The organism is Ruegeria sp. YKSF070 (assembly GCF_059612725.1).
Window position 1 is genome coordinate 1 of the sequence record NZ_JBXWRD010000018.1, and the last position, 57671, is coordinate 57671.

Sequence of the window (57671 nt, forward strand, 5' to 3'; positions counted from 1 at the left end):
GAACGTGATCGTCGAAGAGGGGCTGTATGACCAGGCCTATATCGACCAGTTCACCGAGAACTGGGAGGAGATGAAGGCGCATCTGGCCGACTACACGCCCGAGAAGATGGAACCCATCTGCGGCATCGCGGCCGGTGAGCTGCGCGACGCGGCGCGGACATTTGCGGCGGGCAAGGCGGGCATGATCTTCTGGGGCATGGGCGTCAGCCAGCATATCCACGGCACCGACAACTCGCGCTGCCTGATCTCCCTGGCGCTGATGACCGGCAATGTGGGCAAGCCCGGCGCGGGCCTGCACCCCCTGCGCGGTCAGAACAACGTGCAGGGCGCCTCCGATGCGGGGCTGATCCCGATGTTCCTGCCCGATTACCAGTCGGTCACCGATGACGGCGTGCGCTCGGCCTTTACCTCTGTCTGGAACTCGGGCGACTTCTCGAACCAGAAGGGGCTGACCGTGGTCGAGATCATGCATGCGATCCATGATGGCGACATCAGGGGCATGTATATCCTGGGCGAGAACCCGGCCATGTCCGACCCCGATGTGGATCACGCGCGCGCCGCGCTGGCGATGCTCGACCACCTGGTGGTGCAGGATATCTTCCTGACGGAAACGGCGAATTATGCCGATGTGATCCTGCCCGCCAGTGCCTGGGCGGAAAAGACCGGCACCGTGACCAATACCAACCGCCAGGTCCAGATGGGCCGCCCCGCCGTGGCGCCCCCGGGCGAGGCGCGCGAAGACTGGTGGATCGAGGTGGAACTGGCCAAACGCCTGGGCCTCGACTGGAATTACAGCCACCCCAGCGAAGTGTTTGCCGAGATGAAGCGCAACATGAAATCGCTCGACAACATCACCTGGGACCGGCTCGAGGGCGAGGCGGTGACCTATCCCTCGCTCAGCCCCGAAGACCCGGGCCAGGCCATCGTCTTTGGCGACGGCTTCCCGCGCGCCAACAAGCGGGCCCGCTTCACCCCGGCGAAGATCGTCGAACCCGACGAGCGCCCGGATGCGGACTATCCCTTTGTGCTGATCACCGGGCGGCAGCTGGAACATTGGCATACCGGCTCGATGACCCGGCGCGCCACCGTGCTCGACGCGGTCGAACCCGAGGCCAACTGCTCGATGCACCCAGCCACCCTGCGCGCCATGGGCATCGAGCCCGGCGACACGATCCGCCTCACCACACGGCGCGGCAGCGTCCAGGTCATGGTCCGCGCCGACCGCGCCATCGCCCAGGACAACGTCTTCCTCCCCTTCGCCTATGTCGAAGCCGCCGCAAACATCCTCACAAACGCGGCCCTCGACCCTTACGGCAAAATACCAGAGTTCAAATACGCAGCCGTAAGGGTCGAAAAGGTCGAGGCATTGGCGGCAGAGTAGGTCCATTGCGAGGCTCCGCCTCGCGCTCCGGAGTATTTTGAACCAGAAAGAAGCGGCACCGCGCATATGCTTCTTTCTGGTCAAAAATACCTCCGGGGGTGAGGCCCGCAGGGCCGAGGGGGCAGCGCCCCCTTTGCGTCTTGTCGGGCGTTGCGGGGCCGCCTAACCTGCGCCGGGCATGCCCAGAGGAGTGCTCATGTCCCGTCGCTTTGTCGATCTCTCCGTGCCACTGGAAACCGGTATCGTTTCCGACCCGCCGATCATGTTGCCCGAGATTGAGTATCTCACCCATGATCAGACCGCCGAACAGGTGATGTCCTTCTTTCCGGGGCTGAAACGCGAGGATCTGCCGGGCGGTGAGGGCTGGGCGGTGGAGCGGCTCCGCGTTGCGACCCATAACGGCACCCATCTGGACGCGCCGTATCACCACCATTCGACGATGAACAACGGCGAGCGGGCGATCACCATCGACGAGGTGCCGCTGGAGTGGTGTTTCAACCCCGGGGTCAAGCTGGATTTTCGCCATTTCCCGGATGGTTACGTTGTCAGCGCCGAAGATGTCGATGCCGAGCTGGAACGCATCGGGCATGTGCTTCAACCGCTAGATATCGTGGTGGTCAATACCTCGGCCGGGGCGCGCTATGGTCAGCCGGATTATCTGATCAAGGGCTGCGGCATGGGGCGCGCGGCGACGCTCTATCTGACCGAACGCGGCGTGCGGGTGACCGGAACCGATGCCTGGTCCTGGGACGCCCCCTTTCCCCTGACCGCGCGGGCCTATGCCGAAAGTGGCGATGCTTCGATCATCTGGGAGGGGCACCGCGCCTCGATGGAGATCGGCTATTGCCACATGGAAAAGCTGGCGAACCTGGACCAGCTGCCGCCCTCGGGCTTCACCATTTCCTGTTTTCCGTTCAAGATCAAAGGCGCAAGCGCGGGGTTCACCCGCGCGGTGGCGATATTCGAGGATTGAGCGCGATGGTGGAAATGACCCCGCAGAGCGGCCATGACGGCCCCTATCCGGCGCCGGTCGAAGTGCGTGGCTTCGTTGTGCGGCCGGAGTGGATCGACTATAACGGGCATATGAACGTCGGCTATTACGGCGTGGCCTTCGATCAGGCGCTGGACGTGATGCTCGAAGAGCAACTGGGGCTTGGCAAGACCTATGTCGAAACCGCCGGGGCCGGCCCATATATTCTGCAATCGCATGTTCAATTCCGACGCGAGCTGCTTGAGGGCGAAGCGTTCCACCTGCGGTTCCGCCTGCTCGACCATGATGCCAAACGGCTGATCTATTTCGGCGAGATGTATGCGGACCGGGACAGTGCGCTTTGCGCCACGCAAGAAGCGTTGATCATGAATGTCAGTCAAGAGACAGGGCGCGGTGCGACGTTTCCCGATTGGGCGCGCACGAGGCTGGCGCGGATGCAGGCAGATCATCAGGTGCTTCCCGTGCATCCGGCGGTGGGCGCGGCGCTTGGTCTGCGGCGCTAACCGCGAGCCGTCGGGCCGACATCGATCGCCGGTCTCGGCCAAATGTTTCGCGGATGCGGCGGGCTGCTGAAACATGCCAAGGACAGGCAAATTCGTGGCAAATTCAAGGCAGATTTATCGGGGCTGAAACCGGTCCGGGAACAATCCTTGCACGGTCGCGGGATTGGAGCGCGAGGAGACTGCAATGGCGGGCCGATCGCCGCGAATGCTGCGGGCGAATCGGGCATCATGTTATCGAAAGGGGGCATTGGCCCGGCTGAAAGACGTGTGGATGTATCGAGGGGACGGGTAAAAGGGAACGAGGGCATGGCAGACACTGGCACTTTCGACCGGCTGAACCGCATAGTCGAAACGGCCCAGGCGCGGTTCGGTCGCCCGGTCCGCAAGGTGACCGCGCCCGGCGGCGAGGGGCGCTCCAGCTTTCGACTTCATTTCGACGAGATGGATGTCATCGCAACGTTGCGCCCCGATGTCCGGCGTACTCATCTGGAGGCATTCGTTCTGGAGCGTCTGCATGCGCAATGCGATGACCTGCCCGAATGCCTTGGCCTGGTGGGCGAAGTCATGTTCCAGTCGGATGTGGGGCGTCGTCGCTTGAACCGGGAAATCGTGCGGCACGAGGGCAAGGACCAGCTGGACCTTGCCGCAGAGGCGGTCGCGGCGATCTTTCGTATCCAGTGCGCGGCGCGGCGTACCGACTTGCACAAGACGTTACCGCGTCTTGGTGCACATGACGGATGGGCCGCCAGTCTGGTCGATGCGGTGGATGCGTTGCAGCCCTATTCGATGGGGATCGACGCTCGGTTCGACCGCGCGGCCGCCGCTGGGCGTCTGGCTTGTTCAGGCCGGCAATTCGTGAAGTGGGATTGCCGCTCGGGCAATGCGGCGCTGGACCGTACCGGGCAGCTGAGGTGGTTCGATTTCGAGTATTGCGGCCTGCGCCACGGGGCCGAGGATTTTGCCTGGCTCATCGGTGACGAGGCCTGGCCCATCGCGCCCGATCAGATGGTCGATGTGATGATAGATGCCTTCGATCCTGGCTGCGGTCACCGGATCGACGCCTATCTGGACTATCTCTCGGTCTACCTGACCTTTCATTGCGCGCAGCGGTTCAAGCTGATCGTGAAAGAGGCGAGGAAACGCGGCTGGTTGTCCAAGGAGCGGGTCCGTAGATATGACGATGCCGGGGTGCATCCCGAGTTCGCCATGCAGATATGCAGGGTCGGCGCCTATTTCGCCGCGCAATCGCCGGTGACCGCGCCGCTTGCACGTAATTTCGACGCAGCCGTCGACAGTTTCCGGGCGATCCTCAGGGAAGGACGCTCGCTCAAAAGCGCATGACGATGGATGGTGCACCGGATTTCGCGGCCAGTGTTTCGGCAAGCGGCAGGCTCCGGGTCGAGCCGGTCGAAAGGGATGAGGCATTCCTCGCCCTGCGCGACAGATGGCGTGCGCTGGAGGCACGCGACCCCGAAGGCACCGTATTTCTGTCCTGGGACTGGTTGGCGCAGGTCTTTGCCGACAATCCGGGACGCTGGCGGGTTATGGCCGTCTGGCATGGCCCGCGCCTGGTCTGTGTACTGCCGCTGAGTTACCGCCTGCGCTGGAGCCGCGGTCGGCAAGAGTTCCAGACCGAGATCGAGGCGGGTGGCCGACTGGTTCGGAGCGAGTATACCGGTTTTCTCTGCGAACCGGGATACGAGGATATCGCGGTCGACGCGCTGGCCGAGGCCTTGCGGCGGCAGCCCTGGGCGCGGATGTCCTTGCGATATGATGGTTCGCGGTCGCGTTCGGCCAAGTTCATGTCCGCTTTTGCAGGCACGGCCTATTCGGTGAGCGCTAGGCAGCATCTTATCAACAACGGGCAGACCGACACCCTCATCTGTCCCCGCGTGACGCTTCCCGGGGATTACGAGACCTGGTTGACCAACGGTCCCGGCAAGAACACCCGCCAGAAAATCCGCCGCTATTCTCGGCGCTACTTGGTCAGCGGCGACTACACCTTGAGCCACGATCCGGGTTCAGCGCTGAAATCGGATATTGGTGCGATGCTGCGGCTGTGGATGCGCAAATGGGCACCGGTCAAGGGCGCCCGGATAGCGCGGCTGTTGGCGGAGAACTACCTTCGCGTCCTTACGACGGCTAGCCGGCTGGGCCTGCTTTACCTGCCGGTCCTGCGATGCGAGGGGCGGGTGATCGGCGCACTGGGTCACATCCTGGACCCTCGTATGAAACGGGTGCATTTCATCCTTGCCGGCAGGGACGAAACGGTAACGGGCAATTTCATCGGTCCGCTGCTGCATTCACAGGCAATCGGCTGGGCCATCGACCGGGGCTACGAGGTCTATGATTTCGGCCATGGAAACGAAGCCTACAAGTTCAGCTTTGGCGCGCAGCCCGAAACGGTCTCGTCTTTCTCGATCATGCCCGTCAGCTTGCCGGGCCCGGTGGGGGTGCTTGATCCGATTTGCCGGCGACAGGCGCTGGCGCGGCTCCTCTCCTTTGTGGACGCGGGCGAGCTCGACAGTGTCGCCGCCGGATGCCAACAGTTGTTGCAGCTGGAAAGGGCTGGCACCGACCAGCGGTCGGCCCTTGCTGATCTACCCTAGAGCGTGGCGGTAAGTTCCTCGGGCGCGGGCGTGACGTACCGGCAAATACCTGGAAACAAAGCTGGTGCATGAAAGTGCCGCCATGTTTTCGACACATTCCCGAACGGATTTGCTAAGATCGATTTCTGTAAGGGCTGGTCCCGATTCCCGATGTGGATGGTTGCCAAACTAGAGACAATCCGTATCCGTGCGATCCATTGGTTCGCGCCAAAACTGGAAATAGTCGAAATTCTAGGCGGTTGCTGGCGGAAACAATCTGTTGACGCGGAATTTCTTAAAATTATCCAGACAGATGCTAGGTTCGAACATGGCAGAAGTATGGCGGAACTTTGCCAAGTCGATATCCGGTTTGACCGTGCGTAGGGCACGGCAAGCCGGGGTCGGGACACCGCCGAATGAACCGGGGCCAGCTGCCTGGTCCCGCCTGTAAGTAAAGAGTTGTCTGCGAGGTCGCGGCGCAGGGGTTCAGCGCCGGACACTCGCTCCAGGTATCCCACGTAGGGGGGGACATGAAGGACTATATCCACACCGCTTCGCTGGCGGTTCCGGTGCCGGTGGTATCTGGCCCGCCCATTCGGGCCAGGAGTGCGCTGGAAGCAGCGCTGCTGCCTGCCGACACGAACGCACCTCTGGAGAAGCGGGTGGAAGCCTTTTCTCCGGTCAAGGGTGTCTATGCGACGGTCGGCAAGCGGTGCCTGGATGTAGCCTTCATTCTCCTTACTCTTCCGGTTGCACTTGTCATCATCGGGCTGTGCGCGCTGGCGCTGCGGCTGGAAGGGGGCAGCGCTTTCTATCGCCAGCCCCGGTTGGGCCGCAACGGCAAGCAGTTCCATATTCTCAAGCTGCGCACCATGGTGATGGATGCAGATGCCCGGCTGGAACGGATGTTGGCAGAAAACCCGGCGATGCGCGCCGAATGGGACGCCACGCAAAAGCTGAAGAATGACCCGAGGATTACTCGGGTCGGAAACTTCCTTCGGTGCACCTCTCTCGACGAGTTGCCGCAGCTGTGGAACGTGTTCAAGGGCGATATGAGCCTGGTCGGCCCGCGCCCGATGATGCCCGATCAACTGCCGCTTTACGGCGCAGCTGACAGCTATTTCGCGCTGCGGCCCGGAATCACCGGTCTTTGGCAGGTGTCCGAGCGCAACAACTCCCGCTTCGACTATCGGGCCAAGTCCGATGCCGAATATGCGGCGAAGCTGTCCCTCGCGGGCGATCTTTCCCTGCTGCTGCGGACCACGTCGGTTGTGGTGCGCCGTACCGGGTACTGAGTTTAGGTGTAAATTCATAGTTTGGGAGCCTAATTATGGCGTATCATGACAGGGACTTGGCTCCGGAAACTGAAACGGTTGCATTGATGAACGACCAGACCACCGGCATCGGCAAGCGTAGCGCGGCAGAGCGTCCGTTCCGCCGCAAGGCCGCTTTGCGGGCCGATGCGGCAGCACCACGGGTCGAAAAGGTGCTGTCACCAAAGGCGCCGCCCATCGCCGAACCTGCGCCGGCTGGGATGCTGCCCGCCACTTTGCCTGAACCGTGGGATCGTCTGCACGCGACGCCTCTGGGATTGGGGCGTCGACAGGCCGGGCAAATGCCGCTGGTGAATCTTCATCGCTCGGATCCCGCGGCCAAGGCGTTTGACGTCTTGCGCACCCGCCTGTTGCAGACGCTCAAGGCGCGCGGTTGGCACAGGATTGGTGTGGTGGCCCCCACGCGTGGCTGCGGTGCCAGCTTTACGGCCGTGAATCTCGCGCTCAGTATCGCGCGGGTACCGGAAAGCCGGACCGTGCTGCTGGACATGAACATGCGCGAGCCGGGGTTGGCGGGGGCGCTGGGGTTGACTGCGAGGGGGGACATGCGCGCCCTGCTGCGCGGCGATGTCTCCTATCTCGACCACCTGACCCGGTGCAGCGGCACGCTGGCCGTGGGGCTGGGCGCCGGCATTTCGGGCGATGCCTCGGAGTTGCTGCAAGCGCCGGCCTGTGGCGAAGTGCTGGATCTGATCCAGACCGATCTGAACCCGGATGTGGTGATCTGCGATCTGCCAGCGATCCTGGCCCATGACGATCTGGCGGCCTTCCTGCCACGGCTCGACGGGGTGTTGCTGGTCGCCGACGGTACCCAGACGACCGCCGAGCAGATCCGCCGCTGCCAGCAGGTGATCGGCGAGACAACACCGCTTTTGGGTGTCCTCCTGAACCGAGCGCGCGGCTCGGGCGCTGAAAACTACGCGGTCTGACCTTCGTTTTTGCCCGGAACTGCCTTATTTTCGTCGGTATGCCATGGTCTGTTGCCCCTGCATACAGGCATGGTTTGGTATCAGCGAGTTGAGTGACAGGCATGGGGCCGATCTATTCTTTGGAAGACATCCTGGACATGATCCGCAGGCGTGCGCGGTTCATGCTGGCTGTCATCGTGATCGGGACCACGCTGTCGCTGGTTCTCGCCATGATGCAAAAACACGAATACGAGGCCTATGAAGTTATCCAGATCGCGCGCCCGGTGGTCTCCGACGAACTGGCGCGCAGCACGGTCGAGGGATCCTCGGCGCGGCGTCTGCAATTGATCCAGCAGGTCCTGACGACCCGTGGCACCATGCTGGAGATCATCGACAAATACGGTATCTATGCCGATATCCCCGCGCTCAAGCCGCAGGCCAAGGTGGATATGCTGCGCACCGCTGTCCGGATCGAAGGCGTCGCCGCCGCGCGCGAGGGGTTCTCTGACGACGGCACCATCTCGGTTCTGACCATCACCGCCCGGATGCCAACCGCCGTACTGGCGCAACAGGTGGCGCATGAATTCGGCCAACGCACCGTCGAACTAAGCAAGCGCACGCGGATCGAGAATGCCCGTGCCACGCTGGCCTTTTTCGATGAGCAGGCCGCAGCGTTGGAGGCCGATATAGAGGCGCTTGAAGGCGAGGTCGAGGATTTCCGCAGCCACAACCAGTTGGCGCTGCCCGGCGTTCTGGATGCCCGGCGCGATGAAATCGCCACCATCAACGGTGGCTTGCTCGACATCGCGCGCGAGCGGATCGAGATCGAGCGCGCGATGCAACTGGCCGATCAGAGCGAACGCCCCGCCACCGCAGAGCGGCTGAAGAAGGACTATCGCGAGCAGCTGGCCACGCTGGACGCGCAGCGGGCGTTGCTGGACAGCCGCAAGCGCGACCTGGAATCCCAGATCGAGACCAGCCCCGAGGTCGAGCGCATGCTGGGCACCTATGATCGCCGGCTGGAGCAGTTGCAGGACCAATTGAATCAGGTCTCGACCCGCCGTAGCGAGGCCGAGATGGGCTTTCTCATCGAGGCCGAACGTCAGGCTGAACGCCTGACCGTGATCGAAGAGGCCGCGATCCCCGATTATCCCGTCACCGAAAGCCGCAAGAAAAAAGCCATTCTTGGCGCGGCCGCCAGTTTCGTCGTCGCCTTTGCGCTGGCCGTGCTGATGGAGATGCGCCACCCGGTCCTGCGCAGCGCTGCACAGCTGGAGCGTGAACTGGGCTTTCGTCCGGTGGTGACGGTGCCATATCTCGATACTGAAAGACGGGCACCCTCGCTCTGGTCTAGGGTAACGTCCCTGTTCCGTCGCCGTCAGACCCCGGCGGAATAGGCGTCGCGCTTAGAGCGCCGCCAGCGGCGCAATCTCGGCCCAATGAAACCGGATCACGGTGGCCGCGGCGGCCCCGCCCAGCACAATCGCGATGATGTCGTGCCGCAGGTCGCGGGCGCCGTATTTGCCAGTCAGCCACAACACAGCGGGATAGGTGGCGAGCGTCGCCGCCGCCAGCGACAGGATAGCCCCCAGCAGACCAAAGGCCCAGATCCCCAGCAGGATCGCGCCCACCTGCATCAGCGCCCGAACAAGCATCAGCGTGAAATAGGACAGGCTGTCTCCCCGCGCCAGCGCGACGATGTCATAGGTCACGACGATCAGTTGCGGGATGAAGGCAAGTGAAATCAGCGTCACCATTGGCCCGGCCAGTTGGTAGCGCGGGTCATAGAGCAGGTCGACCAGCTGTGGACCGGCCAGCGCCACTGCTACCAGAGGCATCCCGACACCCAGCGTCACACCTGTCCGCAACCGTGCCAGCCGGCGCCAGTTGGCGATATCGGTATCGGGAGGATGATCGCGATAGACCGGCAGCATGATGCGCCCGACCACGGCCATCCCCAGCATGATCGGGAAACTGCCCAGGAAATAGCCGATATTGTAGATACCCAGCATCTCCATCGTCAGGTAGCGGCCCAAGATCGCCCGGTCGCCCTGGCTGATCACAAAGGTTAGTGCGGTGGACAGGAAGATCCATTTGCCGAACCGCATCAGCTCGGACCGGGCCGCCGGTTCCCAGCGGAACCGGTTGGTGTCACCCGGCAACAGGAAATGGGTCAGGACCAGTTTGGCCAGCGCCGTGATCACACCCCCCAGTGCCAGCGCCATGACCGAGCGTGTGGCAATCGCCAGCGCCGCCATCGCGCCAATGCCGATCAGCTGGCTGATCAGGTCCAGCACGGTGAGACGCCCGACTATCAGGTGCCTGTGCGCGGTTTCGATCCGGGTCGGGAAAAAGCCCGAGATCAGCAGCGCCACCGCCGCCACCGGCAGATAGGTGGTCAGATCGGGTTCGTCGTATATTCGCGATACCGGCACCGCCAGCAGGCAGGCCACCGCGAACAGCCCGATACCCCGCCCCACCTGGATGGTCCAGGCGGTGTTCAGGAAATCGGGGTCGTCGCCGCGCGGGTTCTGTGCGATGGCCGGGCCGATGCCGACATCGGAAAACAGGTTCAGGCCGACCACAACCACCGTGACCAGCGTCATCAGGCCAAAGGCCTCAGGGTATAGAAGCCGGGTCATCAGCAGGTTCGCCGCCAGCCTGAGTGCCTGGCTGCCGCCATAGCCAACCATCAGCCACGAGGCGCTGCGCAGGACGCGGGCCATCAGGCCGGAACCGTGAAAGGCGGAAAGAAGGCGGGACATGCAGGAACTCTGTTGGCGGCACATCGGGCCGGATTGTCGCCACGCTAGGGACGAGGGACGGGCGGGTCAATTGGAGCGCGCCCTGCCGCGTTGTGCTTGTGGCCCGGGATCCACAGGCGATGGCTTGCCGGGTGTCGGGATGTGGTCCACCGCTAGGCAGCGATGGGTTCATCGGGTTAGGACTGACGGAACGTTTCTCAACCGGATAACCGTTCTCGTGATCATCGCCTATGTTCTGAACACATATCCTCAGCCTTCGCACAGTTTCATCCGGCGCGAGATTCAGGCTCTGGAGCGACAGGGGCATCAGGTCGTGCGGCTGGCGATGCGCCGGGCAGACACACCACTGGTTGATGCGAGAGATCGGGCAGAGGCGGCGAAGACCACCTATGTGCTCGACAGGGGGGCGTTGGGGCTGGGTGGTGCCTTGTTGCGCCGTTTTCTGAACGCACCGGGGCGAAGCCTTGCGGCCTTGCGGCAGGCACTGCGCTGCGGGCGTGTCTCATCCAGCGGGATGGCGCGCCACCTGATCTATCTGGCCGAGGCGGTCGAGGTCGTGGCCCGCTGTCAGGCGGCGGGCGCGGGCCATATCCATGCCCATTTCGGTACCAATTCCGCCACGGTGGCAATGCTGGCGCATGCGCTGGGCGGGCCGGGATATTCGTTTACCGTGCATGGGCCCGAGGAATTCGATGCGCCGGGCGCGCTCAGCCTTGGGGAGAAGCTTGACGCTGCGCGGTTTGCTGTAGGGGTCAGTCAGTTCGGACGCAGTCAGCTCTGCCGTTGGGCGGGATTCGACACCTGGGACCGGCTGCATGTGGTTCATTGCGGAATCGAGCCCGACGCCTTTGACGATCCGCAACCGGTCCCCGAGGGGCCACTGCGCCTGGTCTCGATCGGTCGGTTTGTCGAACAAAAGGGACAGATGGTGTTGGTACGGGCCATGGCGCGTCTGGTGCGGCGCCATCCACAGGTACATCTGGACCTGGTTGGCGATGGCGAGATGCGCCCGGCGCTGGAAAAGGCGATCACCGAGGCCGGGCTTGAGGGCAATATCACGCTGACCGGCTGGCTGGATCAGGATGGCGTGCGCGCGGCGCTTGAGCGGGCACATGCGCTGGTAATGCCCAGTTTCGCCGAAGGATTGCCCATGGTGGTGATGGAGGCGATGGCGGCGGCGCGACCGGTGGTGGCGACTTATGTGGCGGGTACGCCGGAACTGGTGCTGCCGGGTGAAACCGGCTGGATGGTGCCCGCCGGCGACGATGCCGCGTTGGCCGAGGCGCTGGCCGTGCTGGCCGAAACACCGGTGGTGCAGTTGAGGGAGATGGGCGCGGCAGGTCGCACACGCGTATTGGCGCGACACGCCATCGACGATCAGGCCCGCAAACTGGCTGATCTGGTCGCGACCTTCGAGGAGTAAGCCCAGAAAATTCGTCGAATTTTCTGGCGCCCCGCCGCTTTACCGGCCCCGGTCCCAGCGGGACCGGGGCCGGTAAAGCGGCGTCCGCACCGTGAGCGCCACGGTTGCATAGACGGCGAAACCCAGCGGGTCGCGCAGCAGGTGCCGGATCAGGCCGTGCAAGCCCAGAGCGGGTGTACCATCGTTCTGCGGCAGATGCGGATAGAGCCGCGCAACCTCGGCCACGCCTGCATCCTGCCGCCGCCGTACACGCACAAGATTGGCAAAACCCTCGACCATGGGCCAGTCATAGCCAGCCTTCACACGCAGGCGTTCTTGCGGTGTGAAACTCAGCCGTACAAAGGTGTCGTCAGAGATGATATCGGGCCAATTCCCCCAGCGCGCGCGCCCGGCAGCATTGACGGCAAACAGGCCGAAGCCGGGAACGCCGGTTGCGACAAAGGGCAGGCCTTGCCAGAACCGCGCGTAAAGACGGGTGATCTGGTTCTTTGCCGGGGCTACGCGGGGGGCGCCACTTGCATAGTGGGGCGCCTCGGTGTCGAGCGCGGCGACCAGTTGTGCCAGCAATGCAGCATCCAGACGCACGTCCGCATCCAGATAGGCGCGCAATTCGCCTCGCGCTGCCGCATCCCCGGCGGTGAGCGCACCCAGTTTGCCGCCCTCGGCCAGTTCCAGTACCTGCCAGTCCCAGCCGCGCGCCGCCGCCTGGTCCGCAAAGCCGCGCGCGCGTGCGGCGGTGTCATCGGTGCAGCCATTGGCCACCACCAGCACTTCGCACCGCCAGCCTGCGGGCAGCGGGTCCGAGGCCAGGAGCGCGCGGGCGCAATCGCCGATCCACGCTGCCTCGTCATGGGCGGGGAGGATAATGCTCAGCCAGCGGCTCACTTCAGAAACTCCACCAGCGCGTCCCAGCGCGGGTTGTTGTCGTCGAGATGGCGCAGGTGACCCCAGCTGCCCCATTTGTTGGGCCGATAGACATCGGCATAGGCGGTAAACAGTCCGCCGCCCAGCGCGTGCCATCCCCGGACCAGGTCGGTATAAAGCTCTCCCATCTCGGGCGTGTAGTTGAAATGCGTAAGGAAAGCAGCCAGTTCCGCATCGTCCACCAGCGGTCCGCTGCCCACCACATGGCTGCCGCCCTCATACATGATCAGATTCAGCCCATATCGACGCGCGACATCGGCCTGATAGGGCAGGCGTTCGCTCAGGTTCCCCAGCAGCGTGTCCTCGACCTTGCCGCTGGCGGCACCGTCGCGCAGCTCGGCCCAGGCCAGCGCACTGGCCAGGTCATAGCGGTGCTTTGCGACATAGTCGTCGCGTGCCGCGCCGCTCAGCCCTTGTGCATCGGCCTGTGCCTCGGCCGCGGCGCGGCTGTCGGCCAGCCATTGCCGGACCAGCGGCAGCCGGTCCTCCCATCCCAGCGTGCCGCCGAAATAGCCGGTCACCGCATAGGCGTCGAAATGGCGGGCGGGGGTGGCGCGGCCCGGCTCCTCGGCGGTCCAGATGGGCGCGTCCAGGATCATCTCCTCAAGCCCCAGCCAGCCAGTCTGGGTCGAGATCACCCGGATCAGCCGCGCCTCGGCCTGATCCGCGAACACATCTGTCCAGATATCGGCCATCTCGACCGCGCGGGCGGCATAGTAGCTGACCCAGTGATCCTTCTTGTTCCAGCGGGCGCGAGCCTGATCCTCGGCCCATTGCGCCTGGGTGAATTGCCAGTTCCAGACCTCGTTGGACAATTCGACATAGGCGCGCTGTTCGATCCACAGATCGTCGCGCACCCTCTCGGCAAAGCGGCGGATATAGTCGTCATCGGCCAGATGCGGCATGTTAAACCAGCCATCGGCGCCGGTGCGGTTCAACAGCTCGATCATCACCTCGAGAGGCACGCCCTTCATCGCCCAGGTGAACTCGTCGGGCCGGGGACGGTCGGCCCAGGCCGATTGCTGCGAGTCGTTGGTCTGCATCCAGTCCATGAAGCGCAGCGCGCGAAAGCCCATCAGCCGATCCAGCCACAGCGGGTTGAACAGGCCGCCCGCCCGGTAGGCGTCCAGATGCTCTTCTTTGACCACCGAGATATCGCGCACATAATCGCCGCCGCGATGGGTGCGCTGGATGCGGATATCGACCGATCCGGGACCGGGGCTGAAATCGAAACTGACGCTGTTCTTGCCATAGCGCACGTTTTCGGCCCGGCCCGAAACCTCGACCACGCCCTGCCCGGCAAAGCGCAGCACATAGCGCCCGGCGGTCGAGACCGCCTCTTCGGGCAGGTCGGTCAGGATCAGCGTCCCGACCGAGCCCAGTTCGGGCGGGATCGCCATCACCCAGCCATTCGGGTCAAGGTAACCGGCCTCTTGCAGCTGCGCATGATCGACACCACCCCATTGTCGGGGCAAGTGGCCGATCCAGGGGCGGGCGGTCTTGAACACGTCAAGAAACGGTTGCTGGACCGACCAGTCATTGACCCCGGCCAGCCCGATCGCCACCGGGACCGGCCCCTCGGGCACGGGCGGCGGGACAAAGCCCTGTCGCGGCTCGGCCGGCTCTCCTGCCTGCTCGGTGGCGGGTTCGTTCAGTGGCTGTTCTGGGGTGGTCACCGGTTGCGGCGCGGGTGGCTCGGGCGCCTCGAACCCCTGCACCACGGTCCAAGCCACCTCCTGCAACCGCTGCGCCAGCGCCGGATCGGGGGTGTCATAGGCCTTGCCCCAGCGATCCTGAAGCCGCCGGGGCAGGCCCACCGGGCTTTCCCCGGTCACGACGGCATATTGCACCATGGTCAGGAAATAGAAGCCCAGATCGTTAGGATGGATATCGTCGGAAAAGAGCTGCGCGATGCGGTCGACCCCCGGCACGGTCCCGGCTGCGATGGCATCGGTCAGCGCCAGCATCGCCTGTCCGGCGGGCAACAGCTGCATCGGTGGTGCGCCCTCGGGGCGGGTGGCATTGACACCGTCGACGATGGATTGCCAGCGCGGCAGATCCGCCTCGATCCGCTCGCGCCACGGCACGTCGTCGCCCTCGTCATAGGCGATATCGATGCCGCTGCCCGATCGTAGATCGTGCCACGTCTCTTGCAGGAACACCCGGGTGTCGGGATTCGCGGACAGGGCCAGATCGTAATAGCGCCGGGCCGAGCCGATGCTGTCGTTATACTGCATCTGGTTGGCCAGCGGGATGCCTTCAGTCAGGATCACTACATCAAAGCCACCGCGGGGCAGGACCTCGCGCGCGTTTACGCCCTCGGCACCGCTGCCATTGTCCCATTGATATGACAGCGGCGCGCCGTTGATGATTTGCGCCGCAACCCGCACCTCGCGCCCCTCCAGCACCTGTGACAGCATCTGGGGGTTGGTGGGGCCGAACAGCGAATGGCCGATGAAGAGAATGCCGATCAGGCTGGTGATCCAGCTCATTGCGGGACTCCGGTCTTTGGATAGCTGGTGACGGTCTGCCAGACGATCTCTTGCATCAGGCGCGCGGCCTCTGGCGAGGGGGCAAGGGCGGGGCTGCCATCGGCCCGGTTCAACTGGTGGGGAAGGCCGACGGGGGAGCTCTGATAGAGCACCGCGTAATGGGTGAGCGCGATCAGATAGTTACCCAGATCGCCCATGTGGATGGTGTCGAGCCGACCCTGCTCATCTGTGCCGAACAGCGCCTCGGGCCCGTCGATACCCGGCACGCCGCCGCGCGCCTCAAGCGCGCGCACGAAGCGGGACAGGACCTGACCCACCGGGATCACATGGGCGGGGTTGTCGGGGTTGCGGGCCAGGTCGCGCAGCAGGATCTCGTTTTCCCAGAGTTCAACCAGGTCGCGGTCCAGGCGGCTGAGCCAACCATCGGGATCGTCCAGCCAGTGCCAGGTTTCATAGAGAAAAACTCGTGCGTCCGGTCGGGCCTCGCGCGCCAGTCCGGCCCATTTGCTGAAATAGCGGTCGCTGTCGAAATATCTGATCGCATCGGTCAGCTCGACCATCTCGGTCAGGATCACCGCGTCATAGTCGCCCGAGCGCAGCGCGGTATCGGCGGGGCGATAGCGGGGATGGTCGTTCATCTGCTCAAAGCCATTGATCCCCTCATCCGGCTCCCAATGCGCCTTGAGCGTGGTGCCCCATCCCAGCTGGCTGGCATAGTCATGCCCGATTGGGGCCAGCTGTTGCAGCATCGCCGGCATGTCCTGTCCAACCAGGCTGTGGCCCAGGTGAAACACTGTCATCGCACCCGCAGGCGGTGGCAGCGGTCGAGCATAGGCAGCATCCACCACGGCGCTGTCGGGCTGGCGCGGTCGCAGCCAGCCCCACCAGAGACCGGCCATCAGAATCGCAAGGATCAGGAGGGTGGGTAGAACAGCGCGCAACATGGGGGCTTTCTAGCGTAACCTCATTCGGATTTCACGCGGCAACGGCCAGTACTGTGATAATCAGCCCGCCCCCGCGCGCAAAACGCCCGTGCAGTGTTTCACCCCTGGAAAAGGGCGGTACATCGGTCTGAAAGGTGGCGGCAAAGCTCTGGCTCACGGGATCGGGCCTGACCGCGATGGCGTCGAACCCGATCAGGGCGCGGCTCAGCCGGTATTGCGCCTTGTAGGCGCTTTCCTTGGCCGAGAAGATCAGCTTGGCCCAGTGCCCGGCCATGTCCTGCCTGGCCAGCCAGTCGCGTTCGGCGGGGGTGCACACGGTTTCCAACAGGTATGTGTCCAGTGGCGTGTCGGGCTCCATGTCCAGCCCGAGGAGGCGAATCTCGCCCTCCCATGCGGTGGCGGCCAGACAGGCGCTGTCGGTATGGGTGATGCTGCCCACCAGCCCCGGCGGCCAGACCGGCGCCCGGTCGTTTCCCATAGGGATCGCTAAAGCCGGGGCGCCCAGTTCGCGCAGCGAGAGGCGGGCGGCGGCGCGCCCGGCGGCAAACTCGCGCTGCCGCTTGGCGGTGGCGCGGGACAGGGCGGCCAGTTCTTCCGGATAGGCCTGGTGCGGCCCGGCGGGGTCGGTCGCGGCCAGCGCCACGCGCGTATCCAGCAGCGGCGCCGCCAGCATCAGCGCGCTGGAGGCCGCCGGCCCTGTCACCGTACCCGTTCCTGTCGGCTGGCCCGCATCGCCCGCCGCCGCGACATCGTGCTGGCGCGTTCCTCGCTGTCGACGGTTGGCGGTGTCGGCGCGTCCGGGATGCTGCCTTGTGACAGATGCGCGGCCAGCCCGCCCAGCGTGGGAAAGCGGAAGATGTCGGTGATCGGAAGGTTCGGCACGTTCAGCGCCGCGCGGATCTCGCGATGGGCCTGCACCGCCAGCAGGGAATGCCCGCCAAGGGTAAAGAAGTTGTCATCGGCCCGGATATCACCGACGCCCAGGATGCGCGACCAGATCGCGGCGATCTGCGCCTCGGCGCCGCTGGCGGGTTCCGAGGGGGCGCTGGGCGCGGCGCGCTGCTGCACCGGTTCGGGCAGGGCCTTGCGGTCGATCTTCTTGTTGGGCGTCAGCGGAAACGCGTCGAGCGTCACGATATGGGCGGGCACCATCACCTCGGTCAGGCGCGCGGCCAGATGTGCGCGCAGGGCTGCATCCGAGACCGGCCCGCCGGTGGTGACATAGCCCACCAGCCTTGTGTCGCCGCCGATGTCGCGGGCGATCACCACCGCGCCGGTGACACCGGGATAAGAGGCCATTGCCGCCTCGATCTCGCCCAGTTCGATCCGCTGGCCGCGGATCTTGACCTGATGGTCACTGCGCCCCAGGAAATCGAGCTGCCCGTCGGCCCGCCAACGCACCAGATCGCCGGTGCGATACATCTGCGGTGCGGCGGTCACGGTCAGACCGGCCTCGGCGGCAAAGGGATCGCGCGGGAACCGCTCGGCCGTCAGTTCGGGGCGCTGCCAATAACCGCGTGTTACCCCTTCGCCGCCGATATGCAGCTCTCCGGGCACGCCGATGGGGCAGGGTTGCCCGCTGCTGTCCAGCACATAGACGGTGGTGTTGGCGATGGGCTGGCCGATATCGACCGTGCCCTCGACCCGGGGTGGCACCAGCGCGCAGGTGGACCAGATGGTCGTCTCGGTCGGCCCGTACATGTTGAGGATACGGGCGCCAGTCGCCTCGCGCAGATCCTCGACCAGGTCGCCCGGCAACGCCTCGCCGCCCAGCAGCAGGTGTTTGACCCGGCCAAGCGCCATGCGCGCCTCGTCGTTCATGGCGATCATCCGCGCCATCGAGGGCGTGCATTGCATATGCGTCACCTCATGGCGCACGATCTGGGCCGCGAGCGAGAAATCATCCTCGGCCAGCGCGCTGGGCGCGCGGACCCGCCTCAAAACCTCGGCCAGTGGTTTCAGCCCCTCCAGCACCACGGCGGGGTCGATGCCATAGTCGATGAGGCAGGCAACCTCGTCGACGCCGATGCGCTTGAGCTGTTCGACGCGGGCCACCGCATCGTTGATGGTGCCGAACAGGCCTGAGTCCTCGAAATACCGCTCGAAGGCGAAATCAAGGATCGCCTCCAACTCGTCGCCGCTCAGCACCCCTAGGTCCATTTCAAAGGCGTTGGTCACCCCTTTGGGTTTCTTGAACGCGGGGAAGGCCCAGGCATATTGCTTGATCAGTCCGGCGGCCGAGCGCAGGTAATCCTTCATCGGCTCGCGCGCGATGCGCGCGGCCTCTTCGCGGGTATCGGCCAGATAGGTGTGCAGCATCAGCGTCACCTTGAAACCGGCCGGGTCATGGCCCGCCTCGCGCAGGGCGGCGTGATAGATGCGGATCTTGTCGGCCACCTCGTCGATGCTCTGGCCCAGAAGGTGGGTCAACACGTTGGCGCCGATGGACCCAGCCTCGCGCCAGGTCTCCGGGTTGCCCGCCGTGGTGACCCAGAGCGGCAGTTCCTTGGACACCGGGCGCGGCTGGGTGACGACCGAGTGCATGGTGCCATCGGCCTTGGGGAACTCCACCGCTTCGCCGCGCCAGAGCTTGCGCAGGGTCTCGATGGTCTCGAACATGGCGGGCTTGTTGCGCGGCGGCGTGTTTTCCGGGCGCAGGATGAAATCGTCAGGCTGCCAGCCCGAAGCTATGCCAAGTGCCGCGCGCCCGCCGGTCAGGTTGTCGATCACCGCCCATTCTTCGGCGATGCGTGCGGGATGGTGCAGCGGCGCCACGCAGGAGCCCGCGCGCACGCTCAGGTTCTTTGTCACCGCAGCCACCGCCGCGCCGGTCACCGAGGGGTTCGGATAGGGGCCGCCAAAGGCGTGGAAGTGGCGTTCCGGCGTCCAGACCGCGTTGAACCCGTGCGCATCGGCGAATTTCGCGCCTTCGAGCAGCAGTTCGTATTTCTTCGGCCCCGGCCCGTCGTCATTGCCCCAATACATCAAGTTGAAGTCGATCGGCCGGTCACTGACCGCGATTGGGCCTTTCGACACTTCGGCGCGGTTCTCGTCGGAACTCAGCACCACCTTGAAGCCGCGCGCCAGCGTCCAGAACAGCTCCAGAACCGAGATGTCAAAGCTCAGCGAGGTGACCGCCAGCCAGACGCCGCCATTGACATGATCGATACGGTCGTCCATCCCGGCAAAGAAATTGGCCACATTGCGGTGCTCGACGATCACCCCCTTGGGTGTGCCGGTCGAGCCCGAGGTATAGATCACATAGGCCAGATCGTCGGCGCTGGCACCGCCATCGACATTCTCGGGCTGTCTGGCATTTGCCAGCGGGCCAAGGTCGAGGATCTGCGCCTGCGTGTCGGGCAGGCTTTGTGCGCGGGCGCCATTGGTCACGATGATCGCGGCGCGGCTGTCGCTAACGTAGTGCGCGATACGGTCGGCCGGATAGGCGGGGTCGAGCGGCACATAGGCGCCGCCCGCCTTGAGCGCGGCCAGCGCCGCAATCAACAACTCGGGGCCGCGGTCGAGATAGATGCCGATATGGCTGCCCGGACCGGCGCCCATTTCACACAGGCGGGCGGCCACCGCATTGGCGCGGGCATTGAGTGCTGCGTAGCTGAGCGTTTGCCCCTCAAAGACCAGCGCCGGGGCCTCGGGTGTGCGGGCGGCCTGATCCTCGAAAGCATGGTGTATGGTCAGCGTCCGGTCGTAATCGCGGGCGCTGCGGTTCCAGTCGCTGATCATGGTCGAGCGTTCCGACGCCGGCAGAACCGGCAACGCGGAGACGGTATCGGTGTCGCGCGCGCGGCCCATCGCATGCATCGCGGTTTCCAGCCGCCGGGCCAGGATCTCGGTCTGGCGCGGGTCGAGCCGCGCGGCATCGGCAAAAAGCGTGGCATGCCCCCGGTCCAGCGCCACGGTTAGTACCGCCCCCGGAACCGGCCCGGCGCCATCCAGCGCCAGCGCCACTTGTGGTATGGTCCGGTGGGAAATGCGCGGGTCGCGCAGCATCAGGTCGGCGGGGGGCGCGCCCTTGGCGCGGGCGGCTTGGGCCGTCTGTTCGACCCAGCCTATCAGGTCGGCGCGGGTTGAGGTCAGCGCCGCCTGCAAAGGCACCCAACCGCTGACATAGCCGTTTGCGGCGGCCTGCTGCATGGCGCCGATGGTCAAGGCCAGATCGCCATAGTCCTCGCCGCTGCTCCGCAAGGCCCAGACGACGACCGAGGCCATCAGAGCGGCTTCGCCCAGACCGTGTGGAACCGCAAGACGGTGCGGCGCCGGCGTGCCGGCCATGTCACCGCTGGCCAGCGGCACAGGCAACGGTCGCATCGCCGCGAGAGGCAGGCGCCAATGCCGTTCGGCGGGTAGCGCGGCGGCAAGCGCATGGTCGAGCGCAGCGCTCTCGGTGGCAGAAAGCGCGGGCAGGCGTTGCCCCTCGGGCGTCAGCGCGGTCAGATCGACCGGCGCGCCATCCAGCGGGCGCAATCCGCTCAGCACCAGATCGCCCTCGCCACAGGCAATGGTCAGGCGGTCGGCACTGGTGGACAGAACCGTGCCCGGCAGCGCGCCCGAGCGGCCTTCGGCAAGGGCATGACCAACAGCCAGCACCCGCCCGCCGGCCACGATCTTGGCGCAGGTCAGCGGGTTGGCATAATCACCGAAGTCAAGCGCCCGGACCATCGCGGCGAGCGTGGCAGCGGGTTTGGTGAAGTCCAGCCGCCCGGCGGCGGCAGGCCGGGCGTCGCGCCCGAAATAGCTGCGTTGGCTCAGATCCTGCGCCTGCCGTTCGAGCCCCTGCTCCAGCTGGTCGGCCACCCGTGCGAAACTGTCCAGCGCCGCGCCATAGCACTTGGAGTTCAGCGAGAACGCGGTGTCATCCTCGGTGATGTCGAACATCTGTTGCGCCAGGATGTCGCCCTCGTCGATGCCGCCTTCGATCAGATGCCAGGTCACGCCATAGCGGGTTTCACCAGCCATCAGCGCCCAGGCCGGAGTGTTCAGCCCGGCATAGTGCGGCAGCGGTCCGTCGTGAAAGTTGACCGCCCCCCGACGCGGCAGGGTCAGCACCGCCTGCGGGATTACCCGCAGGTTGGCGATGGAAAGCAGCCAGTCGAACCCGGCGCCCGCCAGATGCGGCTCCAGTTCCGAGATCTCGCGCATATGGGCGAGGCCCTTGCCCCGCGCCCAGGTGGCGATTTCGGCATCGGTGGAAACGACGGCGGCGATGCGGTGCCCGCGCTCGAGCAGCATCTCGCTGCATCCGATCAACAGGGATTCGTTTCCGATCACGACATGGGTCAGGCTCATCTGCTGTCCTCCGGAATGGCGGCAATTGGGGTGGGGGCGGTACTTGACCGGCCCAGCGCGGCGCGCAACGCATGGCTGACCAGATCGGTCAGGAAACGGTCGGGGTCGGCCTGCGGCTTGGCCTGCACCAGACGGCGCAGGCGCCAGATGGCGGCACCGGTCACAAGCGCTAGCGTGGCACCGGCGGTATAGGCTCGCCCATGGGTCTTGAGGTAATAGTGAAGCCGGGAATCGAACCAGTATTGTGGGGTTCGGTTCCAGCTTTTCATGCCGGTGCTGGCCGAGCCGATATGCACCACACCCACGTCAGGCAGGTAATGCGTGCTCCAGCCCTCGGCCTGGGCACGGCGGCAAAGGTCGGTTTCCTCGAAATAAAGAAAGAATCGCTCGTCGAACCCACCGGTCGCCGCGATCACCTCGCGCCGGATCATCAGGCTGGCGCCCGAGGCCCAGTCGACCCTTGTGCGCCGCGCGGGCAGGGGGGGCGCGATGATATGGTCGCGCAGCAGGCGGCTCAGCGGGCCGGTCCGGGCGGCCGCCTCGAACTCGCCCGCGGCGGTGGGAAAGCGAAAGGCCGTACGGTGCGGATCGTCGTCGATGCCGCGCACGGCGCTGGCGGCCAGACCGGCATCGGGGGTTTCCAGCAGGAAATCGCGCAGGCCCCGGATGCAACCCGGATCGGGCCAGGCGTCCGAATTCAAGAGGTAATAGAAATCGGGTGCGGCCCCGTTCGAAAGACCCGCGTTCATGCCCACGTTCATCCCCGCGCCAAAGCCGCCATTGCGCCCGCTTTGCACCAGCCGCAGCTTGCCGCTGGCCAGCCAGCCATAGTCGGTGGCGGCGTTGGAAAGCTTCTCGAACGAGCCATCGCCCGAGGCATTGTCGACCACCACGATCTCGCCGGGCAGATCCTGCATCTCGCGCATGGCGGCTTCGCAGGCGCTGATCGTCAGGTCGGGCGTGCGGTAGTTCAGGATGACGGTCAAGACGGTTGCGCTGGTCATGGGATCACTCCGCCGCATGCGGCAGGGCGCAGGGGCTGTCGATGGCGTTGAGCTGGCCGCGCAGATGCTCGGCCAGGACCGAGACATTGGGCACCAGCACCATGCTGTCATGGTCACCGGGCACCTCGATCACCTCGAGTTCGGCGATCCAGCGGCCCCAGTCGTTGTCGGGGTAGACATAGTGACGTTCATGGTTGACCCAGTTGCCGCCCGACACCTGCCAGAGCCGTTCCAGCGGCGGCCGGAACAGCACCGTCGCACCCTCCCATGGCCGTAGCGCATAGCCCGCAGCAGAGCGCAGGAAGGCCGCCTCGATCCGCGTGTTGTTGAAGGCACCGGCGCCGCCGTCCTGAACCGGACCGCGTCTACGCTGCACTTCCCAGGCAAAACGCGCCTTGACCCAATCGACCAAGTAACGCGGGCCGCGCTGGCGGAATTGTTGCAGCTTGATCAAGGCCTTGTCGCGGGGGCCAAGGGGTGGGCGCTGCGGCAGCGGGGTGTCGAGCAGTACGAGCAACGCCACCTCTTCGCCCGCGTCGCGCAGCTGTTGCGCGATCTCATAGGCGATTATGCCGCCGCCCGAGAAACCGCCCAGCAGATAGGGGCCGTGCGGCTGTACCTGACGCATCTCGGCGATATAGTCGCGCGCCGCCTCGGGGATGGTTTCATGCGGCGCGGCATCGCCCACCAGCCCACGCGCTTGCAGGCCATAGACGGTCCGGTCGCGACCCAGCATCAGCGCCAGGTGCCGCAGGTTGAGGACATTGCCGAACATGCCGGCCACCACGAAGAACGGGCTAGAATGGCCACCCGCCGCCTGATGCAGCGGCACCACGTGGGTCAGTTCGGGCGCGGCGGCTTCGGCGGATTCCGGGGTGTCGCCTGCGCTGCTGCGGCCCAGCCGTGCGTCGATCCGCTCGGCAATGGCGGCGACACTGGGCGCCTCGAACAGCAGCGAGATCGGGAACTCCACCGCAAAGGCGCGGTTGATCTGGGCAAAAAGGCGCACCGCTATCAGAGAATGGCCGCCAAGGTCAAAGAAACTGTCCTGGGTGCCGACCTTGCTGACCCCCAGCAAGGTCTCGAAGAACCCGGCCAAAGTCTTTTCCGTCTCGCTCGCAGGGGCCACGTAATCGGTGTCCAGCTCGGGCCGGTCAAAGCTCTGCCCGGTTTCCGCCGGGGCGGCGACCTGATCGGCCTCGGCGATCAGCCGCGGCAGGTCAAGCGAACTGACCACCAGTTGCGGCAGGCCGGTGCCCAATGCGCGCACCAGCGCCTCGGCGCCTTCCTCTGCGCGGATGCCCTGGGCGATGTTGTGGTGCAGGCGCTGTTCCTCGGGCGAGAGCTGCGTTGATTTCCGTGCGGGCTCCAGCCCCAGCGCGGCGGCATCCGCATCGGCGCGTTCGGGATCGCTGAGGTCGATGGTGCCCGAGGTGCGCTGCATCTGGAACCCTTCGATCTCGACCAGCACGGCGCCCGTGGCATCGCTCAGGGTGATGTCGAAGGAGGCATGCCCCGCCACTGCGGCCTGATCGGGCGTCAGGCGCATCCAGCTGCGAATCTCGGCAGGCAGCGGCGCAAGGACCCGGATCGCACGGTAGGACACTGGCACCCAGAGCGCCGTGTCATCATAACCAGCGGCCAGTTCGATGGCCCAGCCGGTGGCCAGATCGAGCAAGCCGGGATGCATCCGGTAGCCTTTGTCGAGATCGCCGCGATAGGCCTCGGGCAGGGCAAGCCGGGCCAGCCCCTCATCCGTGCCGCGCGCAGTGGCGCGCAGCACCTGCCAGCGCGGGCCGAATTGCAGGTGCCGTTCCTGCGGGCTGTGCAGCACCACGTCGGGCGCGGCGCTCTGTGCCTCGGGGCAGCGCGCAGCGATGGCAGCCAGGTCGAGCGGTTCGACCTGTGCTTCGGGCGCGGGCACTAGCCGGGCCTGCGCGTTCTGGGCATAGCCGCCGCCGGGCAGGGCGCTCCAGACGGAAAAGGCAACGCCGTCCGGCGCGTCTTCCAGCCGGACTACCACCTCGCGCGGGGTGCCGTTCACCCTGAGCGGGCGGAAGAAATAGAGATCGCGGATGTCATAGGGATAAGTGATGCCCTGGGCGTGCAGCGCCTGGGCGGCCAGTTCCAGATAGCCGGTGCCGGGCAAGAGCGCGGTGCCATCGGCGGTGCGGTGTTCGTCGAACACCCAATCCTCGGCGCTCAGCCGCGAGACGAACAGGCGGTTGCCCGCCTCGTCAAACCCGGCCTCGTGCAACAGCGGCAACCCGGTCGGGCTGCGGGCGGTGTCGTGACCGGTGCCCAGCCGCGCGGCGCGGGCATCGGCGGCCATGCCGACATCGGCCCAGACCCCCCAGTTGACCGCGACCACCCGGGTTGCGCCGCCCTGCCGGCTGTCGGCAAAGGCGTTGAGATATTCGTTGGCAGCCACGTAATCGACCTGCCCCGCCGGGCGGCTGGCGGTCGAGGACGAGGCACAAAGCACCATCAGCTCTAGCACCCCGTCGGGGAACAGCTCGTCCAGCACCCTCAGCCCGGTCATCTTGGGCGACAGGACCCGGTGCAGATCGGCCTCGGTCTTGGCCAGTGCGGGGCCGTCGGCGATATGGCCGGCGGCATGTATCACGCCGGTGAGCGCGCCGAACCGGTCCTCGGCCAGGCTCAGCGCGCGGCGCATCTGGTCGATATTCGCCACATCGGCGGCAATCGCCATGACCTCGCCGCGCTCCAGCGCCTCCAGCTCGGCCAGGGCGCGCAGGCGGCGACTGGTGCGATCGGCGGGGCTGTGCCCGGCCAGCCAGGCGGCGCGGTCGGCGGGCAGCGGATCACGCCCCAGCAGGATCACGTTGGCGCCGTGGTGGTCCATCAGGTGGCGGGCCAGCGTCAGGCCGATACCGCCGAAACCGCCGGTGATCAGATAAGTGCCACCATCGCGGAACGCAGGTCCTGCGTCAGTCAGCGGCGCCGGGCGATAACTGCGGCCAAACCGCTTACCATTGCGCCGGGCAGCGATCGAGTTGCCGGGTTCGGCCAGCAGCTCTTCGAGTACCGTCGGGGTCAGGTCCTCGTCCTGTTCGGGCGTCGAGCCGCGCAGCCGCGCGAAAAGCGGCGGGCGCAGACGGGCGGGCAGTTCGATATCGACGGTCGCACAGGTCAGTCCCGGCATTTCATGCGGCAGCACTCCGATCGGCCCGGCGATGCTTGCCTTTTCGGGATAGACCAGCCCCTCGTCGCGCAGCCGCGCCGCGCCCGAGGTGAAGGCGGTGATATGTAGCGGTCCGGGTAGGTCCACCTGCCCCAGCGCCTGCGCCAGCCAGGTCAGCCCAAAGAAACCGTGTTCCATGTTGCGGTCATGAAAGCTCGACCCGGGGCGAAAGCGCTCCGCCTCGGTCACCAGCCAGAAATGTCCGATCCGGTCGGGCAGCCGCTGCTGCTCGGCCAGATCACGTAGCAGCAGGTCATAGCCCATCCGCCCCTGTTCGGGCGCGAGCGTATAGCTGCCATCGGTTAGGCGGGCATAGCTGTCGCCCGAACGCACGCGGGTCACGTGATGCCCGACACCCTCCAGCCTTTGCGCGGCTTCCTCGGCCAGCCCGGTCTCGTCCATGAAGAACAGCCAGTTGCGCGGCGCGGCCTCGGCCAACTCGGTAGCCGTGTCGATATCGCAATCGGCCAGACGCGGACGCCAGACCGGGCGCCAGCCCCATTGGGTCAGGTCGTCTCTGCGCGCAGGCAGGGCGCGCGGCGCCTCGGCCTGCCGTGTCCCGGGCTCGATGAAGTAGCGGCTGCGCTGAAAGGCATAGGTCGGCAAGGGCAGGCGGCGGCGGTGCGCCTCGCCCCAGATCTGGGGCCAGTCGGCTTCGACCCCGCAGGCCCAGAGTCGCCCGATCACGCCCAGGAAATAGGCATCATCGGCTATCTCCTGATCGGGGTGGCGCAACGAGCTCAGCACCTGGCCCGGGGTCACGCCCGGGCACATCTGTGCCAGCGAACTCAACGCCTTGCCCGGCCCCACCTCGAGGAAGACCCGGTCGCGGCCCTGCGACAGCGCGTCGATGCAATCGGCGAAATGCACCGTGTTGCGCAGCTGCGCGACCCAGTAGTCGGGGCTGGTGGCCTGAGCCTCGGTCAGCACCGCGCCGGTGCGGTTCGACTGGATCGGGATTTGCGGCGCGCTCAGGGTGAGACTGTGCAGGAAATCGCCGTAGTCCTTCAGGATCGGCTCCAGCATTCGCGAATGCGCGGCAATGTCGATCTGGATGCGCTGATACTCGACCTCGCGGGCCTTCAGCACTGAGGCCAGCCGGTCCAGAGCCGCCTGCGGGCCGCTGACGGCGGTCAGGCGGGGGGCATTCACGCTGGCAATGTCCAGATCTTCGCCGATCAGCGCCTGTACCTCGTCCAGCGGCAGCGAGATCGACAGCATGCCGCCCGGCGCCACGGTGTCAAACAGCCGTCCGCGCAGCAGCACCAAGTCGATGCAATCCTCGAACCCGATCACACCGGCCAGACAGGCGGCGGTATTCTCGCCCATGGAATGGCCGACCAGGGCTGCGGGCCGCACGCCCCAGCTGAGCCAGAGCTGCGCCAGCGCATATTCCACGATCATGATCAGCGGCAGCTGCACCGAGGGCTGTTGCAGCCGGGCGTCTGCCTCGGCCGTGTCCCCCTCGGGCAGCCAGATGGCGCGGATATCGTAATCGAGGCTCTTTTGCAGATGCTCCAGCCCCCGGTCGATCCATTCGGCAAAGACCGGCTCGACCTCGTAGAGATCGCGCGCCATACCCGCATATTGCGCCCCGCCACCGGGGAACATGAACACCACATCGGCCCCGGCCCCCAGCGCGTCATGGGTGAACACCCGGCGCGGATCGCCCTGTTCCAGCAGGTCGGCGGCCTCTTCGGCGGTTTCGACCACCAGCACGCGGCGTTTCTCGAACCCGCGACGGCCCTCTTTCAGCGTATAGGCCACATCGGCCAGATTGACGTCCGGATTGGCGCGCAGCCAGCCGGCCAACGCCTTGGCATTGCCATCAAGTGCGGCGCGCGAGCGTGCCGACAGGCACAGGATCTGGAACGGAAACTCGCTTTCGTCCGATGCGGCGCGCTCGGGCGCCTCCTCCAGGATGACATGGGCGTTGGTGCCGCCCACGCCCAGGCTGTTCACCGCGCCCCGGCGTGGCCCCTTGTGCGGGGTCCAGTCGGTCAGCCGGTCGTTGACGCGGAACGGGCTGGTCTCGAAATCAATCGCCGGGTTCGGCGCCTCATATCCCAGCGAAGGCGGGATCTGTTTGTGATGCAACGCCAGCGCGGTCTTGGCAAAGCCCGCAACCCCGGCTGCGGTGTCGAGATGGCCGATATTGGTCTTGACCGAGCCGATCTTGCAAAATCCGCTCTCGGCGGTCTGTTCGCGATAGGCCTGGGTCAGGGCCGAGACCTCGATCGGGTCGCCCAGATAGGTGCCGGTCCCGTGGCATTCGATGTAATCAATGGTCTCGGCTGGCACATCCGCCGCCTGCAGCGCGGCGCTGATTGCCTGCGCCTGGCCGCCGACCGAGGGCGCCAGATATCCGGCCTTGTCGGCGCCGTCATTGTTGATGGCGCTGCCCTTGATCACCGCCCAGATATGGTCGCCATCGGCCAGCGCGTCCTTGAGCCGGCGCAGCGCCACCACTCCCGCGCCCGAGCCGAACACCGTGCCCTGCGCCCGGTGGTCGAAGGCATGGCAATGACCATCGGGGCTGAGGATCTCGTTTTCCTTGTAAAGATACCCGCGCCCCTGCGGCAGTTCGATGGTGGACCCACCCGCCAGCGCCATGTCGCATTCGCCCTCGCGCAGCGCCTTGCAGGCATAGTGGATCGCGACCAGCGAGGTGGAACAGGCGGTCTGGATGTTGATGCTTGGCCCGTGCAGGTCGAACACATGGCTGACGCGGGTGGACAGGAAATCCTTGTCGTTGCCGGTATGACGCAACAGGAACATGCCCACATCGTCGACCAGGCCGGGGTTCGAGCAGATGTTGAAATAGAAATAGCTGCCCATGCCGCAGCCGGCATAGACGCCGATGGGCCCGGCGATGGTCTCGGGCGGGTGGCCTGCATCCTCCATCGCCTCCCAGGCGGTTTCCAGGAATTGCCGGTGCTGGGGGTCGAGGATGGCCGCCTCTTTTGGCGAGAAGCCAAAGAAATCGGCGTCGAAGCGGTCGAACCCGTCCAGCGGCGCCGCCGCGCGCACATAATTCGGATCAGCCAGCCGGTCGGGGCGCTCGCCCGCCTCCAGCAGCGCCGCGTCATCAAGGACGCGGATCGATTCGACCCCGGCTTTCAGATTCTGCCAGAATTCCGCCGCCGACTGGGCGCCGGGGACATGGACGGACATGCCGACTATGGCGATGTCATCCTGTTCGAACTTTACTTCACGCGTTGCCATGGCCAGACCAAACGATCCCGTTCGTTCACATCAGCCCGCCTACCCGCACCCAATCTAGAGAGCGCCGCAGGGGGCGGAAAGTCTCGAATTTTATCAATCTTATCCGTACCGCGCATAACCACCTGTATTCGTGACACAAAGTTTAACGGGTTTGGAATATGTTCGCTCCAAGTTTTGGAACAAACTCAGTTCTTTCTGAATTTTGTGGCCTGAATGGGGACAATTGGTGGTTATTTCAGGCGGCTCTGGGGCGGAGCTCACAGGACGGGACGGGTTTCGTCGCTTGGAACATGCCGGCCAAGGACGGGTGCGCGGGCCTGCGAGTCGCGTTTGGGTTCGGTCACCGGGCGCCGCAGACGCTCGACATAGCCCAGGACCGCCCCGGCGCAAAGCCAGGTAAAGGGCGTCAGCGTGTCGTTCAGCAGCATGTCGGTCATCGTGGCGGCCAGGATCAGGGCCAGCGGGGCGGCGAAATCCGAGATCTCGGACGATTTCATTTTGCGAGATTGCCATGTCATCATGGCGATCGGCGCCGCCAAAAGGCCCATTTTTGCAATATAGCCAAGCCAGCCAAAGGTGCCGAAAGCGATGATCCACGCGCCGTCCGGGATGGTGATGATCAATCCGGTCTCGTCATCCAGAACCAGGTTGCGGTTCCAGCCCCCCCAGCCGAACCAGGGTTTCAGATGGGCCCGGTCCAGCAATTGCTCCTCGTTGGTGAAGCGGAATTCCAGAGATTGCGCGCGTTCAGTGCTGATCGCGGCAGCGCGTTCCAGAATGGCATCCAGCGGGATGATCCCGATATTGCGCAATGCCGGATAGGCGATGGCCAGCGCCGCGATACCCAGCGCGATGCGCAGCACCGCCTTGCGCCGCAGGAACAGCACCACCGGCGTCAGCGCGATGCCATAGCCAAGTGCGGCCAGGCTCTTGCAGGCGTTGAGCACGAGCAGCATGTAGATCAGCGCTCCGGCCCAGCGCTCGCGCATCTTGGTGCGGCTGTGCCGGGTCAGGGCGGCCACAGACAGCACCGCTGTGGTCATGAAGAAGGCCAGCCACAACCCGTGCGGCATGAACACGATCGGTCGAAAGCCGCCCTCGCGGATCATCTGATTAAAATCGTGCTGGAAGAACCCGTAGATGTAGATGTTCAGCACCGGGGCGAACAGGATTTCAAAGATCGAGGGCAGTGAATAGGCCAGGCCCGCCACCGCCATGGCCAGCACCAGATTGCGTAAACCCGCCTCATCCGCCAGATGCGCCCGCCCCAGAAAGAAGGGCAGCAGGATGATCAACTGGCTCAGGATGATCGACAACAGGTCGCGCAGGCCCATTCCGGGCACGTAATTGGTAAAGAAGCGGATCGGCTCGGCCTGCATCGCCATTTCAAAGATCAGCGGCTCGCGATTGGTCAGCACTGTGGGCACCGCGCACAGGACAAAGCTGAACAGCAGTACCCGCACCGGCCAACTGTCGGGGATCAGCGGCACCCGCTTGCGCGCCACAAAGAGGCAGGCAAGGAAGGTGCTGACAGCGGCAATGGAATCCTTGTTCATCGACGGGACCAGCGGCAGGTCGAACTCGGCCACCGGCGGCAGGATCAGATAGGCCCCCAGGATGCCCCAGATGATGGCACGTTGCAGCGGCAGGCGCGTGAACAGGAACGCGCAGGCAATCGGCCACAGCATCAGCATCAGATAGGCGACGGGATTGGGCATCGGCTCCTGCCTTGTGGGTCGCATGTGGATGGGAAGCCTATCAGGGCTCGGCCCGCTTGTCCCGGGGGTAGCGCGCGAATGCGGCGATCCGGTGGCAGGATCGGATCGCTTTCGCAGCAGGGGCTGGCCTGAGGACGCGTCGGCGGCTAATCAAGGCGGGGGCAGTCGGAGGCGGGTCGATGGAATTCAGTTTTGGCGAGGACAAGGTGACGGTCAACATGCCGACCCGCGACGCCCTGATGGGCGAGGTGGGGCGCCGGTTTCGCGTGGGCGAGGGGTTTGCGCTGGCGACGATCAACCTCGATCATCTGGTCAAGCTTGGCAGCGACCCTGTCTTTGCCCGCGCCTATGCCGGGCAGGATCTGGTGGTGGCCGATGGCCGGCCCATCGTGGAGCTGGCGCGGTTGGCGCAGCGCCCGGTCGAACTGATGCCTGGCTCGGACCTGGTGCGCCCGCTTTGCGCGCTGGCCGCAGCCGAGCGGGTGCCGGTGGCCTTGGTCGGCAGTTCGGATGTGGCGCTGGCCGATGCCAAGCGCGTGCTCGAGGCCGAGACGCCGGGGCTGGAAATCACCTGGACCCATGCCCCCGAATACGGGTTCGACCCCGAGGGTGCGGCGGCCGAGACGATCTTGATGGAACTGGCCACGCGGCGTATCGGCCTGTGTTTCCTTGCGCTGGGCGCGCCCCGGCAAGAGCGGCTGGCGCTGCGCGGGCGGGCCTTGGCGCCCGGGGTGGGCTTTGCCTCGGTCGGGGCGGGGCTTGATTTTCTGGGTGGTCACCAACGCCGGGCGCCGCTGTGGATGCGGAAACTGGCGCTGGAATGGTTGTGGCGGATGTTGACCGATCCGCTGCGCCTTGCGCCGCGCTACGCGCGTTGCGCGGCGATTCTGCCCGGCCACATGGTGCGGGCGCTGCGGTTGCGCGGGCGCTAGGCTCAGAACCCCAGCAGCCCGGCCTCGTCCACAGCACCTGTCAGGAAAGCGTCGGCATCGCTGACCGGTTGCCAGCCCAGCGCGGCTTGCGCGCCCGAGATGTCGAACCGGCTTTGATGCGCGCGCGACAGCCAGTCGGCGCGAGAGGGGCGGGTCAGCCCGCTGCGCCCCAGAACCCGGGTCTTGAGCTGGAACTTGACCCAGTCGGTGGCATACATCAGCGACAGGTTGCCGCCGCTCACCCGGATACGGGCGCCCAGCCGGTCATGGATGGCGTCGAAATAGTCACGCGCGCTCAGGATCGGCGGGCCGACCAAGTTGAAGGCGCGGCCTTCGATCCCCTCTGCCTCGGCGCAGCGGATCAGCCCGTCGACGCAATCGCCGATCAGGACAAAGGGCAGCGGGTTGCGCCCGTTGCCCCACAGCCGTACCGCCCCGGCGCCGTGCCAGCGGCCGATCCCCCAATGTTGCAGCGGCCCGCCCGCACCCAGCACGATACCGGGCCGCGCGATCACCAGCGGCAGGGCGCTCTTGCGGTGCAGCGCCAAAAGGCGGCGTTCGCATTCGGCCTTGGAGCGGGCGTAGAGGTTGCGGTCCTCCATCTCGCCCGGCAGCGGTGTGGCATCGGTGATCGTCACCGCCGGATCGGACATGTCGAAACTGGCGATGGTGCCGGTATAGACCAACCGCCGCACCCCTGCCGACAGCGCCGCCTTGCCGATGCCCTCGGCCACGGCAACGTCGTTTTGCAGGCAATCCTCCCAACTGCTGTCGGTGGAACGCGCAAGGTTGTAGACCGTGTCGATCCCCACCATCGCTTGGGTCAGCGCGTCTGTGTCGTGCAGCGATAGCGAGACCGTCTCGACCTGATCGGGCAGATCGGCAAAGGGTCCCTGCCGCCCGCGCGAGATCACCCGCACATCGTTGCCGCGCGCCACCAGTTCGCGGGTCAGCGCCCGGCCGATGAAGCCGGTGCCACCGATCACCATCGCGATGGGCGCCGGTTTGCGGCTGGGTTTGGCGGGCACCGGCGTGGGCCAGTCCACCTTGGCCAGCACCGCATCAAGTGCTGTCATCACCGCCACGGCGGAACTGCCCGACCAGCGCGGATCGGCGGGGGCATTTCGCGCTACCGGCTCCCAGATGCCTTGGGCGAGGCCACGAAAGCTGAGCGCGTAAGGCGATTTGCGGTTGAACGAGGTCAGTTGCCGGGCCGCGTTGGTGCTGCCCTGAAACAGGTGCTGACGGGCAAGCGATAGCTGGCGCAGCAGCGGGTTGGCCACCAGATCGGCGGTATTCTCGGCGTCGATGACCAGCGTGTCGGCGGCCAGGTCCAGCCGCGCCCGAGCCGAGGAACCGCGGATCGTCACCGAGCGGTCATCGGCGGTTTCGACCAGCGACAGGATCAGCACCATCTCGACCTCGCCCGCCCGTGCCAGGATGCGCCAGCCCTGCGGCCGGGTGCCCGCGCCGGGCAGCGCCACAGGTTTGGACAGCGCCACATGTTCGATCTCGGGCAGGCCGAACAGGTCGATTACCAGGCTCATCAGATGCGGGCCGAACTCCAGCATCAGGTTGCGGGTATCGCGCAGCGGCCAGATGCCGAACGGTCCCGCCCTGAGCGGTCCGAACGGATAGCACCAGCGGATCTCGGCGCCCGAGACGCGGCCCAGTGCGCCGCGCCGGATCTCGCGTTTCAGACGTGTGTACGAAGGCAGGCCAAGGAAGTTGTGACCGGCGTGAAAGCGGCGGTTCGCGGCGTGCGCGGCATCCTCGATCTCTTGCGTCTGGGCAGCGTTCAGCGCCACCGGTTTCTCGACCAGAACATGCAGGCCCGCGCGCAGGCATTGCAGCGCCAAGGGGTGATGCAGGTCGGGCGGGGTCAGGATATGCACCCCGTCGCACAGGCCCGCCCCGATCAGATCGTCCAGATCGCCAAAGGCACGCGCGCCATGGGCGGCGGCCAGCCCCTCGGCCAGGGCCATGTTGGGGTCGCAGATGGCTGTCAGTTCGACACCCGGCACCGCGCACAGGGCATCCGCGTGCCAGGCGGCGATATAGCCGGCGCCGATCAGTCCGATGCGAAGGGGGGGCGTGGTCATGACGGTCTCACTGATACTCGATGATCCGCGGGCGGCGGCGCGCAAGATGCGTCAGCCAGTATTTGCCCATGCCGATCAGGTTGGGGAATTTCGACAGGGTCAACAGCAGCGCCTGTTTGCGGGCCTCGGTGGCGGGCATCCCCTCGGCGCGCAGGCTCTTGGCGCTGCGCAGCCACGACAGGGCATAGAGCAGCGCCACCAGCACCGGCACCGCCGGGCTCTGCGTGGCCCCGAGCAGTGCGATCAGTGGCAGCACAAGGCCCCAGGCCAGCACCCGGCGTTGTTCGGTGCGAAAATGGCCCGGATGGCGCAGGCCAACTTGTGCAAAACCATGGCCTGCACGAACGGCGCGTCGCCACCATTGTGCAAAACGAGTCATGGCAGCGTCATGCCGCGTCATCTCCAGCGGCAGGCGTTCCAGCTGCCAGCCGGCGCGCGCCAGCCTGAGGCAGAAATCGTCATCCTCGGCGGCGATCACCGTGGGGTCGAAGCCGCCCGCCTGCGCAAAGGCCTCGGCCCGGACCATCATGTCGCCACCGCAAGCCACGATCGGCCCAGCTGGACGGCGCCATTCATGGTCGCAGATGCGGTTGTAAAGGCTCGCCTCGGGCGCGATTTCCGAGCGCCAGCCGGTGACAAGGCCCAGCGTGTCGTCCTGGCTCAACCGTGCTTCTGCGGCGGCGAGCCAGCCGGGCACCAGCGCGCAATCGCCGTCGATGAACTGTACAAAGGGGGCCGGGTCCGTTGCCTGTGCGGCCTCGAACCCCGCATTGCGGGCGCGGGCGGCGCTGAAGGGGATGGACATGTCCAGTTCCACCACCAACGCGCCTGCGGCCCGGGCGGCGGCGACGCTGCCATCGGTCGAGCCCGAGTCCACATAGATCAGGCGGCGCGCCTGACCGCGCGCAGCGCGCAGGGCGCGGATCAGCCGGTCGCCCTCGTTCCGGCCGATGAGAACCAGATCGACACTCATGACAGGCCCTCGCCGCTCAGCACCGCTTCCAGCAGGTCGCAGGCATGGTCCCAGCTTTGCCCTTGCGCGATCTTGTGATTGCGTGCGGACATGGCGCGCCATTCGCCATCGGGCAGCGACAGGATATCTGCGGCGCCCTCGGCCAAGGCACTCGCATCCCCCACATCGGCCAGATAGCCGGTCACCCCCGGCTCGATCAGGTCCTCGGCGGCGCCTACGCGGGTCGAGACCAGCGGCGTCCGGCAGGCCATCGCCTCGAGCAGCGGCAGAAAGAACCCCTCGGCGGTGCTGGCGCAAAGGAACACATCACAGGCGGCATAGATGTCGCGGATCCGCTCCTGCGCGGGGCGCAGGTGATAGTCGGTTCCGGGGGGCAAGGGCATATCCGGCGTCACCGGTTCGGCGCCAAAGGCCACCACATGCAGGTCGGGGAAGCGTTGCCGCAGCAGGGCAATGGCGGTCAGCGCGGTGTCCGACCCCTTGATCGGGTGCGGGCTGTAGAGAAACCCGACCGTGGGGCGGGTGGCCTTGCCCCGTTCGGGCGCGTGAAACTGCGTCAGGTCAATGCCATTGGGCACAAGCCGCGCGTCGCTGCGGCCATAAGTTTGGCGCAGAATGCCGTCCAGCCAGTTCGAGATCACAATGGGGGTCAGCGGCAGGTAATAGGTTGCACGCGACACTTGCCAGGGCAGGAAGTCATGCACTTCGTGGTGCTGGATCAGGTAGAACTTGCGTCCCTTTTCGGGCGGCATCGCGGCGGCGGCAAAGGAGGTCTCCCACCAGGTCGCCACGATGACATCCGCATCGGGGATTTCATCCGGGTCGACATGGAAATCGGCCCGCGCGGTTTCGATCACCGGCAGGTCCAGAATGTCGAGATGGCCGGGTGGCTCTGGCGGGTTGGGGGTCTGTCCGCGCAACAGCGCGCGCAGTTTCTGCCGGCGGCTGGGCGGGGTCCTGGCCGGAGTGACGATGGTCACCTCATGTCCGCGCGCTTGCAGCATGCGGGCATAGATCGCGATCACGCGCAGGCCGCCCGAAAGGTTCGAGCGTGGGCTGAGAAACGTGATGCGCACCGGGTATGCTCTCCTTGGTCTGATCCGCGCAGGTGGCCCTGTCCTAGCATGGGTGCGGGCAGGGGTATGGCAAAATCTCTCTTTGCGCCTCGATATCGTTGCCGGGGTACGGTTTTGCGACGCGACTGTGACCAATCCGGGGCAAGGTGGCATTCTTTTTAATTTGACACCAAAATTAAATCGCGCAAAGCTCTGGCAACAGCTGGGGAGGCGACATGTTCATAGGGCTCGATCTGGGCACATCGGGGGTGCGCGCGGTACTGGTGCGACCGGATGGCAGCGTGCTGGATAGTGCCGAGGCCGGATTGCACGCCAGCCATCCGCATCCGGGTTTTAGCGAGCAAGTGCCCGCCGACTGGATCGCGGCGGCGCGCTCGGCGCTTGTCTCGCTGGCGCAGCGCCACCCGCTGGCGATGGAACGTGTGGTGGGCCTTGGCCTGTCCGGGCAGATGCATGGCGCGGTACTGCTGGATGAGGCGGGCGCGGTGATCCGACCCGCCATCCTGTGGAACGACAGTCGCAGCTTTGCCGAGGCGGCGGAACTGGATGGGATGGCGGGGGTGCGGAACCTGTCGGGCAATATCGTCTTTCCCGGCTTCACCGCGCCCAAACTGATTTGGCTCGCCCGGCATGAGCCGCAGTCTTTCGACCGCGTAGCCAAGGTGCTGCTGCCCAAGGATTATTTGGCCTATTGGCTGACAGGCGAAATCGGCACCGAGATGTCCGATGCCGCCGGTGCCGCCTGGCTGGATGTGGGCGCGCGAGACTGGTCCGACCGGTTGCTCGAGGCGGGTGGCATGCGCCGCGACCAGATGCCGGACTTGCGCGAGGGGACCGGGATTGTGGGGCCTGTACGCCCTGATCTCGCCGCAGATCTGGGCCTGCCTGATGGGGTGCAGGTCGTGGCAGGGGGCGCCGACAATGCGGCCGCCGCCTGCGGCGTGGGCGCATTGGCCGAGGGTGACGGATTTGTCTCGCTGGGCACTTCGGGCGTGCTTCTGGCGGCGCGAAACGGGTTTTACCCGGACCCGGCCAGCGCGGTGCATACCTTCTGTCACGCGGTGCCGGGGCGCTGGTACCAGATGGGCGTGATCCTGGCCGCGACCGACAGCCTGAACTGGCTGGCGCGGATTACCGGCGCCGAGCCCGCGACCCTGACGGCCGAGCTGGGCACGCTGGGTGCGCCCGGTCCAGTGCGGTTTCTGCCGTATCTTTCCGGCGAACGGACGCCGCATAACGATGCCGCCGTACGCGGCGCCTTTTTGCATCTCGACATTGCGCAGGACCGAACCGACCTGACCCGCGCCGTGGTCGAAGGCGTGAGTTTCGCCCTGCGCGACAGTCTCGACGCCCTGCGCGCCACCGGCGCCGATCTGCCGCGCCTTCTGGCGATCGGCGGCGGCACCCGCTCCCGCTACTGGCTGGAACTCTTGGCCACCGTGCTGGGCCTGCCGCTCGACCTGCCCGAACAGGGCGATTTCGGTGCAGCCCTTGGCGCCGCGCGGCTGGCCATCTGCGGCGTCACCGGGGCCGATCCGGCGCAGGTAATGACCCGCCCACCCATTGCCGAAACCATCGACCCGCGCGCCGACTTGCTGGAAGCCTATGAACAGGCCCATGCCGATTTCGCCGCCACTTACCCCAAGCTGAAAGCCCTGCCATGACCGAGTTCTTCGCCGATATCGCCCCCGTCCGTCATGAGGGACCGGACAGCGCCAACCCGCTGGCCTTTCGCCACTATGACCCCGACGAAATGGTCATGGGCAAGCGGATGGAGGATCACCTGCGCTTTGCCGTGGCCTATTGGCATTCCTTCGCTTGGGAGGGGGGCGATCCGTTTGGCGGCCAGACCCTGATCCGGCCCTGGCAGCCGCAGGACGACATGACCCGCGCCAAGGTCAAGGCCGATGCCGCGTTCGAGATGTTCGATATCCTGGGCGTGCCCTATTTCTGCTGGCACGATGCCGATATCCGCCCCGAAGCCGCGACATTCGCCGAGTCCTTGAAGAATTTCGAGGAAATCATCGACTATTTCCTTGCGAAAATGGAAAGCCGCAAGACCCGCCTGCTGTGGGGCACCGCCAACATGTTCAGCCACCGTCGCTGGATGGCGGGCGCCTCGACAAACCCCGACCCGGACGTCTTCGCCTATGCCGCAGCGACCGTCAAAACCTGTTTGGACGCCACCCACCGGATGGGCGGTCAGAACTATGTCCTCTGGGGCGGACGCGAGGGGTATGAGACGCTGCTCAATACCGATATGGGGCGCGAGCTGGACCATATGGGCCGATTCCTGAGCATGGTGGTGGATTACAAGCACAAGATCGGGTTCAAGGGCGCGATCCTGGTCGAGCCGAAACCGCAGGAGCCGTCGAAACACCAGTACGATTTCGACGCCGCCACCTGCATCGGCTTCCTGCGCAAATACGGGCTGGAGGGTGAGGTAAAGCTGAACCTGGAACAGGGCCATGCCATCCTCGCCGGGCATTCGTTCGAACATGAAATCGCGGTGGCCGCGTCCGAGGGCATGCTGGGCTCCATCGACATGAACCGCAACGATTACCAGTCGGGCTGGGATACCGATCAGTTCCCCAACAACATGCCCGAGGTGGCGCTGTGTTATTACCACATCCTGCGGGCGGGCGGGTTCACCACCGGCGGCACCAATTTCGACGCCAAGCTTCGTCGGCAGTCGCTGGATGCAACCGACCTGATCGCGGCCCATGTGGGAGGCATGGACATCTGCGCGCGCGGGCTGAAGGCTGCGGCCGCGATGATCGAGGATGGCGGGCTGGAGGCCGCGCTGCGCGACCGCTATGCCGGGTGGGACAGCGACCATGGTCAGGGCATCCTGGAGAGCGATCTGGACAGTCTTTTTGCCCGCGTGCTGGCGGGCGAGATCGACCCGCAACCGCGCTCGGGCCGGCAGGAGATGCTGGAAAACCACGTGAACCGCTTTGTCTGACCGGGGCGGTATCCGGCGGCACGTGCTGGAGGATGGCGACGTTTCGGTCGCGATCCTGAACCGGGGCTGTATCACCCAGGACTGGCAGGTGCCGCTGCGTGGAGCCCGGGTGCCGGTGGTGCTGGGCTATGCCGACCCGGTCGATTACGCCCATAACCCCGCCTGTCTCGGGGTGATTGCGGGCCGGGTGGCCAACCGCATTTCGGGCGCTGGGTTCACGCTGGACGGGCAGCGCTATGACCTGCCCGCCAACGAGGCGCCGAACCATATCCATGGCGGGCCTCAGGGGCTGCATGCGCGCCTGTGGGAGATGGAGGCGGATGGCCCCCGCGCCGTGCGCCTGACACACGTGTCCGAGCATGGCGAGGGCGGATACCCCGGGCGGCTTGACCTGACGGTGACCATCCGTCTGGAGGGGGACGCGCTCATCTATGACATGCATGCTGTCAGCGACCGGCCGACCCTGCTGAACCTGGCGCAGCATTCCTATTACTCGCTGGGGGCCGAGAGTTGTCGCGATTTCCACGTGACCCTGCCCGCCAGCCGCTACACACCGAATGACGCGGCCAAGATCCCGACCGGCGAGGTTGCCCCGGTCATGGGGTGCCCCTTTGACTTCCGCAACGGGCGGCGCATCTCCGAGGCGGACCCGAAGGGACAGGGGTTCGACATGAATTTCGTGCTCGACCGGGGGCAGGCGCGGGTGACGGGCAACGGGCTGGTGCTCAAGGTCGAGACAGACCAGCTCTGCCTGCAACTCTATACCGGCCACTATCTGAGGCCGGAACACAGCCCGCTGCCCGGCCAGATCCATGCGCCCTTTGCGGGCCTCTGCCTGGAACCGCAGGGCTATCCCAACGCGGTGAACACGCCGGGTTTTCCCTGCCCGCTGGTCACCCCCGATCACCCCTACCGCCAGCGCACGACAGTACGCATTTACGCGGAGGACCCGGTATGAGACGGCTGGTTGCGCTGCTGACCATCGCGGCCAGCCCGCTGCTGGCCGATCCGCTGCCGCGCGCCGATGCTGTGTTTGCCGAACCCGGGATGGAGGCGGTCGGGCTGGGGCAGCTTCTGTTCTATGACCCCATCCTCAGCGGCAACCGGACTGTCGCCTGCGCCAGTTGCCACCATCCGCGTTTCGGCACCTCCGATGGGGTGTCGCTGGGCCTGGGCGACGGCGCGGTTGGGATCGGGCCGGACATGCGCCTTGACCCGGATAACCCGCCGGAACAACGCATCCCGCGCAACGCCCCGGCGCTGTTCAACCTCGGCGCCGAAGAGTTCACGCATTTCTTTCACGACGGCCGGCTGGAAAGCGATCCAACCCGCCCCTCGGGCATCCGCACACCGCTGGGCGCGGATATGGAGCAGGGCTTTGCCTCGGCGCTGGCCGCGCAGGCGATGTTCCCGGTGCTCTCGGGGGACGAGATGGCCGGGCATTACTCGGAAAACGACGTGGCCCAGGCGGTGCGGCAAGGCAGGCTCACCGGCCCAGGCGGGGCCTGGGCGATCCTGGCGGCGCGGATCGAGGCGATCCCGGACTACCGCCGCGCCTTCGACGCGGTGATCGGGCCGCGCCCGGTGACATTTGCCGATATTGCCAATGTGATTGCCGATTTCATGGTGTTCGAATGGCGCGCCGATGACAGCCCGTTCGACCGTTTCCTGCGGGGGCAGGGGGGGCTGCCCGAGGCGGCCAGAACGGGCATGGACCTCTTCTATGGCAAGGCGCAATGCGCGACCTGCCATGCGGGCCAGTTCCAGACCGATCACGGGTTTCACGCCATCGCCATGCCGCAGATCGGACCGGGTAAGGCGGCACGGTTCGAGCGCCACAATCGCGATATCGGGCGGATGCGGGTGACGGGTGATCCGGGCGATGCCTATGCCTTTCGCACGCCCTCGCTGCGCAATGTGGCGGCAACCGCGCCCTATGGGCATAGCGGTGCCTATGCCAGCCTGCGGGCGGTGGTCGAGCACCATCTCGACCCGCTGGCCAGCCTTGAGGCCTATGATATCGCCTCGGCGGTATTGCCGGAAGGTGGTTTCGCCAGCGACAAGGCGGTTCTGGATGATCCGGTCGAGATGGCGGCGATTGCCGATGCGAACCGGTTGGAGCCGATCCGGCTGACCGAAGCGGAGGTCGATGCGCTGCTGGCCTTTCTCGATACGCTGACAGATCCGGTTGCGTTGACCGGACGTCTTGGCATTCCGGACACTGTCCCCAGCGGTCTCAAGGTGCCGCGATAGATTTTTCTTCGAAAAATCCATGCCTCCGGCGGGAGTATTTTTGGCGAAATGAGGGGGCTAGGGCTTTGCCTCGAGGGATGTGCCGTCGCGGATCACCGTCAGCGATTGGTCAAGGGCGACCTCAAGCGGGGCGGATTGGGTGCCATCGGGCCAGATAACCCGAATTGAGATGTCTCGTGCAGCGCCCAACCCGAAATGTTGGAACCCCGCCGCACCACCGGCATGACCGCCGCCCACGGTGATCTCGCGCAATTGCGGCGGGGCCGAACCGGCCGTGACCTCGATCCAGGCGCCGATTGCGTTGCGATTGGGGCCGGGTTGTTCCAGCGCCAGCGCCAGCCAATGGCCGGTGTCAGCGGTGACATTCTGCCAGACCTCAAGCGGCGCGCGGCGGTTGACCACGGCGATGTCGAGCCGCCCGTCGCCGTTCAGATCGACCAGCGCGCCGCCGCGCCCGCGATGCAGGCTGGCGATACCGGCGCGCTCTCCGGCTTCGGCAAAGGTGCCGTCGGGTTGCTGGATCAGCAGGTTGTTGGGATCCTCCATCGCCGCATCGGGCATCTGTTCGACATTGCCCTTGGTGATGAAGACATCGTCCAGCCCGTCATTCTGCACATCGCCGATGCCGATATGCCAGCCGGTCGAGGGCCGCCCGTCGCTGCCGGTATAGGGGCGGTGGGCGGTGGTGCCCATGGCATAGGGAACATCGGCGAATTCGGCGCCGTTCCCGGTCATCCGCTGCAACCGCTGATCGCCCATCGAGGACAGGAACACCTCTTGGTTCCCGTCGCGGTCCAGATCGCGCTGGGCGATCCCCATGCCCCAGAGCTTGTGGCTGATCCAGCCGTCGGCGGGGCCGAGCAGGCGGGGCGTGGACCCCATCGCCCACATCTGTTCCTCGCCCCCCGAGACATAATAATGCCGGTCGTTGCTGACCCGCAGGTCGGCGTGGCCCTGCCGCGCCCAGTCGCTGAACAGCATCGAGAGCGGGCAGAACCCTGGCGTGAGTTCGATAGGCGGGCCGTAGCGGTCGCCCTCGGGGCGGTAGAGCAGGTTGACATCGCAGGTGCCGAACGGGCCGTTCGGATTGCTGCGGTCGACATAATTGCCAAAGGCGAGCGTCGGCAGCGTTTCGCCCGCCTCCCATGTGGCGGAAAAGGCGGTGGTCCAACGCTCGCCGCTGGTGAAACCCAGCCCCTCGAACGGGGCAAAGCTGCAATCGGACCCGCCGCGCAAGAGTTGGTTCGGACCAACCCGCAGCACCGCGAGGTCGATGTAGCCGTCACTGTCGATATCCAGGGGATAGGCGCCGATCATGCCCGGTTCGGCCAGCGCCTCGGGCGTTTCGGTCTCGAACCGCAATGCCGTGTTGTCAGAACGGTTGCGCAACAGGGTGGCCGGGTTTTCACCACCCGCCGCCAGCAGTTCCGGCAGACCATCGTCGTCGCAGTCGAACACCGCCAGCCCACCGCCGACGAAATGCTCCCATCCGCCAGTATAGATATGCTCGGGTACCGGCACAGAGCGAAACACCGGGTCGGCCAGCGCGGGGGCGGCAGCGAGAGACAGCGCGAGGAGTTCAAGCCGCATCTTTGTCCAGCCGATCCAAGGCCAGTTCCGACACCTGATCCAGCGCATAGGCCGCCGCCCCGCGCGCCCACATCAGGTCGCCCCATTTATGCACCACCACCTCGGGCGGGGCCTTGTCCACCTGCACGATGGATTTGCGCATGGCATCGATCACCGCATCGGCATAGAGATGGTCGAGCTGCATCTGTTCACCGGCAAGGATGATCAGTTCGGGGTCGAAGATATTGACCAGATTGGCCAGCCCCATGGCAAAGATCTGGCCTGCCCGGTCCAGAATGCTGCGCGCGGTGGCGTCACCCGTTCGAGCGGCATTCAACAGGGTCTCGACCCGTGTTCCAGCGTCACCCTCCGCCGAGAGACCGCTGACAAGCGTCGCCTCGCGCAACAGGGCGTAATCGGCCACATAGGCCTCGAGACAACCACGCTGGCCGCAGCGACACAGCGCGCCGTTCAGCTGCACCTTGGTATGGCCGAACTCGGCGCCACAGCCGCGCGTACCGCGATAAAGAGCGCCACCGATCACCATGCCAAGGCCCACGCCGCTTTCGATGGTGACGACAAGAAAATCCTTGTGCTCGCGCCCGAGGCCAAAGGTCTGTTCGGCCACCGCCACCAGATTGGCGTCGTTGTCGATGAAACATGGGGTGCCGAGTGTCCGTGTCAGCAGCGCGCCGAAATCGACATTGCGGTTCGAGAGAGACGGTGACCAGTGCACAAATCCGTCGGTCGCCTCGACGATGCCGGCGATGCCGATGCCGACGCCTGAAACCTCGTCCGCGCGGCGTCCGGCGACGGTTGCCAGATGGCTGACCGCATCCCGGATTGCCTGGGCCAACACCTCGGGGGCGTTGACGGGGGCGGGCAGGTCACATTCCTCGGCAGCAAGCTGTTCGCCCTCGAAATCCAGAAGCACCAGCGACAGTTTATGATGCGAGACCTTGACCCCCGCCACCAGATGCGCGGCGCCGCGAATCTTGAGATCGACGCGCGGGCGACCCCGGCGGGAATCCGGTCCGGCCTCATCGCGCTGAACCTCTTCGATCAGGCCATGCGACAGCAACTCGGCGGTGATGGTGGTGACCGTGGCCCGGCTGATCCCGGTCAGGTCGGACAGTTCGATCCGGGGGATGCGACCCGCGTGCCGGATCTGGCGCAGCAGGGTACGGCGACCATATTCCCGTTGCATCACAGCCATTTATGCATGTCCTTCCTGGTTAGTTTCGAGCGCCGGTTCGGGATCCTAGCCAGCGGACGATGCCGGGCCAAGCCCTTTGCGACAGGTCCTGAGCCTCAAGCCTAACTTATTTAATTTGACATTCAAATTAAAATCACACACGATCCCTGCACCGGCCCCGCCCGAGGCAAGGAATGGCGTGCGGCTGCAACCGATTTGGGAGGACAGAATGAAACTCTATGCAACCGCATCCGCGGTGATCGTCAGCGCCATGCTGGGAACCGTGGCCATGGCGGCCGATGTCGTCGTGGGCGTCAGTTGGTCGAACTTTCAGGAGGAGCGCTGGAAAACCGACGAGGCCGCGATCAAGGCCGAGCTGGAATCCAAGGGCGCCAAGTATATCTCGGCGGATGCGCAAAGCTCCTCGGCAAAACAGCTCTCGGATGTGGAAAGCCTGATCGCGCAAGGCGCCACCGCGCTGATCATCCTTGCGCAGGACGCGCAGGCCATCGGCCCCGCGGTGCAGGCCGCAGCCGACGAGGGCATCCCGGTCGTGGGCTATGACCGCCTGATCGAGGATAGTCGCGCCTTTTACCTGACCTTCGACAATGTCGAAGTGGGCCGGATGCAGGCCCGCGCCGTGCTCGAGGCCGCGCCCACCGGCCGCTACGTGATGATCAAGGGCTCGCCCACCGACCCGAACGCGGATTTCCTGCGTGGTGGCCAGCAGGAAGTGCTGCAAGCCGCAATCGACAAGGGTGACATCACCATCGTGGGCGAGGCCTATACCGACGGCTGGCTTCCCGCCAACGCGCAGCGCAACATGGAACAGATCCTGACCGCCACCGACAACGGTGTCGACGCGGTTGTCGCCTCGAACGACGGCACCGCCGGCGGCGTTGTCGCCGCGCTGACCGCGCAGGGCATGGAAGGCCTGCCGGTCTCGGGCCAGGACGGCGACTATGCGGCGCTGAACCGGGTGGCCAAGGGCACCCAGACCGTGTCGGTCTGGAAGGACGCCCGCGATCTGGGCCGTGCAGCTGCGCGCATCGCCGTGTCGCTGGCCGAAGGCACCCAGATGAACGCCATCGGCGGCGCCGATGACTGGACCTCGCCGGGTGGCACCAAGATGAACGCCCTGTTCCTCGAACCGCTGCCGATCACCAAGGACAACCTGTCGGTTGTTGTCGACGCTGGCTGGATCACCCAGGAAACCCTGTGCCAGGGCGTGACCAACGGTCCCGCACCCTGCAACTGATCCTTTCCCAACACGACCGGTCTCACCCTCCTTTGGGGTGAGACCCCCAAAATCGCAGGACATCCCATGACTCATTCCGAGGCGGAGCTGTCCCCGGCACATCCCAAGAAATCCTTTGTACAGACGCTGGAACTGGATCTGCGCCTTCTGGGCATGATCGGGGCCTTTGCGATCCTGTGCGTCGGGTTCGACATCGTGACCGGCGGCCGTTTCCTGACACCGCGCAACATTTTCAACCTGACCATCCAGACCGTTTCGGTTGCGATCATGGCCACCGGCATGGTGTTCGTCATCGTCACCCGCCATATCGACCTGAGCGTCGGCGCGCTTCTGGCCACCTGCTCGGCGGTGATGGCGATGACCCAAACCGAGATCCTGCCCAACATGCTGGGCCTGGGGCTGGGCCATCCGCTGATCCCCTGGGTGACGATCCTTGTCGGCCTGCTGGTGGGGTCGCTGATTGGTGCCTTTCACGGCTGGCTGGTGGGCTATCTGGCCATCCCCGCCTTTATCGTCACGCTGGGCGGACTGCTGGTCTGGCGCAATGTCGGCTGGTACCTGACCAGCGGCAAGACCATCGGCCCGCTTGACCCGACCTTTATGCAGTTCGGCGGCATCAACGGTACGCTGGGCGCCACCTGGTCATGGATCGTCGGTCTGCTGGCGCTGGCCGCCGCGCTCTACGGGTTGTGGGCGAGCCGCAAGAACAAGGTCCGCCATGGGTTCCCGGTCAAGCCGCTCTGGGCCGAGGGGGTTCTGGCGGCACTGATCTCGGGCGCGATCCTTGGCTTTGTCGCCATCCTGAACGCCTATGAGGTGCCGCTGGCCCGTCTCAAGCGCGATTTCGCCGCGCAAGGCCTGACGCTGCCCGAGGGCTATACCGAGGCTTATGGCATCCCGATCTCGGTGCTGCTGCTGATCTTTATCGCGGTCGGCATGACCATGTTGGCGCGGCGCACCCGGCTTGGTCGCTATATCTTTGCCACCGGCGGCAACCCCGACGCGGCGGAACTGAGCGGCATCAACACGCGGTTGCTGACGGTCAAGATTTTCGCCCTGATGGGTGCGCTCTGTGCCATCTCGGCGGTGGTGGCCTCGGCCCGCCTGACCAACCATTCCAACGACATCGGTACGCTGGACGAGCTGCGCGTGATCGCGGCGGCCGTGATTGGCGGCACCGCGCTGGCGGGCGGGTTCGGCACCATCCACGGCGCCATCCTGGGCGCGCTGATCATGCAGTCGCTGCAATCGGGCATGGCCATGGTCGGGGTCGACGCACCCTTGCAGAACATCGTCGTCGGCGCGGTTCTGGTACTGGCGGTTCTGATCGACATTCTCTATCGCAGAAAGACGGGGGCACGGTGATGATTGACAGAACGGGAACACCCTTGGTCGAGATGCGCGACATCTGCATCTCGTTCGGCGGCGTACACGCGGTCGACCATGTCAGCGTCGATCTCTATCCGGGCGAGGTCGTGGGCCTTCTGGGTCATAACGGCGCCGGCAAATCGACGCTGATCAAGATTCTCTCGGGCGCCTATCGCATGGACTCGGGCGAGATCCGCATCAACGGAGAGCGCGCCGAGATCCACAATCCCCGCGACGCAAGGCGTTACAATATTGAGACGATCTATCAGACGCTGGCGCTGGCGGATAACCTCGACGCAAGCTCGAACCTGTTTCTGGGGCGCGAGTTGGTGACGCCCTTCGGGTTGGTCGATGACGACGCGATGGAGGCAGAGACGCGCAAGATCATGGCGCGGCTCAACCCCAACTTCAAGAAGTTCAACGAGCCGGTCTCGGCCCTGTCCGGCGGTCAGCGCCAGTCTGTCGCCATCGCCCGCGCGGTCTATTTCGATGCCCGCATCCTGATCATGGACGAGCCAACCGCCGCGCTTGGCCCGCATGAAACGCAGATGGTTGCCGAACTGATTGAACAGCTCAAGGCACAAGGGATCGGCATCTTCCTGATCAGTCACGACATTCATGACGTGATGAAACTGTGCGACCGGGCCAGCGTCATGAAGAACGGCCAGTTGGTGGGTACGGTGGACGTGGACAAGGTGACCGATGACGACCTGCTGGGCATGATCATCCTGGGCAAGCACCCGGGTGAGCAGGCCGAGGCGTGACCATGACCGTCCTGGTGGCAGATGTGGGGGGCACCAATACCCGCGTCGCGCTGGCCAGCGCCGGGCAGTTGGTGCATCTGACCCGGTTCGCCAATGATGCTTATGGCTCTTTCGCCGAGGTTCTGACCGCCTTTGCGCAGGGTTGCACCTTGCCGGGCCTGCGCGGTGTCTGCGTTGCGGTGGCCGGACCCGTGGCGGGTGGACGGGCCGAGCTGACCAACCGGAACTGGCATTTCGACGCGGCAGAGCTGGCCGCGCCATTGCCGGGGCAGGGGGGTATTCCGGCGCGGCTGATCAACGATCTGGTTGCGCTGGGCCATGCGCTGCCGGGGCTGACGGCGGCGCAGCTTGACGTGATCCGCGCCGGTGCGGCGCAGCCCTCGAACGATCAGGCGCTGGTGGCGGGGCTTGGCACCGGTTTCAACACCTGCCTGCTCAAGGGCGGCGCGGTGGTCGAGGCCGAACTGGGTCATGCCAGCCTGCCGCTGGCCATCGCCGAGGAACTGCGCGCGCAGATTGGCGATGCGGCGGGCGGGTTTCGCACCAACGAATGCCTGTTCTCGGGTCGGGGCCTGTCGCGGTTGCACCAGATCCTGTCAGGACAGGAGCGGCGCGGACAGGACATCCTGGCGGACTATGCCACCGGCGGCGACCCGCAGGCGGCGGCCACGGTGACGCTGACCGCGCGGTTGCTGGGACTTTTTGCACGAGAGCTGGTGTTCCAGTATCTGCCGTTCCGTGGCATCCATTTCGCAGGCGGGGCCGCGCGCGGTATCCTTGGTTCGGCGGCCCGGACGGAATTCCTGTCGGCTTTCGAGGCGGATGGGCGTTTTGCCGACCACCTTGACCGGGTGCCGGTACGTCTGATCGCTGACGATGCCGCGGCGCTTAGCGGCGCGGCCCGGCTTATGGAGGAAAGCGCATGAACGCCCCCTTGTTCCGCTGGGGTATCCTGTCGACGGCAAAGATTGCGCGCGAACAGGTGATGCCCGCGATTGCGCGATCGGAAACCGGCGTGATCCACGCCATTGCCAGTCGCGACGCTGGCAGGGCACAAGCGCAGGCGGCGCGGTTCTCGGCCGCGCGCTGGTATGACGCTTACGATGCGCTGTTGTCCGATCCGGATGTGGACGGGGTCTATATCCCGCTACCCACGTCACAGCATGTCGAATGGGCGATCCGCGCGGCCGAGGCGGGCAAACACGTGTTGTGCGAGAAGCCCATCGCGTTGAGGGCCGAGCAGATCGACCGCGTCATCGCGGCGCGCGATGCCACGGGCCGGGTCGTGTCCGAGGCGTTCATGGTCTGGTATCACCCCCAATGGCACAAGGTGCGGGACCTGATCGCCAGCGGCGCCATCGGGGCGTTGCGGCAGATCACCGGCGGCTTCTCCTATCACAACACCGACCCGGACAACATGCGCAACCGGCCCGAGCTGGGGGGCGGCGCACTGCCTGATATCGGCGTCTATCCGGTGATGACGACACTCTTGGCGACCGGAGGGGAGATGCGCCGGGCGGAGGCGCGGGTCGCGTATTCGCCCGAGTTCGGCACCGATATCCTTGCCCGCGCCACGGTTTGTTTCGATGGGTTCGATCTGGATTTCCATGTGGCCACCCAGATGGCCGCCTACCAGTCGATGCGCTTCTTTGGCGAGATCGGCTGGATCGACGTGCCAACTCCGTTCAACGCCGGTCTCTACGGGTTTGACGAGGTGGTGCTGCACGATCAGAAGGCGCAGACGCGGCAGGTCTTCCGCTTTCCGGGTGTGAACCAGTACGAGGCGCAAGTGGATGCTTTCGTGCGGGCGAGCCGCGGAAAAGGCGAGGTCTTTCCGCTGGAGATGTCGCGCCGGGTGCAAGAGGTGATCGATGCGATTTATGCCGCGGGTGCGCCCCGCCGCGCTTAGCGCGGCACCGTTTTCCGGCACGGAAAACGGCCCGGAATTCTTGCAGAATTCCGGCGCTCAGCGTCCGACCGCATAGGCCTGCATCAGGCGGGGGGTTGCTGCCGCGCGCAGCGAGCCGTCCGACAGGCGGCTGGCGGCGGTCAGGCGGCCGACGCTCCAGGGTTCGGCCACCTCGACCCGGTGGCCGCGCGCGCGCAACTCGGCAATTGCGGCTTCTCCCAGGGCAGGTTCCACCATCAGGTGCCCGGGCTGAACCTCGCGCGGGTAGAACGAGCTCTGGAAATGGCCGGTATGAAACAAGGGTGCGTCAATCGCCTCTTGCAGGTTCAGCCCGCCATGCACCAGCCGCAACAGATAGATCAGCTGCCACTGGTCCTGCTGGTCGCCGCCGGGCGTGCCAAAGGCCAGCTCGGTTCCGTCGGGACCCCGCGCCATCGAGGGGGACAGCGTGGTGCGCGGGCGGCGTCCTGGTGCCAGCGAGGTTGGCAATCCTTCGTCAAGCCAGAACATCTGTGCCCGGCTGTTCAGCGGCATCCCGAGCCCCGGAACCACCGGCGCGCTTTGCAACCAGCCGCCCGAGGGCGTGGCCGAGACCATGTTGCCCCAGCGGTCGATCACGTCCAGATGCACGGTGTCGCCCTTGCGCTGGCTCAGATGCGCCATGGTGGGTTCCCCCGCGCCGGTACCCCCGGCCGAGGCATACACTTCCTGCGCATGTCGCAGCGAGGCCGCCACCCAGCCTTCATATCCCTCCACCAGCCCCGGGCGCTGTTTGGTCGAGGCCTGAGCGCCGAGCAGCGCGCGCCGCCTTTCGGCATAGCGTGCCGACAGCAATGTCGACATGGGAATGTCACTGTGCTCGGGGTCGCCGTAATAGGCCTCTCGATCAGCGAATGAGAGCTTCATCGCCTCGGTCACCAGATGCACGAATTCGGCACCATTGAGGTCGAGCGCGTCCAGATCGAACCCCTCGAGCAAATGCAGAGATTGCAGCAGCGCCGGGCCTTGCGTCCAGGGCCCGCCCTTCCACACTGTCCAGTCCTTGTAACGGGTCGAGATCGGCGCCTCGTAGCTGGCCTGCCAGTTGGCCATGTCCTCGCCGGTCAACACTCCTTTGCGGCGTCCGCCCGCCGCGTCCATCACGCAGGCATGGCGCAGGTAGCGGTCGATGCTCTCGGCCACGAAACCGCGATAGAAGGCCGCCCGCGCCGCCTCGATCTGCGCCTCGCGACCGCGCGCTGTTTCGACCTCGGTCAAAAGGCGTGTCCAGGTGTCGGCCAGAGCCGGGTTCTGCATCAACGCCCCGGCGCGCGGGGCGCTGCCGCCGGGCAACCAGGTCTCGTAGGAGCTAGGCCATTCTTCGCGAAAGAACTCCGCCAGACCGGCGATGGTGGCCGCGACCCGGGGCAGGGCCGGATGCCCGGCCCGGGCATAGTGGATGGCCGGTTCCAGGATGTCGCGCAGCGGCCGCGTGCCATAGTCGCGCAGCATCAGCATCCAGGCATCGAAGGCACCGGGAATGACGGTGGCCAAGAGACCCGAACCGGGGATACGGGTCAGACCCTCGGAGCGGTAATGCGCGATAGTGGCGCCCGCGGGTGCGGTGCCCTGGCCGCAGACCATGGTGGGTACCACATCCCCGGCAGGCTTGATGAGCATCGGCATGTCGCCCAGCGGGCCGTTCAGATGTGGCTCGACCACTTGGAGGACAAACCCCATTGCCGCCGCCGCATCAAAGGCGTTGCCGCCACGCTCCAGCACCCCCATGCCGACCGCCGAGGCGATCCAGTGGGTCGAGGTGGCGACGGCAAAGGTGCCCGCGATCTCGGGCCGGGTGGTGAACCGCATCATTCAGTAGTCGCGTTCGAAGAAGATGCCCAGCGAGGTGTCGCCGGAATTGTCGACCATGCCCTTGAGCGTCAGATTGTCGGTCACGTCCAGGTTCAGGTTCACCTCGGTATCGCCCTCGATATTGACGGTGAAATCGGTGTAGAGATTGTCACTCAGATAGGCCCCGGCGCCCAGCCGTCCAACCCCGCCCGAGTCAGTACCGATTTCGATCGTGTCTGTACCTGTCTTTTCCCTTGCCCCTTTGGCGACGTCGCCACCATGGCCCGACAATGTCGCCAGCGAGGCGGCCATCTGCGCGATCACAAAGGGTGAGAGCTGCGAGAACTGGTTGCCGAACAGCAGCATGGCCAGCGCCTCTTCGGAGGGGCGGTCGGGGTCCGCAGTCACCTGGACCTCGGGCTGGTCCAGCGGCCCGATGATCCTGAGCGTGGCCTGCCCTTCGGAGGTGGTTGCGGTCGAGGCGAACTCGACAAAAGGTGTCAGGTCGCCTTGCAGGGTGACAACGCCCTTGGTCAGTTTCAGACGGCGACCAAGAATGTTGAAATCGCCCCGGATCAGCGCGATCTGACCCGAGGGGACCACCGCCGCGCTGGTGCCACCGATATGGATGCGCCCTCCCATCTCGGCATTCAGGCCGCGCCCGCGCGCATAGACCTTGCCGGGCGCGTTGATCGCGATGTCCAGCGCCATGGTCGAGCTGCCGCCACCGCTATTGCCGGTATCGACCAGCTTTGCGCGTTCGCGCGTGGCGTAGACTGCCCCGGGCTCTTGCTGGTGCACCATGCCCTCGGGAATTGGGGCGGCGCCAACCGCGCCCGAGGCGTTGTTAAGGTTGATATTGGTCTCTCCGACCTCGATCTGCCCGGCCAGCTGGCTGTTGCCGGTGAGCGGCCCGGACAGGGTGACCTGCCCGCCCAACACGCTCTCAAAGGAGAGGTTGTCGGTCATCACCAGATCGTTCAGCCGCACCGCGATCTGCCCGTCAAAGGGCGGCAGCAGCGAGACTGGGCCGGTGACGGTAAAGCCGCCCCCGGCGCGTACGCCGCCACGGATGTCTATCCGGGCGGCACTGTTGGCAAGGGTGACAGTACCGCCGATGCCGGTGATGGTCTGGCCAAGACCGGGGATCGCAAGCGCCGATTCGGCAGTTGTGATGGTGCCGCTCACCGCACCCAGTCCCGGCTTGCCGCGCAGCGCCAGATCGAACCGCGCGGTGCCGTCGATCTTGTTGGGGGCCAGCGCCCTGTTGGCGGCGCCCAGGCTGAGCTGGCCTTGGGCGGTCATGTCTGCCGTACCTTGCCCCTCGTCGAATGTGCCGGCCACATCCGCCGTGATCCCTGCGGGGCCACGTGCGTTGCCGTTGACCGTCCAGATGCCGCCCGTGCGGGTGGCGGTTCCGACCGCTTTCAACGCCCCGGCCAGATCGGGGACAAAGCGCTCCAGCCGCGCCAGTTCGGCGTCAAATTCCAGATCTGCGGCACCATTCGTATCTACCGTACCGTTCAGCCGGGCAAAGGAACTGTCGGGGCCCAGCAACTCGATATCGCTGCGCAGACCGGTTTCGGTGGGTGACAGGGTACCGCTGAGCTTCAGCGGCCCTGATACAGAAGGGGTCACCCGCGAGAGATCATCCAGCCGGGCGGCGAAGCGCAGGTTGCTGCCGGTCCCTCGAAAAGCGCCCGAGGCCTCGGCGCTGAGCGCGCTGCCGTCCAGGTCGAAATGGCGGATATCCATCCCGCCCGCATCGCGGCTGCCGTCGAATTCCAGCCGGGTTTGTCCGGCGATCAGCGCGTCGGCCTGAGCAATGCCGGTGCGCAGGTCGATACCATCGAGCGCGAGGCTCAGATCAAAGCTCTCGCCGTTCAGTGCGGTGCGCCCCTCGAGCCCGGCGCGGATCTGCCCGCCAAGCTCCAGACCGGCCAACCCCGAGAAGGGCGTGAGATCGGGGGCCATGATGCGTGCGGTGCCGTCAAAGACCGGCGCGCCGGTCAACCCGGTCACCTCGCCCTGCACCTCGGTGCTGAGCACCGGCGCGTCAAGCGTGAAGTGGCGCAGGCTCAGGTCGTCGCCGGCGCGGCGCGCGTCGAGGTTCATCCGGATCGCGCCAGTCAGCAGTGGGTCGATATCAGCCATGCCACTGGAGAGGCCCCGGCCACTCAGATCAACGGTCAGGTCGAACTCCTCGCCCAGCCGGGTGGCGCTGCCGGTGATCTCGGCCACCACGGCGCCGCTCAGCGGGCGCCCGGCCAACCCCGAGAAGGGGGCAAGGTCGGGCGTGTCGATCCGCAGGTTGCCATCCAGCGCCAGAATGCCATCGGGTTGGGTCACCTTTGCCTCGGCCTCGATTTGTCCCGCTGCGGAATCGAGGGTCAGCGCGCGCACCGTCATACCGGTGTCGTCGCGCAGCGCGTCCAGATGCAGGCGACTGGTGCCAACCAGCAGGGGATCGGCCTCGGCCATGCCGGTTTTCAGGTCACGCCCCTCGACGTCCAGCACGAAGTCGAAGCTACCCGACAGAGGTGCGCCGGTCCCGGTCAGCCGCGCCTCGGCCTCACCGCCCAGATCGCGCCCCGCCAGCCCCGAGAAGCGGCCGAGATCGGCAGCGGTCAATGCAACGGTGCCGTCCATTTCAAAGCCGGAGGTCAGCCCGTCGATCACCGCATCGGCAGTGGCGGTAAAATCGGCTCCGCGCAGGATAAGGTCGGTCAGTGAAAGCGCCCGTTCGGGCGGCAGTTCGAAACCGCTCGTCAGCATGACGGCCTCGCCCAAGGCGCTGTTCAGCGCCGGGTCGGCAAACGCCATCCCATCCAGCGCGGCGTCGATCTGTCCGGCCAGGGTGGGACCACCTGCCGCCGGGGTCAGGGTGCCGCTGGCACCGATCCGGGCGCGGTCGAGCCGCAGATCGGGCGTTTCGAGCGCATCGGTGGTCAGGTCCAGAACCCAGCCATCGCCCTCGCTGCGGTCATAGCGACCCGTCAGCTGCGCTGCGCCCAGCGTGATCCGCTGGTCGGGCACGGGCAGGGTCACGTGGGTGCCATCGGGAGGAGTGATGCGCCCTTTGATCTGGGCGCGGTCCAGCGTGCCGCCGGGGGCCAGGGCCAGCGCGCCGCTCAGGTCGAGCGCGTCCGAGCGGAGGTCGAACCGGTCAATCCGCATCGCCCCGTCAGCGAGCGAACTGCCGTTGACGGCGAACCGGGTGTCGGTGCCGAAGAACGGGTCAAAGGCGGGATCCAGCAGCGGCGTGACATCGCCGCCCAGCTCGGCGGCAAAGGTGATGCCCGGGGCGGTTTCATCTCCGGTGCCGCGGAGCCGCACCTGTCCTGTTATCCGTTCGACGGCATCGCTGCTCAACCCGATATCGGCGGTGAAATCGTCGACCGGCCCCGCGCCCTTGGCATTGAAAAGCAGCGCGGGGGCATCGGGAATCCCCAGAGTGGTGGCGATCAACCCGCCCGCCGCCTCGGTCAGGGTCAGATCCAGTGTGATCTGCCGGGTCTCGTTGGCAAAGCCCGCCACCAGGTCGATCTTGTCGCCGGGCCGGTCCAGCCGGGTCACACTCAACGCGGTATCTAGCGCCCCGTCTGCCAGGGTCAGATTGCCCCCGATCGATAGCGTCGCTGCCACGCCCAGCAGCGGCTCGCCCAGTGTCAAAGTCTCGACCCCAAGCTCTCCAAGTTCCACCGCGACCGGCAGTTCGGGCACCTGAAACGGGGTTGCGGCGGCATCGGGCAGCTCGACCTCGGCGGGCGCGGGCAGGGGCGGACGGGCAATGTCGATCTCGGCGGCGGTGAGCGTGTTGACCGAGAAGCGTCCACGCAGCAACGCCAGCCGGTTCCAGTCCAGTTCCGCCGAGCGGATGGTCAGCCAGACCCCGTCGGCGTCGGCGACGGTGATCTCTTCGATGGTGGCGCGCGCACTCAGCGCGCCCGAGAGGCCACGCACCCGGATGTTGCGCCCCTCGCCCGACAAGGTGTCTTCTAGAAAATCGACAAGCAGGCCGCCGCTTTCTTCAAGACTCTGGGTTTCGGCCACTGCCGTGGACAGGGTGAGCGCGAAGGCCAGCGGATACACAACCGGTTTCATCAGAATGCCTGCCCGATCCCCAGATAGAATTGTAGCCCGCCATCGGTCTTGCCGCTGGTCGGATAAGCGAGGTCCAGCCGCAGCGGCCCCAGCCCGCCCAGGTCATAGCGGATGCCCAGCCCGGCACCCGCATGGCTGTCCGATCCCGAGGTGATGAAGGACGATGCCCCCACCGAGCCGAAATCGTAAAAGCCTACCAGCGAGATCTTTTCGGTCACCTTGCCCCGGATCTCGGTCGACAGGCCGACAAAGGACTTGCCGCCCGCGGTATTGCCACCGACCGGCAGGCCCAGGCTCTCGTAGGGTTGGCCGCGCACGGTGCCCGCGCCGCCCGAGAAGAACAGCAGCTCTGGCGAGATATCGGATTGCGACGGACCAAAGACCGAACCGAGTTGCAACCGCCCGGCCAGCACGAAGCGGCCTTCGGTGTTGAAGTCCCAATAGGCGCGGCCATCGGCGGTCAGCCGGGCCCCCGACTTTGTGCCTGACAACCCGATGAACGGGTCCAGCCCGGCATTGATGTAAAAGCCCCGCGTGGCGCTGACCTTGTTGTCGCGCTCGTCCCATTCCAGGGCCGTGCGCAGCCCCAGATACCGGAACTTGCGCCCGGTGCCATAGGCGTCGTCCGCATCGCCATAGCTCAGGCCGATCCCGGCCTCGGCATAAAGCGTGTCCGAAAAGGTGCGGCGCGCGCCTATGCCCAGCACCGCGCGGGTGATCTGGTAATGGGTGCGGTTTCGCCGTTCCGCCTCGCCGATATAAAAGATGCTGTCATCCGGCCCCAGCCGGTCGGGCCGGTCAAGACGGAACCCGATGCGTCCATCGATATCCTCGGTGCCGCCGATGTTGCGCACGGTCGCCTCAAGCCGCAGCCGCTCGGCAGCGCCAAACAGGTTGCGGTGGATCCAGATCGCCGACAGGTCGAGCCCGTCGCGCGAGGACAGTTCGGCGCCGAATGTGATGCGTCGCTTGGGCAGGTCCTCGAACGTGGCGTCGAAATCGAGCGTGCCGTCGGGATTGGGGGTCTCGTGTTCGGTGACCGAGACCAGCGCAAAGGCGCCGGTACGGCGCAGCCGGGTACCGACCCGTTGCACCTGGTCCGGCGAATAGACCTCGCCGCTGGGGAAGCCCGCGATGCGGGCGATGGCCTCGGGTGTCACGCCGCTGTCGCCCTGCACATACATCTGGCCGAAGCGCAGTTTGGGGCCTGGTAACAGGCGAATGTCGGCGTCCAGTTCGGCGGGGGCATGGCGCACCCGAATGCGCTGGTCGCCGATCCGGACCTTAGCGTAACCGGCCTCGCGCCAACCGGTGATACCTGTCTGCGCCGCGTCGCGGATGGTGCCGGTGGTGGCGGGCTGGCCGGTGGCGAAGCCTTCGGGCAGGCGCGTTCCGGCACTTAGCGGTTCCACGCGCGCTGTGCCAAAGCGGAAGGCGGGGCCGGGATCAACCGCGATCTCGATCCGTCCGATCTTTTCAGGTGTGAAGAACGGGTCGATTCCGGCGGCCTCGCGCCCGTCCAGACGGATATGGATCACCGGGCTGAAATGGCCCGCGTCATACAGAACCTGAACCAGGGTACGGTAATCCGAGAGCGCCGCTGACAGCAGTTCCAGCGGGCTGTCCTGGCCACGTACCGGCGCCGAAAGGGCTGCCGAGCTTTGGCGCAGACGATCCTGCAACTCTTCCGATGCGTCAGGCGCGGTCAGCACCGCTTCGAGGGCGAGTATATGTGTGGGTGCAAGGGCAATGGCCGCGGTGGCGAGACCGCGCAAAAGCACACCCAAGGGGCCTGTCAGTTTCATGCCACGGCTCCAGACTGCTCGGCCTTACGGATTACGGGCCTCCCCCCAAGGATGACTCGCCGGATGCTGTCTGTGTAGCACAGTGGGCAAGGGGAGCGGAACGGCATAATCCAGGATCGGCGGAACTGCCGCGCCGGGAGGGAACGGGCAGGCAGGCGCCCTGCGCAGGCGCTTCAGATCCGGGCGGCAAGGGGGCGTCAGCGGGTGGCAGCGCGGTACCAGGCGATGATCGCGGCGCGATCCTCGGGTTCCATATAGGTGACATTGGCGGGGGGCATGGCATGGCTTACGCCGGATTGCAGATAGATCGCCCGCGCATTGCGGGCGATATCGCCTTCGGTTTCCAGCAGCACACCCTTGGGCGCCCAGAGGATGCCCTCCCACACCGGTTCGCGGGCATGGCACATGGAACAGCGCCCCAGTACCACGTCATGCGCCTCGGCAAAGCCGGGCGCGGCGGCCAGCCGCTGTTCGGTCGCGGTCATCGGTTGCGCCTCGGCCTCTTCCAGCGGCTGGTGCATCGGTGCGGTCGAGAGCCAGATGATGGCAAGGAACAACAGCGCTGTGACCAGCCATGTCCAGGTCGGGTTGCCGGTGCGGGCATGCAGCGAGTTGAAATAGTGCCGGATCGTCACCCCCATCAGGAAGACCAGCGCCGCGATGATCCAGTTGTACTGGGTGGCAAAGGCCAGCGGATAGTGGTTCGACAGCATCAGGAACAGAACGGGCAGCGTCAGATAGTTGTTATGGGTCGAGCGCAGCTTGGCGATCTTGCCGTATTTCGGATCGGGCGCGCGTCCGGCCATCAGGTCGGCCACCACGATCTTCTGGTTGGGGATGATGATGAAGAAGACATTGG

The 57671-nt window shown here is 65.8% G+C and carries 37 protein-coding genes (1 of these 37 running past the window's edge); 19 read left to right on the top strand and 18 right to left on the bottom strand.

Annotated features, from left to right (window positions below):
- The 8 genes from AC2FL1_RS11385 to AC2FL1_RS11420 form a co-directional block, all read left to right on the top strand.
- The coding region (locus AC2FL1_RS11385; RefSeq protein ID WP_496876995.1) for a molybdopterin oxidoreductase family protein at positions 1–1381 on the top strand (1381 nt) is incomplete at its 5' end.
- Positions 1382–1577: 196 nt separating this feature from the next.
- Positions 1578–2354, top strand: a complete 777-nt coding sequence (locus AC2FL1_RS11390; protein ID WP_496876996.1) for a cyclase family protein — start codon at positions 1578–1580, stop codon at positions 2352–2354.
- A 5-nt stretch (positions 2355–2359) separates the two neighbouring features.
- Positions 2360–2875: a thioesterase family protein gene (locus tag AC2FL1_RS11395; RefSeq protein ID WP_496876997.1), complete on the top strand. Its 516-nt coding sequence runs from the start codon at positions 2360–2362 to the stop codon at positions 2873–2875.
- 306 nt (positions 2876–3181) lie between these two features.
- Entirely contained in the window at positions 3182–4216 is a 1035-nt protein-coding gene (locus AC2FL1_RS11400) for a hypothetical protein (RefSeq protein ID WP_496829214.1), read from the top strand.
- The gene (locus AC2FL1_RS11405; protein ID WP_496876998.1) at positions 4213–5484 is read left to right on the top strand and encodes a GNAT family N-acetyltransferase; all 1272 of its coding nucleotides are present in this window, start codon (positions 4213–4215) and stop codon (positions 5482–5484) included. The genes AC2FL1_RS11400 and AC2FL1_RS11405 overlap by 4 nt, the downstream gene beginning before the upstream one ends.
- A 509-nt stretch (positions 5485–5993) precedes the next feature.
- Positions 5994–6758, top strand: a complete 765-nt coding sequence (locus AC2FL1_RS11410) for a sugar transferase (protein WP_496876999.1) — start codon at positions 5994–5996, stop codon at positions 6756–6758.
- An 86-nt stretch (positions 6759–6844) separates the two neighbouring features.
- The gene (locus AC2FL1_RS11415; protein ID WP_496877000.1) at positions 6845–7726 is read left to right on the top strand and encodes a CpsD/CapB family tyrosine-protein kinase; all 882 of its coding nucleotides are present in this window, start codon (positions 6845–6847) and stop codon (positions 7724–7726) included.
- 137 nt (positions 7727–7863) lie between these two features.
- On the top strand, positions 7864–9102 hold the full coding sequence (locus AC2FL1_RS11420; protein WP_496829222.1) for a GumC domain-containing protein: 1239 nt from the start codon (positions 7864–7866) through the stop codon (positions 9100–9102).
- A 9-nt stretch (positions 9103–9111) separates the two neighbouring features.
- Here AC2FL1_RS11420 and AC2FL1_RS11425 read toward each other — a convergent pair whose 3' ends face one another.
- Complete coding sequence (locus tag AC2FL1_RS11425) at positions 9112–10470, bottom strand: oligosaccharide flippase family protein (RefSeq protein ID WP_496877001.1); 1359 nt, start codon at positions 10468–10470, stop codon at positions 9112–9114.
- A 217-nt stretch (positions 10471–10687) separates the two neighbouring features.
- Here AC2FL1_RS11425 and AC2FL1_RS11430 point away from each other — a divergent pair, with 217 nt between their 5' ends.
- Positions 10688–11893, top strand: a complete 1206-nt coding sequence (locus AC2FL1_RS11430) for a glycosyltransferase family 4 protein (RefSeq protein ID WP_496877002.1) — start codon at positions 10688–10690, stop codon at positions 11891–11893.
- A 39-nt stretch (positions 11894–11932) separates the two neighbouring features.
- Here the strand turns inward: AC2FL1_RS11430 and AC2FL1_RS11435 are convergent, their stop codons facing one another.
- The 8 genes from AC2FL1_RS11435 to AC2FL1_RS11470 all read right to left on the bottom strand — a co-directional run bounded on the left by AC2FL1_RS11435 (position 11933) and on the right by AC2FL1_RS11470 (position 30709).
- On the bottom strand, positions 11933–12778 hold the full coding sequence (locus AC2FL1_RS11435; protein ID WP_496877003.1) for a glycosyltransferase family 2 protein: 846 nt from the start codon (positions 12776–12778) through the stop codon (positions 11933–11935).
- Positions 12775–15309, bottom strand: coding sequence for a hypothetical protein (locus AC2FL1_RS11440; RefSeq protein ID WP_496877004.1), 2535 nt, complete (start codon positions 15307–15309; stop codon positions 12775–12777). The genes AC2FL1_RS11435 and AC2FL1_RS11440 overlap by 4 nt, the downstream gene beginning before the upstream one ends.
- On the bottom strand, positions 15306–16253 hold the full coding sequence (locus AC2FL1_RS11445) for a hypothetical protein (RefSeq protein ID WP_496877005.1): 948 nt from the start codon (positions 16251–16253) through the stop codon (positions 15306–15308). The genes AC2FL1_RS11440 and AC2FL1_RS11445 overlap by 4 nt, the downstream gene beginning before the upstream one ends.
- Positions 16254–16284: 31 nt before the next feature.
- Positions 16285–16956 carry a 4'-phosphopantetheinyl transferase family protein gene (locus AC2FL1_RS11450; protein ID WP_496877006.1) on the bottom strand — a complete coding sequence of 224 codons (672 nt, stop codon included), beginning with the start codon at positions 16954–16956 and terminating at the stop codon, positions 16285–16287.
- The gene (locus AC2FL1_RS11455) at positions 16953–21557 is read right to left on the bottom strand and encodes a MupA/Atu3671 family FMN-dependent luciferase-like monooxygenase (protein WP_496877007.1); all 4605 of its coding nucleotides are present in this window, start codon (positions 21555–21557) and stop codon (positions 16953–16955) included. The genes AC2FL1_RS11450 and AC2FL1_RS11455 overlap by 4 nt, the downstream gene beginning before the upstream one ends.
- A complete protein-coding gene (locus AC2FL1_RS11460) occupies positions 21554–22561 on the bottom strand; it encodes a glycosyltransferase family 2 protein (RefSeq protein ID WP_496877008.1) in 1008 nt (335 codons plus the stop codon). The genes AC2FL1_RS11455 and AC2FL1_RS11460 overlap by 4 nt, the downstream gene beginning before the upstream one ends.
- Positions 22562–22565: 4 nt before the next feature.
- Complete coding sequence (locus tag AC2FL1_RS11465; protein ID WP_496877009.1) at positions 22566–28991, bottom strand: type I polyketide synthase; 6426 nt, start codon at positions 28989–28991, stop codon at positions 22566–22568.
- Positions 28992–29248: 257 nt separating this feature from the next.
- Positions 29249–30709: a hypothetical protein gene (locus AC2FL1_RS11470; RefSeq protein ID WP_496877010.1), complete on the bottom strand. Its 1461-nt coding sequence runs from the start codon at positions 30707–30709 to the stop codon at positions 29249–29251.
- A 179-nt stretch (positions 30710–30888) separates the two neighbouring features.
- On the opposite strand from AC2FL1_RS11470, the gene AC2FL1_RS11475 reads away from it, so the two are divergent.
- Entirely contained in the window at positions 30889–31641 is a 753-nt protein-coding gene (locus AC2FL1_RS11475) for a WecB/TagA/CpsF family glycosyltransferase (RefSeq protein ID WP_496877011.1), read from the top strand.
- Between the two features lie 2 nt (positions 31642–31643).
- Here AC2FL1_RS11475 and AC2FL1_RS11480 read toward each other — a convergent pair whose 3' ends face one another.
- From AC2FL1_RS11480 to AC2FL1_RS11490, 3 genes are read right to left on the bottom strand one after another with little or no spacing between them, the layout of a single operon-like run.
- Positions 31644–33743 carry an NAD-dependent epimerase/dehydratase family protein gene (locus AC2FL1_RS11480; RefSeq protein WP_496877012.1) on the bottom strand — a complete coding sequence of 700 codons (2100 nt, stop codon included), beginning with the start codon at positions 33741–33743 and terminating at the stop codon, positions 31644–31646.
- 7 nt (positions 33744–33750) lie between these two features.
- Complete coding sequence (locus AC2FL1_RS11485) at positions 33751–34716, bottom strand: glycosyltransferase family 2 protein (protein WP_496877013.1); 966 nt, start codon at positions 34714–34716, stop codon at positions 33751–33753.
- Complete coding sequence (locus AC2FL1_RS11490; RefSeq protein WP_496877014.1) at positions 34713–35792, bottom strand: glycosyltransferase family 4 protein; 1080 nt, start codon at positions 35790–35792, stop codon at positions 34713–34715. The genes AC2FL1_RS11485 and AC2FL1_RS11490 overlap by 4 nt, the downstream gene beginning before the upstream one ends.
- A 215-nt stretch (positions 35793–36007) precedes the next feature.
- Between AC2FL1_RS11490 and xylB the strand changes: the two genes are divergently transcribed.
- The 4 genes from xylB to AC2FL1_RS11510 are packed head-to-tail and all read left to right on the top strand — an operon-like array spanning position 36008 to position 41010.
- Complete coding sequence (gene xylB / locus AC2FL1_RS11495) at positions 36008–37456, top strand: xylulokinase (protein ID WP_496877015.1); 1449 nt, start codon at positions 36008–36010, stop codon at positions 37454–37456.
- Positions 37453–38757: a xylose isomerase gene (xylA, locus tag AC2FL1_RS11500; RefSeq protein WP_496877016.1), complete on the top strand. Its 1305-nt coding sequence runs from the start codon at positions 37453–37455 to the stop codon at positions 38755–38757. Before xylB ends, xylA begins: the two co-directional genes overlap by 4 nt.
- Entirely contained in the window at positions 38750–39715 is a 966-nt protein-coding gene (locus AC2FL1_RS11505; RefSeq protein WP_496877017.1) for an aldose epimerase family protein, read from the top strand. Before xylA ends, AC2FL1_RS11505 begins: the two co-directional genes overlap by 8 nt.
- Positions 39712–41010 carry a cytochrome-c peroxidase gene (locus AC2FL1_RS11510; RefSeq protein WP_496877018.1) on the top strand — a complete coding sequence of 433 codons (1299 nt, stop codon included), beginning with the start codon at positions 39712–39714 and terminating at the stop codon, positions 41008–41010. Before AC2FL1_RS11505 ends, AC2FL1_RS11510 begins: the two co-directional genes overlap by 4 nt.
- 57 nt (positions 41011–41067) lie before the next feature.
- Here the strand turns inward: AC2FL1_RS11510 and AC2FL1_RS11515 are convergent, their stop codons facing one another.
- Together AC2FL1_RS11515 and AC2FL1_RS11520 are read right to left on the bottom strand one after the other, a co-directional pair.
- Positions 41068–42600: a CRTAC1 family protein gene (locus AC2FL1_RS11515; protein ID WP_496877019.1), complete on the bottom strand. Its 1533-nt coding sequence runs from the start codon at positions 42598–42600 to the stop codon at positions 41068–41070.
- Positions 42590–43795, bottom strand: coding sequence for an ROK family transcriptional regulator (locus tag AC2FL1_RS11520; protein ID WP_496877020.1), 1206 nt, complete (start codon positions 43793–43795; stop codon positions 42590–42592). Before AC2FL1_RS11520 ends, AC2FL1_RS11515 begins: the two co-directional genes overlap by 11 nt.
- A gap of 208 nt (positions 43796–44003) precedes the next feature.
- Between AC2FL1_RS11520 and xylF the strand changes: the two genes are divergently transcribed.
- The 5 genes from xylF (at position 44004) to AC2FL1_RS11545 (ending at position 49073) form a co-directional block, all read left to right on the top strand.
- Positions 44004–45032 (top strand): D-xylose ABC transporter substrate-binding protein, encoded by a 1029-nt coding sequence (gene xylF, locus AC2FL1_RS11525; protein ID WP_496877021.1) that lies wholly within the window; start codon positions 44004–44006, stop codon positions 45030–45032.
- A 66-nt stretch (positions 45033–45098) separates the two neighbouring features.
- Complete coding sequence (locus AC2FL1_RS11530) at positions 45099–46397, top strand: sugar ABC transporter permease (RefSeq protein ID WP_496877022.1); 1299 nt, start codon at positions 45099–45101, stop codon at positions 46395–46397.
- Positions 46397–47164 (top strand): ATP-binding cassette domain-containing protein, encoded by a 768-nt coding sequence (locus AC2FL1_RS11535; protein WP_496877023.1) that lies wholly within the window; start codon positions 46397–46399, stop codon positions 47162–47164. The genes AC2FL1_RS11530 and AC2FL1_RS11535 overlap by 1 nt, the downstream gene beginning before the upstream one ends.
- Before the next feature lie 2 nt (positions 47165–47166).
- On the top strand, positions 47167–48090 hold the full coding sequence (locus tag AC2FL1_RS11540; RefSeq protein ID WP_496829338.1) for a glucokinase: 924 nt from the start codon (positions 47167–47169) through the stop codon (positions 48088–48090).
- Positions 48087–49073 carry a Gfo/Idh/MocA family protein gene (locus tag AC2FL1_RS11545; protein WP_496877024.1) on the top strand — a complete coding sequence of 329 codons (987 nt, stop codon included), beginning with the start codon at positions 48087–48089 and terminating at the stop codon, positions 49071–49073. The genes AC2FL1_RS11540 and AC2FL1_RS11545 overlap by 4 nt, the downstream gene beginning before the upstream one ends.
- 57 nt (positions 49074–49130) lie before the next feature.
- On the opposite strand, the gene AC2FL1_RS11550 is transcribed toward AC2FL1_RS11545, so the two are convergent.
- The 4 genes from AC2FL1_RS11550 to AC2FL1_RS11565 form a co-directional block, all read right to left on the bottom strand.
- Positions 49131–50924: a gamma-glutamyltransferase family protein gene (locus AC2FL1_RS11550; RefSeq protein WP_496877025.1), complete on the bottom strand. Its 1794-nt coding sequence runs from the start codon at positions 50922–50924 to the stop codon at positions 49131–49133.
- Positions 50925–55007 (bottom strand): translocation/assembly module TamB domain-containing protein, encoded by a 4083-nt coding sequence (locus AC2FL1_RS11555; RefSeq protein WP_496877026.1) that lies wholly within the window; start codon positions 55005–55007, stop codon positions 50925–50927.
- The gene (locus tag AC2FL1_RS11560; RefSeq protein ID WP_496877027.1) at positions 55007–56812 is read right to left on the bottom strand and encodes an autotransporter assembly complex protein TamA; all 1806 of its coding nucleotides are present in this window, start codon (positions 56810–56812) and stop codon (positions 55007–55009) included. The genes AC2FL1_RS11555 and AC2FL1_RS11560 overlap by 1 nt, the downstream gene beginning before the upstream one ends.
- 197 nt (positions 56813–57009) lie before the next feature.
- A protein-coding gene (locus AC2FL1_RS11565; protein WP_496877028.1) for a urate hydroxylase PuuD crosses the window boundary here: on the bottom strand, positions 57010–57671 show its 3' portion. 568 nt of this gene lie beyond the right edge of the window; only the last 662 of its 1230 coding nucleotides appear in the window; the start codon falls outside the window, past its right edge; the stop codon is at positions 57010–57012.

Bases quoted from the DNA above. Each gene is read 5' to 3' on its own strand.
- AC2FL1_RS11400 (WP_496829214.1), top strand. From the start codon at position 3,182: ATGGCAGACACTGGCACTTTCGACCGGCTGAACCGCATAGTCGAAACG.
- AC2FL1_RS11550 (WP_496877025.1), bottom strand. From the start codon at position 50,924: ATGATGCGGTTCACCACCCGGCCCGAGATCGCGGGCACCTTTGCCGTC.
- AC2FL1_RS11455 (WP_496877007.1), bottom strand. From the start codon at position 21,557: ATGAGCCTGACCCATGTCGTGATCGGAAACGAATCCCTGTTGATCGGA.
- AC2FL1_RS11460 (WP_496877008.1), bottom strand. From the start codon at position 22,561: ATGACCAGCGCAACCGTCTTGACCGTCATCCTGAACTACCGCACGCCC.
- AC2FL1_RS11555 (WP_496877026.1), bottom strand. From the start codon at position 55,007: ATGAAACCGGTTGTGTATCCGCTGGCCTTCGCGCTCACCCTGTCCACG.
- AC2FL1_RS11420 (WP_496829222.1), top strand. From the start codon at position 7,864: ATGATCCGCAGGCGTGCGCGGTTCATGCTGGCTGTCATCGTGATCGGG.
- AC2FL1_RS11405 (WP_496876998.1), top strand. From the start codon at position 4,213: ATGACGATGGATGGTGCACCGGATTTCGCGGCCAGTGTTTCGGCAAGC.
- AC2FL1_RS11395 (WP_496876997.1), top strand. From the start codon at position 2,360: ATGGTGGAAATGACCCCGCAGAGCGGCCATGACGGCCCCTATCCGGCG.
- AC2FL1_RS11480 (WP_496877012.1), bottom strand. From the start codon at position 33,743: ATGACCACGCCCCCCCTTCGCATCGGACTGATCGGCGCCGGCTATATC.
- AC2FL1_RS11510 (WP_496877018.1), top strand. From the start codon at position 39,712: ATGAGACGGCTGGTTGCGCTGCTGACCATCGCGGCCAGCCCGCTGCTG.
- AC2FL1_RS11475 (WP_496877011.1), top strand. From the start codon at position 30,889: ATGGAATTCAGTTTTGGCGAGGACAAGGTGACGGTCAACATGCCGACC.
- AC2FL1_RS11410 (WP_496876999.1), top strand. From the start codon at position 5,994: ATGAAGGACTATATCCACACCGCTTCGCTGGCGGTTCCGGTGCCGGTG.
- AC2FL1_RS11425 (WP_496877001.1), bottom strand. From the start codon at position 10,470: ATGTCCCGCCTTCTTTCCGCCTTTCACGGTTCCGGCCTGATGGCCCGC.
- xylB (WP_496877015.1), top strand. From the start codon at position 36,008: ATGTTCATAGGGCTCGATCTGGGCACATCGGGGGTGCGCGCGGTACTG.
- AC2FL1_RS11485 (WP_496877013.1), bottom strand. From the start codon at position 34,716: ATGAGTGTCGATCTGGTTCTCATCGGCCGGAACGAGGGCGACCGGCTG.
- AC2FL1_RS11470 (WP_496877010.1), bottom strand. From the start codon at position 30,709: ATGCCCAATCCCGTCGCCTATCTGATGCTGATGCTGTGGCCGATTGCC.
- AC2FL1_RS11530 (WP_496877022.1), top strand. From the start codon at position 45,099: ATGACTCATTCCGAGGCGGAGCTGTCCCCGGCACATCCCAAGAAATCC.
- AC2FL1_RS11520 (WP_496877020.1), bottom strand. From the start codon at position 43,795: ATGGCTGTGATGCAACGGGAATATGGTCGCCGTACCCTGCTGCGCCAG.
- xylA (WP_496877016.1), top strand. From the start codon at position 37,453: ATGACCGAGTTCTTCGCCGATATCGCCCCCGTCCGTCATGAGGGACCG.
- AC2FL1_RS11540 (WP_496829338.1), top strand. From the start codon at position 47,167: ATGACCGTCCTGGTGGCAGATGTGGGGGGCACCAATACCCGCGTCGCG.
- AC2FL1_RS11390 (WP_496876996.1), top strand. From the start codon at position 1,578: ATGTCCCGTCGCTTTGTCGATCTCTCCGTGCCACTGGAAACCGGTATC.
- AC2FL1_RS11445 (WP_496877005.1), bottom strand. From the start codon at position 16,253: ATGTTGCGCGCTGTTCTACCCACCCTCCTGATCCTTGCGATTCTGATG.
- AC2FL1_RS11440 (WP_496877004.1), bottom strand. From the start codon at position 15,309: ATGAGCTGGATCACCAGCCTGATCGGCATTCTCTTCATCGGCCATTCG.
- xylF (WP_496877021.1), top strand. From the start codon at position 44,004: ATGAAACTCTATGCAACCGCATCCGCGGTGATCGTCAGCGCCATGCTG.
- AC2FL1_RS11515 (WP_496877019.1), bottom strand. From the start codon at position 42,600: ATGCGGCTTGAACTCCTCGCGCTGTCTCTCGCTGCCGCCCCCGCGCTG.
- AC2FL1_RS11560 (WP_496877027.1), bottom strand. From the start codon at position 56,812: ATGAAACTGACAGGCCCCTTGGGTGTGCTTTTGCGCGGTCTCGCCACC.
- AC2FL1_RS11465 (WP_496877009.1), bottom strand. From the start codon at position 28,991: ATGGCAACGCGTGAAGTAAAGTTCGAACAGGATGACATCGCCATAGTC.
- AC2FL1_RS11535 (WP_496877023.1), top strand. From the start codon at position 46,397: ATGATTGACAGAACGGGAACACCCTTGGTCGAGATGCGCGACATCTGC.
- AC2FL1_RS11415 (WP_496877000.1), top strand. From the start codon at position 6,845: ATGAACGACCAGACCACCGGCATCGGCAAGCGTAGCGCGGCAGAGCGT.
- AC2FL1_RS11545 (WP_496877024.1), top strand. From the start codon at position 48,087: ATGAACGCCCCCTTGTTCCGCTGGGGTATCCTGTCGACGGCAAAGATT.